This is a genomic window from Streptomyces hiroshimensis (assembly GCF_014650335.1).
Taxonomy (GTDB): Bacteria; Actinomycetota; Actinomycetes; order Streptomycetales; family Streptomycetaceae; genus Streptomyces; species Streptomyces hiroshimensis.
On sequence record NZ_BMUT01000022.1, the window covers coordinates 1 to 56,649 of the forward strand.

A 56,649-nucleotide genomic window follows, 5' to 3' on the forward strand; every position below is an offset into this window, starting at 1 on the left:
CTTCCGCCGCGACGGCTGCTGCCGTCGCGGCGGAAGGCCGTTGCCGGAAGGGGGGAAGCGCGCGTCCGCCGGCCCGCCCGGGGGAAGGCGAGCCGGCGCTCTTAGACGCCTCCTGCCCTGGGGCTGCTGCCGCTTCCGGTCCCGGCGACCCCGAGCGCAGCGTCCGCCGGCGGCCCCGCACTCCGGACGGATTCCGCACCCCGGCCGTCGGCACGACGCCCCGCACCGCCTTGCAAACCCCGCGCCCCGCGCGGCGAACGCGGCGACCTCAGCAACACCGCCGACACCACCGCACTCGCCCCGAACGCCGCCGCCGCGATCAGCAGCGCGAAGGCGTACCCGGAGCTCGTCGCCGAGCCGGCGCTCTCCCCCGCGTCCCTCAGGCCGGTCGCATGGGCCGTGGCCAGGGAGACGAGGACGGCCAGCCCGACCGTGGGGCCCACCTCCAGCGCCGTGTTGACGACGCCCCCGGCGAGCCCGGCGCGCTCGTCCTCGACGCCCTCCAGGGCGACGACGGTCGACCCGGAGAAGACGCACGCGATGCCCACGGGAAAGACGATGAGCCCGGCGAGCAGCAGGCCCGCGTAGGCGCTGTCGGCTCCCAGCTGCCCGATCAGCACCAGCCCGGCGGCCGCGGCCAGCAGCCCGCCCACCATGACCACGCGGCCTCCGAACCGGCCGATCAGCCGCCCGGCCAGCATCCCCGTCACGACCTGGGCCGCGCTGAAGGGAAGGAAGGCCGCCGACGTCAGCAGCGGGGAGGCGTTCCGTACCTCCTGGAAGTACAGGGACAGCAGGAAGAAGATCGTCGACATTCCGGCCGAGCCGATGAAGACGGCCCACAGGGCCGTGGCCCGGTGGCGCCGCGCCAGGAAGCCCAGCGGCACCAGCGGGTGCGGCACGCGCAGCTCGACCGCCACGAACGCGGCGAGCAGCAGCACCCCGGCCGCGACCGGCCCCCACACCACGCCGGCGCCCCAGGGCCGCTCGCCCGCCTGGACGAGCCCGTAGCTCATGACGGTCAGACCGGCCGTGACCAGCACCGCGCCCGGCACGTCCAGCCGCACCCGCACGGGGTCCGGCCCCGCGGGCAGCACCCGCCGCGCCGCGGCCACGGCGATCAGCGACACCGCCACGGGCACCACGAACGACCACCGCCACGACACCCACGTCGACACCGTTCCCGACAGCAGCATCCCCGCCGTCGCCCCGAAGCCGGCCAGCCCGCCCCACACCGCGAGCGCCCGCGCGTGCCGGGCCTCCTCGGGGTAGAGGGAGCGGACGAGGGACATCGCGGCGGGTGCGGCGAGCGCCGCCCCGACGCCCTGCACGAAGCGGCCCCCGAGCAGGAAGGCGAAGCCGGGGCCGAGCCCGGCGGCCGCCGAGGCCAGCCCGAAGACGGCGGCCCCGGCCACCAGCGCCCGGCGCCGCCCCATGAGATCTCCCAGCCGCCCGCCCAGCATCAGCAGGCCGCTGAACGACAGTCCGTACGCCGCGCTGACCAGCGTCAGCTGCGCGCCGGACAGCCCGAGGTCGTGCTGGATCGCCGGCAGCGCCGGCGACAGCATCGTGATGGCCAGGATCAGGACGACCTGCACGGCGCCCAGCAGGGCGAAGCCGCGTCCGGTGCGCGCGACCGCGCCCGGAGCCGGTGCGTAACCGGAGGACATGGGTTCCCTCTTTCCGTCGTGTCACCCGTACAAGAGCAGCGCTCAGCCCTGCCCCGGCAGCCTCACCGACTGCTCGTGGCGGAAGACGTCCCTCGGGTCCCACCGCGCCTTCACCGCCTGCAGCCTGCGGTAGTTGCCCTTGAAGTACAGCTCGCTCCACGGCACGCCGGACCCGTTCCATCGCGCCGTATTCAGGTCCGCGTCCGCGTAGTTGACGAAGCAGCCGTCCGTCACGTCCCCGGGTCTCGGCACGCCTCCGGACGCCGCGTAGACGTCCTGGTAGAACTCGCGGATCCAGGTCAGGTGCCGTTCGTCGTCCGCGGCGTGCTGCCAGAAGGTGATGTAGTGGAGCTTCATCACGGAGTCCCGCTGCGGTACGGCCGTCTCCGCCGGGCCCACCGCGTTCACCCGGCCCCCGTACGCGCTGATCATCACCACGGACATGGGCCCGGAGAAGTCGTCCCTGGTCAGGTGCCGGTAGAACGCCTTGAGCTGGTCTTCCGGAAAGCCCTTCCGCATGTACGCGGACTTGGCCTTGAACCGGGTGGTGGTGTCGGGCGCGGTGAAGCCCGGCCAGGACGTGGTGGCGTGCAGCCAGGAGATCGTGCGGCGGTCGTCGACCCGGTAGCGGACGCCCACGCCCTGCGCGACCGCGGCCAGGAAGGCGTCCAGCAGCCCGGACGCGTTCGGCACGGACGCGTCGATCTGCGTCGTCATGGAGAACGACCCGGCCGACTTGTGCGTCGGCTTCAGCTGGCTGAACAGGCTCGCGTACGGGGAGCCGGGCGCGCTGTTGCGCTCGCACCACCGCCCGTAGTTCCGCAGGATCGCGGTGAACGCCGCCTCGGTCATGCCCTCCCACGGCCAGGTGACCGTGGAGACGTGCACCTCCGACGGCGGCTGCGGCAGCAGCACGGCAGGGTCCGCCCCGCCCGCCCCCGGCGACCGCATCAGATACCGCGTGACCACTCCGAGCGCGCCTCCGCCCGCGCCCGTATGCGCCCACAGCAGCTCGCGGTTGGGGTCGTTCTCCTCCCGCGTGGCGACCACCTTCCGGGCGGTGCCGTTCGCGTCGACGACGACGGCCTCGACCCCGTACAGATGGTCCACGACCAGCCCGTGCAGCCGGGCCAGCGCACCGTATCCCCCGCCCACGATGTGCCCGCCCGCGCCCACCGAGGGGCAGGTGCCGCCGGGCACGGTCACGCCCCAGCCCCGGTACAGCGCACGGTAGACGTCCCCCAGCCGGGCGCCGGGCTCGATGAAGAAGGCGCGCCGGCCCGCGTCGTAGCCGACCCGGTCCAGGGAGCCCGTGTCGATGACCAGCCGTACGTCGTCCGTGGTCACGAAGTTCTCGTAGCAGTGCCCTCCACTGCGCACTGCCGGTTTGCGGCCGGTGGCGACGGCCTCCTGGACGGCCGCGAGCACCTGATCGGCCGACCCGACGAGGCGTACGGCGTCGGGCGTGCCCACCCAGCGGCGGTTGGCGCCCCAGACCAGGTCGGCGTAGCGGCGGTCGGAGGGCCTGACGGTCAGCGGCCCGAAGGCGGCCGCCTCGGCGGCGGGCCCGGTGTCCTCCGCAAGCGCCGTGCCCTCCGCAAGCGCCGTGCCCGCCGGGCCGCCCAGTGCCGCCGCCGCACCCACGGCGGCGGCACCGGCGACGACCCGCCGGCGCGAGTACGGCGTTCCGGCCCCGCGCTCACCCATGGCCGGCCGCCTGCCGGGCGTTGCGCCGCAGCACCGCCGTCATGGCGTCGAGGGTCGCGGCGAAGTCGGCGTCGAGTTCGTGGAGGTAGGAGTTCTCGCGCAGCACGGCCGACGACGGCGCCTCGGTCAGCGTGATGCTGAGCGTGAGGGTGAGGTCGCCGTCCTCGTCCTCGCCCAGCTGGTTGGTGATCACCGCGAGGTCGGAGGAGTCCGCGTGCCGGAAGGTGATGCGGCCGGCCGCGGCGTCCGGCGTGACGCGCTGGACGAGCAGTTGCGCACCGCGCCGCGCCTCGCGCAGGAACCCGTCCTCGTAGCGCTCCAGGACCCGGCACTCGGTGATGGCGGGCACGTAGCCGACGGGGTTCTCCGCCTTGTGCAGCAGGACGCGCCACAGCTGCTCGCGCGTGGTGGAGGGGGTTCCGGGGATATCGCCGGTGCCGGTGCCGTCGGCACGGTCGGTGCTGTCGGCGATGTCGGCGCTGTCGACCTTGCGGGTCCACGAAAGCGTAATCATGCGTTCTCCTGCGGGCGGCGGGGAAAGGGCCACGGCGAAAAACGATCAGGCCGGTCAAGAGGGCCGGGCCTCACATGGATCAGTGGAAGTCTTCGCCGCATTCCGGGCCGGGGTCAAAGCCCTTCCCGCTACTGCGTCAGGTGCCGGACACGGCCGCTGTCCGTGCTCCGCTCACCTGACGAAGTGCGCCGCGCGCATATTCGCCCGACAGCCGACTCCCCTGATGCTGGAGGAAGTTGAGACGGCCCGACCCGGCATCCGGCCCGGCAGTCGCAGAAACAGGAGAGACGCGATGTCCAAGCGATTCACAGGCAAAGTTGTCCTGGTCACCGGGGGCGGCGAGGGCATCGGCCGCGCTGCCGCCTTTGCGTTCGCCCGTGAGGGCGCCGAGGTCGTGGTCGCCGGCCGGCACCCGGAAATGCTGCACGACACCGTCGAGGAGATCAAGGCACTGGGCGGCAGCGCCAGTTGCGGAATCGCCGATGTGACCCACCACGGCGAGAACGGTGACGCCTCCGACGCGGAGGCGATCGTGAGCGCCGTCGTCGAACGCCACGGCCGCCTCGACGTCGCCTTCAACAATGTCACCGAACTCGGCCCGAACCAGCCGGTGGCGGAGATCTGCGAAAGCGTCTGGGGCGAGACCCTGGCCGCCAATCTCACCGGCGTCTGGCTGTCCATGAAGCACGAGATCGCGCACATGGAGCGCAACGGCGGCGGCGTGATCGTGAATACGGCCAGCAATATCGGCAGCCAGGGCATGCTGCCCGGGCTCGGCGCGTACGCCGCGTCCAAGGCCGCGGTGAGCACCCTCACCCAGACCGCCGCCCGTGAATACATCGGCAAGGGCATCCGGATCAATGCCATCAGCCCGTGCCCGCTGGGCCGCGGCGCCAAGGTGGAGGAGATCGCCGACACCGTGCTGTGGCTCGCTTCCGACGAGGCGTCCTACGTCGTCGGCCACGACCTGGTCCTGGACCGCAAGACCGCCGTCTGACTGCGGTCTGACTGCGGTCTGACTGCGGTCCCGACCCTAGAGCCCCCGAGTCACCGAGAGGACTGCGAGAGACGACATGGCCAACATCCTTATCGCCGGGGGCGGCATCGGCGGTCTCGCGGCCGCCGTGTCCGTGGCCCGCCAGGGTCACCGGGCGACCGTGCTGGAGCGCAGCGACGTCTTCGGCGAGGTCGGCGCCGGCATCCAGCTCGGCCCGAACGCCTTCCACGCCCTCGACGACCTCGGCGTGGGCACCGAGGTCCGCGCGCGGGCGGTGCTGATCGACGAGCTGCAGTTCATGGACGGCACGACGGGCGAGCGCGTCGCCCGCATGCCGCTCACCGGCGCCTACCGCGAGCGCTTCGGCAACCCGTACGCCGTCGTGCACCGCGGCGACCTCTACCAGGCGCTCCTCGACGCCTGCCGCGCCCATCCCGCCGTGACCCTCCTCGGCGGCCATTACGTGGTGCGCTACGAGCAGGACGCGACCGGCGTCACCGCCGTCACCTGCACCGGGCGCCCCTTCCGCGGCGACGTGCTGATCGGTGCCGACGGGATCCGCTCGGCCGTGCGCCGCCAGCTCATCGGGGACGGCGAACCGCGGGTGTCGGGACACACCATCTACCGCTCGGTGATCCCCATGGAGCAGGTGCCGCAGGAGCTGCGCTGGAACAGCGTGACCCTGTGGGCCGGGCCCAAGTGGCACTTCGTGCACTACCCCATAGCGGGCGGCAAGTGCCTGAACCTGGCGGCCACCAGGGACGATGCGGCCACCGAGCCGGTGGCGGGGCTGCCGGTGCCGGCCGGGGACGTGATCGCCGAGTTCCCCGAGCTGGGCCACGCCGCGCGGCGGCTGCTGGAGCTCGGCACGGGCTGGCGGGCGTGGGTGCTGTGCGACCGCGACCCGGTGACGGACTGGACGGACGGCCGGGTGACGCTCCTGGGCGACGCCGCGCACCCCATGCTGCAGTACGCAGCGCAGGGCGCGTGCATGGCGCTGGAGGACGCGGTGCTGCTCGGCGACCTGCTGCGGGGCGCGGAGTCGGGCGAGGCCTCCCTCGGGCGGCGGCTGGAGAAGTACAACGCGGCGCGGTGCGAGCGCACTTCGCGCACCCAGCTGGTGGCCCGGGAGATGGGCAGGCAGCTGTACCACCCGGCGGGGGACGCGGCCCGCGCGCGCAACCGGATGCTCTGCTCCCTGACGACGGACGAGCTGTACGACAAGGTCGACTGGCTGCACGCGGGCGTGCGCTGACGGGCGCCGGGCCGGGCACGCGAAGGACGCCCCCGGGGTGCCGGGGGCGTCCTTATGCGTGGGTGACTGCGGTCGTTCCGGGCGGGCGGGTCAGTGCCCGTGGTGCCCGTCGTCGTGGTGGCCCCAGCCGTGGTCGTGACGATCGTGGTCGTGACGGTCCCAGTCGTCGTCGTGACGGCCGTGGTGGTGGCCGTGGTGGCGCTCGCTGTTCCAGGAGCCGTTGCCCGAGATGATCGGGATCTCGTCCAGGATGTGCGACAGCGGGTCGTCGCCGTCGTTGATCGTGGAGTTCTCCGTGCAGGACTGCTGCTGCTGCGAGGAGAGGATCGGGATGTCCTGGAGGCTGATGGGCACCGCGCCGAGGAGCCCCTGGGCGCCGAGCTTGCCGATGCCGATGCACGGCTTGTTCAGCGAGCCGTTGATCAGGCCCATCTGCGGGCTCATGTAGCCGCCCGTCCAGGTGTTTCCGTACATCTGGCCCGCACCGTTGGCGTTCGCAACGTCCTGACCGTTGCCGATGGCCATCGCAGGGGTCGCCGACACGCCGGCTGCGGAAGCCACGAGGGCGGTCGTGGCCATTACTTTCTTGATCACGCTTGGTTCCTCGTTCTGGCTCGACGAATACGGGATCTCTGAGCCCACTGCCTAACTTGGGAAATTGCCGGAGGTTATTACCGGATACGACCCTTCACTCATTCGGCCCCAGGTCCGGCATCCGGAGAACAACCAGAATGGGGAATCCCCCTGCCGCGGGGCCCGCACACCCGCCGCAGGGGGAATCCGTCCGACTACCGCGGTGCTCAGTGGCCGCCGAATCCCGGGTGCCCGCCGAAGCCGCCGTGGCCACCGTGGCCACCGTGGCCACCGTCGCTCTTGTTGCCGGAGCCGTTGCCCGAGATGATCGGGATCTCCGAGAGAATGTGCGACAGCGGGTCGTCCCCATCGCTGATCGTGGAGTTGTCGGTGCACTGCTGCTGCTGCTGCGAGGAGAGGATCGGGACGTCCTGGACGTTGATCGGCACCGCGCCGACGAGCCCCTGGATGCCGATCTTGCCGATGGCCAGGCACGGCTTGTTCAGCGTGCCCTGGATCAGGCTCATCTGCGGGCTCTGCTTGCCGCCCGTGTGCGTGTTGCCGTATCCGGTCTTCGCGGCGTTGCCGTTGGCGACGTCCTGGTCGTTCCCGATGGCCATGGCGGGGCCGGAGATGGCACCGACCGTGGACACCGCGAGGGCGGTCGTGGCAATTACCTTCTTGAGCACGTCCTAAGCCTTTCGATCGTGTAGCGCCCCCACTGGGAAAGCGTTCTGAATAACTCCGGCCCTATACAGAGGTTCCGGGCTTTCACTCATTCGAGCCAGTGGGATCGCTGCAGGTAGGACTGCCCGACAAATGTAAATACGGCGCGCGGTCATACCGGTGACGCCGGTGATATCAGCGGCCGAGCCGCCGATAGGTCAGGATGCTGGTCAGCGTGACATAGCGGTACTGGCCGCCCTGGACGGTGGTGAGAATTCCGCGGTCGATGAGCCGCTCGACGGTCCACGGGGTCAGGCCGAGCAGCCCGGCGGCGGTGCGCAGGGGCAGGCTCATGTCCTCGAAGATCTCGGGGAACGGGGGGCGCACGGCCGCGGCCGCCTCGGTGGGCGCGCTCATCAGAAAGCGGCGTCGACGGGACGGCCGGCAGGACGCCCGACGGGACGCCCGGCAGGACGTACGGCCGCCACCATCGCCCCGTGCAGCGCCTGCTCGCTCTGCACACCCAGCAGAACGGCATCGTCGCCGATCTTGAACACCGGTGGTGCCGGGACTCCGTGGCGCCGCAGCCGGTGCAACTCCCCGCGCAGTTCCTCGGCTTCGTCCGACCCCTTCGCCAACGCGCCTGTCCCGCCCGGCCCGAGCTCCACCCCGCACTCCTCCGCGATCTCCCGCAGCACCGCCTCTCCGGCGATGTGCAGGCCGTCGGTGAAGTGCGCGCGGAAGAGCCGTTCGACCACGGGCTCGGCCAGGCCCTGCTCCGCGGCGCGGCCGATGAGCAGGTGGGCGCGGAAGCTGCCGGTGGCGATCGCCCGGTCGTAGCGCAGCTCCAGCCCGTCGCGCGCGGCCTGCCAGGTGAAGATCTCGGCCTGCGTCGCGGCGTACGGGCCGAGCATCCGTTCCAGTACGGGCATCAGGGGCTGCGGGCTGTCGGAGGCGGCCGGGGCGATCTCGTAGGGGCGGAAGGTGATCGCGACGTCGGTGCCGTGGGCGCGCATCCGGTCGGCGGCGCGGACCAGGCGCGTATAGCCGATGTAGGAGTGGACGCAGATCACGTCCAGGACCATGTCCGCCCTCACCATTCGGATCCCCCCTCCGATGCCCGCCGATCACGCTTACCGGTCGGTTGGCTAGTTAGAGAGAACGTAAGACGTGCCTTGTGGGTCGTCAAGCACGTATGTCAAGGAATGGGTGGCGATGCACGCCTCACGGGGTGTCCGGCGAATGGCGCTGACGCGGCCCATGTCGGGCGCCTCTATGGCCACTTGGCCACCATCCGGCCACCCTGACCACGACAATGTATGCATTGCGTGTCGGTGGTGTCGCGGTCGGCCGCTGCGCCCTCCGCCAGGGGTTCCATCTGCGGCATGATCTCCACTCCCCCTGACGTGCGCGGAGGCGGACCGGCACGTCCACTTGCTTGCAGGAGCGGGCAGTTGAGATCGGCAGGAAGGTAGGCTGCCAGCTAACCGGGCGTCAAGTAGGTTTGGCTGGGGGGCGACAGGTTCACGACAACGGCAGGAGAGACCCATGGGCAGCACCCCTCAGGCGCGCAGGAGCGACACCCGGGAGCGCATCCAGAAAACGGCCCTGGACCTCTTCGTCTCACGTGGTTACGAGAAGACGTCGCTACGGGAGATCGCCGAGGAGCTCGGCGTCACGAAGGCGGCGCTGTACTACCACTTCAAGACGAAGGAGGACATCCTCAGCGCGATCTCACGGGATCTCGGCAGGCCGGTGGACGAACTCATCGTCTGGGCGGAAGAACAACCACCCACGATGGAGACGAAGCGGGAACTGCTGCGGCGGTACAGCGTGGCCCTGGGGTCGGCGATGCCGATCTACCACATCCTGCAGGAGAACCAGGCGACGCTGCGCGACCTGGCGATCGGTCAGGAGCTGCGCGACCGGGTGACCACGATCTCGCGGCTGATGCACGCGGGCGACCTGGCCTTCGAGTGCCACGCGCGCGTGGCGAGCGCGGTGATGACGGTGCACTTCGGCGCGTTCACGCTCGACGCGCTGGGCGGCACGGCGGAGGAGCGCCGCGAGGCGCTCCTGGAAGTGGCCCTGGACACCCTGGCGGGCGTCCGCGCCCCGGACCCGGCCAGCGCGCTGGCAGCGGGCGGCAACTGACACGGCGGGCCGAGCCCGCACAACCCTCGTGCGGCAACTGATCGCGCGGGCCACGCCCGCACAACCCCCCGCCGCAACGGCGCGCAACCGAAACGGCGCATCCCGGCGGTGCCCAACCAACCCCGGCCCAGCTGGAACGGCACCGCCGGACAGCGCCATCGTGGCGCGCCACCGCTGCGGCGGAAGGAAGACGCCGGGCCACCCCGCCCACATCCAGGCCACGCCCGCACACCCCCCCGCCGCAACGGCGCACAGCCAAACGGCGCATCCCGGCGGTGCCCAACCAACCCCGGCCCAGCTGGAACGGCACCGCCGGACAGCGCCATCGTGGCGCACCACCGCTGTGGCGGAAGAAGAACGCATGGGCACCGCCGCCCGCGAGGGCACCCCGCGGCGGAAGAAGAACGCACGGGCACCGCCGCCCGCGAGGGCACCCCGCGGCGGAAGGAAGACGCACAGGCACCGCCGCCCGCGAGGGCCTACGCCGCCCCCACCGGCTCCAGCGCCGCGAGCGCAAGCGCCCGCGCGCCGCGGCCCGGGGCCATGTCCAGGCGGGCCAGGACCGCGGGGACGGCGACCGACGGCATCAGGTGCTCGTACAGAACGATCGCCCGCCGTTCCAGGTCCGCGCGGTCGGACATCGACTGCGACATCGCGTTGATCCCCCCGAACGCCCCGACGATCAGCTCGGCGACCTCCCACGCCACCACGTCCGGTAAGACCTCCCCCCGTTCCTTGCCCTCCACCAGCAGCCGGGTGTGCAGTTCGGTCCAGCCCGTGAAGGGCCCGCTGCGGTGGAGCGCGGGCGAGCCGTGCTCCATCGTCAGCCGCACGCTGCCGCGCAGCACGGGGTCCACCAGCAGCTGGTGCGAGAAGACCATCCCGAGGTCGACGAGCCGCTGCATCCGGCACCCTCCGGGCACGTCCAGCAGCGCGGACGTCGCCTCGGCCTGGGCATCGATGACCGCGTGCGCCAGGTCCTCCTTCGAGGGGAAGTGGAAGTACAGCGCCCCCTTGGTCACCTCCGCCCGCGCCAGGATCTCGTTGATCGTGGCCGCGTCGTAGCCCCGTTCGTCGAACACCACCGCGGCCGCTTCCAGGATGTTCTGTCGAGTCCTGATCGCACGGTCCTGCTTGGCCACGGCACGCCTCCGGGTCGTTGGGGCCCGCGCACCGCCGGGCGCGGTGCGGGGGGCTGGGCATCCAGCGGCCGCAGCCGGTACCGGGCGCGCCCGCGGCGTCGAGCGTATGCAGCACACCGGCGTCAAGGGAGGAGAGCGAACAAGCCAACGTGCTTCTCCGACGTGCGTCTCCAGCGTGCGTCTCCTCAAGCGTGTATCTATGGACGGGCGAGGGAGCCGACGTCGAGGGAGCCGAGGGAGCGCGCCGGCGATGAGTCTCACCGGAACCGCCTTCTTCGCCGCGCTGGCCGCGGCGACCGTCTGCACCGTGCTGGCCACCCTCCTGCTCTGGTCGCGGATCCCCGGCCCGTCCCCCGTGCGCTGGGCGTCCCGCGTCGCCCTGATCGGGCTCTGCCAGGCCACCGCCATCTGCGTCGTCGCGGCCTGGATCAACACCAGCTACGGCCTCTACGCCTCCTGGGACGACCTGCTGGGCCGCACCGGCGGCGGCCCCGTGGCGATGCCGGGCCCGCCGCCCGAGCGCGCCCGCTTCCTGCGCGGCGATGCGGGCATGCGGCAGACGTACGTCCGGGGTCCGCGCTCGGCGCTGTCGGGCCAGGTGATGGTCTGGACGCCGCCGCAGTACGACGACCCGCGCTACCGCCGGTCCCCCTTTCCGGTGGTGATGCTGCTGCACGGCGTGCCCGGCTCCCCGCAGTCCTGGCTGGAGCAGGGCCACATGCCGGGGGACTACGCGAAGCTGCTGCAGGCGGGGGCGAGCCGGCCGTTCATCCTGGCCGTTCCGGTCATCGACCCCGGCGGGATGGACACGGACTGCTCCGACGTCCCCGGCCACAAGGTCGCCACCTGGCTCTCCGAGGACGTACCGTCCCTGATCCGCCATCACTTCCGTACGGGGAAGGGCCCCGGCTCCTGGGGCCTGCTGGGCATCTCGACCGGCGGCTACTGCGCGGCGAAGCTGCCCCTGCAGTACCCGAAGGTCTTCGGGGCGGGCGCGGCCCTGGATCCCGACCCGCTCACGGGTGCGCAGGGCGCGCTGCCCGATCCCGGGCAGCGGGAGCGCAACAGCCCGACATGGCTGGTGGCGCACACGAACGACACCGGCGTCGGGCTGTTCCTGGCGACGTCACGGCAGGACCGCGCGAGCCCGCCCTCGCTCATCGAGCAGTTCCGGCAGGCGGCGGACGGCAGCGGCGTCCGGCTGCGGACGATGCTGGCCCCGGCGGGCGGGCACAACTACCACACCTGGATCTCCATGTACCCGGCCGCGTTCTCCTGGCTGAGCGAGGAGCTGACGGGGCCGGACTAGACGGACCTGCCGGACCAGGCAGGTCGTTCCGCTAGTTGTTCACATCCTGCGGGAACGTCATCTGCTTGCCCATCCACTCCAGCGTCGGCCCGACCTCACGCCGCCACGTGGTGAAGTTATGGCTCCCCGACGGAAGAATGATCTTCGAGGCGGTCATCGGCTCTTTGACGGCCTTGAGGAATTTCTCCGTCTCCTTGAGGTTCTTCTCGCCTTCCTTGCTGCTGGTGACGAGCACCGAGACGCGCGGCGGGGGCAGATTCTTCAGCCGCCAGATCAGATCGTGCTCGCGCTTGTTCTTCTCCCCCTCCTCGCCGTCACCGAAGAGGTTTCCCGTGGTCAGATCATTCTTGATCTTGTAGTCGGCGGAGAGGGCGCCGGCCACCGGATAGCTGCCGGGCTGCCGCATGGCGAGTTCCAGCGCGCACGTGCCGCCCGAGGAGTACCCCATGACGCCCCACGCGCTGGCCTCGTGGCCGACGCGGTAGGCGCTCTTCAGGGCCTCGGGCAGGTCCTTGGTGAAGTAGGTCTCCGACTGCGGGCCGCCGGGGACGTCCACGCACTCGGTGTCGCGCGGCGGGGCTATCGTCGGGCGGACCATCACGATCACGGTCGGCTGCATGCGGCGCTCGCCGATCAGCTCGCTCGCCTTCTTCGGCATCCCCAGGAAGTGGGAGAGGTTCGTGATGCCGCCGGGGTAGCCGCTGATGGCGATGATCACGGGGAAGCGCTGCCGCTTGTACTGCTCCTGGAAGTACTGCGGCGGCAGGTAGACGAACGCGGGCTCCACGACCCCCGCGCGGCGGGCGGTCAGCCGCACCGACTCCATCGCGCCGACCTTCTCCTTCGGCCCCTTGGGGATGTCGGACTTGTCGATCCCCTCCGTGCCGGTGTTCTTCACGAGCCCGCCCTTGCCCGCGTCGACCGGCGCGGCGTTCGGGCCGCCGCCGTTCTCGATGCCCTGGGTGACCTGCCCCGGCGCCCGGTCGTACTTGCCGATCAGCTCGCCCCACGAGCCGTAGAAGCTGTTTTCGGCATTCACCGCGAGCAGCACCGAGGACATGATCGTCAGCTGCGTGACCAGGATCGCGCCGAGCCGTCCGAGCACCGGCAGCACGCCGCGCCCGGAAAGTCGCGGCCAGAGCCATAGAGTGAGACCCACACAGACCACGGCGACGAACACCACCGTGTACAAGAGCGACCTGCTGGTCAGGCCCATGTGCCTCTCAACTCCCTGCCCCTGGGGTGGGTACTCGTGTTCGGTAAAGCGATACTCACCGATGAAGAGGCCGGAATGGGTGGACAGGGTTGCCCTGGACCCATTTCTTACCCTGCTCTTGTCCTGCCCGTGGCTTGTCCGCCCCCTGTCGTTATCGTCCCGGAAACCGTGCGCGTCGGCGGGTGGGTACGGGTTCCGGTGGGCAAGAAGGGCGCATGGGTGACGTCTTCCTTCGCAGGCTGAGCCGCTGGCAGGCCGACCAGTACCGCGACCAGCTCGCGGATCTGCACGTGACGGCCTACGCGGAGCCGCACGGCCACGGCGGGCCTGAGCACGGAGGGCCTGAGCACAGAGGGCCCGGACGCGGCAGGTCCGGGCTCGGCGGGTCCGGGAGCGAGCCGCGCGTGGAGCCCTTCCACAGCCGCGACCGCTTCCGCGAGCGGCTCGCCGAGCACTCCGCGCGGCCGGGCTTCGACCTGGTGGTCGCGGACGCCGGGGGCCCGGTGGGCTGCGCGTACGGCTATCCGCTCGCGCGCGACAGCGCCCGGTGGCAGGGCTTCCTCGGCCCCGTGCCCGGCGATCTGGAGGAGCTGACGGCCGCCGGCCGGGTCTTCGCGGTCGCCGAGCTCGTGGTCGCCCCGCGCCACCGCCGCCAGGGCATCGGCCGGCGGCTGCACGACCGGCTGCTGTCCGGCAGCGGCGCGGCGCTCGCGGCGCTGGTCCTGGCCCCCGGGGACGCGCACACCCCGGCGGCGGAGGCCGTCCGCCGCGCGTGGGGCTGGCAGCGGGCGGGCCGGGTGCGCCCGCCCGCGGCGGGGGACGTGGGGGACGCGCTGGAGGTCTTCGTCCGGCCACTGCGGCGGTGACGGATCCGCTGCGCCGGTGACCGGTCCGGCGCCCTCGTCGGGTGCCCCGGAGGTTTACGCTCCGCGTGACGCGAAAGCGACGCCTGTGGCGCTCTGTGACGCCTGTTTCTGACGTGGCGGACGCCTGTTTCTGACGTGGCGTGAATTTCCGTGGCCCCAAGTGGGCGTAAGGCCCGTCCCCCGTGCGTGGGGCGGCCGGGAGTGCCTCGCGAGGGTCTGAGCATGCGGGGAATAGGGGGGCGGCTAGCCTTACGTCACCGTCCCCCCGGGGGACGTATACCCGCAACACAGACATTTCATAGCTCCCGAGACACGTGAAGGACTACTCCACATGGGCATTCGGAGTCTGCTGCGGAACGCGTTCGGCCGGTCCAGGACAGCGACGGCCGAGCGAGACGACGCGAGCCTGCCCCAGCAGAGCGCGCCGCCTTCCGTGCCCGCACCCTCGCAGGAGCCCGACCCACGGGCCGAAGCGCACCCCGAACCGGTCGTGGCCCGCCCACGGGCCGCCGAACCGGACATCACCGAACCCCTCCGCGCGCCGGTGCCGCCGCAGCAGGGCGGCGACCGCATCCCCGACCCCGGCCCGCTGGAGCCGAACGTGCCGCCGCGGCCCGGCCCCGGTCCCGGCCCGCGCCCCGGCCCGGGCCCCATGCCGCCGGAGCCGAGCCCGGAGCCCGAGCCGCAGCCCACGCCGGTTCCCACGCCGAAGCCGATCCCCGAGCCGGAGCCCGTCCCGCCGGTCGACCCCGAGCCGGTCCCCGAGCCGGCCCCCGGTCCGGACCCGGTCCGCAAGCCGGAGCCCGCGCCGGGCCCGACGCCGGAGCCGGCCCCGGCCATGCCGCCGCGCGACGAGGCCCCCGCGCAGACCGCTCCCGTGCAGACGGCTCCCGCGCAGACCGCTCCCGTACAGACCGCCCCCGCGCAGAGCCCCGCCATCAGCCTGACGAAGGTGGAGCAGTCCGCCCCCGGACTGGTCAGTCTCTACAAGGCCGCCGGCGTCTCCCTGGAGAAGCAGGGCCTGACGGGGCAGCGCGCAGCCGTCTACCTCGTCCTCGACCGCTCCGGCTCCATGCGCGAGTTCTACAAGAACGGCACGGTCCAGCACCTCGCCGAGCAGGCCCTCGGCCTGTCCGCCAACCTGGACGACGACGGTACGGTCCCGGTCGTCTTCTTCTCGACGGACGTCGACGGCGTGGCCGAGATCGACCTCGGCGGCTACGAGGGCCGCATCGAGGAACTCCACTCCTCCATGGGTCACATGGGCCGCACCAACTACCACTGGGCGATGGAGGCGGTGATCGAGCACTACAAGAAGTCCGGCTCGACCGCCCCCGCGTTCGTCATCTTCCAGACGGACGGCGGCCCGTACAGCAAGCCGGCCGCGGAGCGGGCCCTGTGCGAGAGCGCGAACCTGCCGATCTTCTGGCAGTTCGTGGCCTTCGGCGACCCGGAGGGCAAGGGCTTCGACTTCCTCCGCAAGCTGGACGCCCTGCCGGTCCCGGAGAAGCGCGCCGTCGACAACGCGGGCTTCTTCCACGCGGGCCGCGACCCGAAGTCGCTGACGGCCGCCCAGCTCTACGCGGAGCTGATGGTGGAGTTCCCGGACTGGCTGAAGGAAGCCCGGGCGGCGGGCATCGTCAAGGACTGAGAAGGACCGAGAAAGAACCACGCGAACCCGGTCCCGGGGCGGAAAACCGCCCCGGGACCTTCGCCTACCGCCCCGGCTCGGGTATCTCCACGGTCACGCGCAGCCCCCCGCCCCGGTTCGGCGCGGCCCGGGCCCGTCCCCCGTGGGCGCGGGCGATCGACTGGACGATGGACAGGCCCAGGCCCGTGCCGCCGGACAGGCGTTCCTTGCCCCGGCCCCGCCGGAACGGCTCGAAGAGGGCCGGGATGTCCGCCGCGGCCACGACCGGTCCCGAGTTGCGCACCACCAGCCGGCCCGGCTCGACCAGCACGTCCACGGCGCCGCCCCGGTGGTTGTAGTCGACGGCGTTCCGCAGCAGGTTCCCGGCCAGCTGGCCGAGCAGGACGCGGTTGCCGCGCAGCGGCGCCCGTTCGCTGCGGACGGAGAGCCGTACGCCCGCCCGTTCCGCGCGCCCCGCGACCGCCGCGGTCTCCTCCGAGACGATGTCGGCGAGGTCGAGGGGGTCGCGGCGTTCCAGGCCGCGGTCGCTGCGGGCGAGCAGGAGCAGGTCGTCCATGAGGCGTTCGGAGCGGCGGTTGGCCTCCAGGAGCGTCGTCCGTACGCGGGCGAGCTCGTCGGGGGACGGGTCCCCGTCCAGCCCCACCTGGATCGCCGTGCGCTGGACGGCCAGCGGCGTGCGCAGTTCGTGCGAGGCGTTGGAGATGAAGCGCCGCTGGCTCTCGAAGGCGCCCTGCACGGGGCGCAGGCAGCGGCCCGCCGTCCACCAGCCCACCCCGACCGCCAGCAGCGCCGTCACGAGCAGCGCCGCGGCCGACCACATGATCATCTGCTGGGAGGCGGCGGCGCTGACGTCGCCCGAGATCCGGGACGCCGTCCACGCGTTCACCCTCTCCCCCGGCCGCACGAGCTCGACCGGCACGGCGTTCCGCGCGATCGTCGTCGCCCGCTCCTGCGTGCCGGCGCGCGAGAGCAGGTTCACGGTGAGCAGCAGGGCCCCGCCGAGCACCAGGAAGATCCCGCCGAAGGCCACGGCGATCCGCGTACGGGCCGTGAGGAACGGCCGCCTTACGGGTTTCACCCTCGCCGGTTTCCCGCCCGCAGACTTCACGCTCGCAGACCTCACAGACCTCACAGGGCGTACCCCACGCCCTGCACCGTACGGATCAGCGCCGGCTCCCCGAGCTTGCCGCGCAGCTTGCTCATCGCCACGCGCACCGCGCCCGTGAACGGGTCGGCGTGGGCGTCCCACGCGCGCTCCAGCAGCTCCTCCGCGCTGACGACCGCCCCGTCGGCCTCCAGCAGCAGCTGCAGGATGGCGAACTCCTTGGGCGAGAGGTCGAGGTCGCGGCCCTCGCGATCGGCGGTCCGGCGCACGGTGTCGAGCCGCAGCCCGGCCTTCTCCAGCAGCGGCGGCGCCGGGCGGGCGCTGCGCCGCCGCAGCGCCCGCACCCGCGAGATCAGCTCGGGGAACTCGAACGGCTTGGGCAGGTAGTCGTCGGCTCCCAGGTCCAGCCCCGCCACGCGGTCCTCCATCGAGCCGGCGGCGGTGAGCATCAGGATGCGGGTGCGGGAGCCGTTCGCGACGAGGTGGCGGGCGACGTCGTCGCCGTGGACGCGGGGCAGGTCGCGGTCGAGCACCACGACGTCGTAGTCGTGGAGGGAGAGGTAGGCGATGGCGGCGTCACCGCTGTAGACGGTGTCCACGGCGAACCCGGCCCGGCGCAGGCCCGTGGCGACCAGCTCGGCCAGTATCTCTTCGTCCTCGGCGACCAGTACCCGCATGTCCTCGTCCGTCTCCTTCGACAGCGCATCCCCTCCCAGGATGCGGTGTACAGGAGGACATGTTTCGCAAACCTCTCTATTAACTGGATAGCGGTGACATGAACGCGCCGCTCGCGCCCCTGGGGATGCCTCCGCGCGCCCCTGGAGCGCGGTTACGGAGAGCCGATCGAACAACTACGGTTGGTAATCGCAGGATCACTCTTCGCATACGATGCATAGGCGTACAGGAGCTCTCATGGCCGTTCCCGGCGAAGCCGTCCCCAGCGAGGAAGCCGAGGTGAAGACGTCCCACGCGGGCACTTTCGCCTCCCTCCAGGACGCCGTCGACTTCGTCACCCAGCCGCCCGCCCAGGGCAGCGGGGAGGCCGGATTCTCCTACCGGGCCGACGGGCAGGTCGACGTCGTCTACTTCCTCTGAGGCTTCCTTGAGAGGGAGGGGGAACCGGGTGGCGGGAGGGGCAGCCCCCGCCACCCGGTCACAACGGCCCGGCGGTCCTTTACGGTCCTCTGCGCTCAGCCCCACAGCCCCAGCAGGAACGGGTACGCGTCGAGGATCTTCCCCGGCCCGTGGATCACCTCGCGGAAGGTGAAGACGAGGTACTGATCGCCCTTGACCGCGAAGAAGTGCATCTCGTCGCCCACCGCCGCCGACGCGATCGCATCGGGCCTGCACGGCTCGGGCAGGTGGTCCAGCCGCACCGGCCGCACGTCGCGCCGGTCGGCGCCCCGCCGCCCTGCGCCCGGCGCCCGCGGCAGGTCGATCAGCGCCGTCGCGCCCTTCTCCCCGAACACCAGGTGGTAGCGGCCGTCCGGCGTCCCCGGCACCGCCGCCTTCACCGCCCCGCCGATCACCGGCTCCAGCTGCTCCCGCGGGTAGTAGAAGTCGGTGCTCCGCAGGCTCTCGCCGCTCCCCCGCTCCGAGAACTCCACCACCAGGTCGCCCTTGACGCCCAGGTACCGGTGATCGCTCCACCCCGGCGCCCGCGTCACGAAGTCGAAGCCCCCGTGGAACTCCTTCGGCAGGTGCGGGAACTGCTCGCTGATCTTCCGCGGCCCGCCCGTCTCCACCCGGTTGCGCTGCGAGAAGCGGATGGTCTCGTCGCCGCGGAAGCCGTCGAAGGCGACGTACGGCGTCGTGCTCCCCGGCACCCACTTCGACACCGTGCCGAAGATCCCGCCGGACGCCTCCAGCGAGGCCTTGAGCGCATTGGTGAGCGTGGACAGCAGCCCGCGCGAACTCGGCTCCACGAGCGTTCCCGCCAGCGCGTGGAAGAGCTTCGCCTCCCCGCGCGGCTCCACGGCCTCGAAGCGCCAGACGCTGTTCTCCTCGTCCCCCGCCTGCTGCTCGACGACGGCATCGACGGCCGCCGAGTGGCCGCGGACGTTCAGCTCCAGCCCGCTGTGGACGTTGATGATCCTGTATTCGTCGCCGTTGCGGATCTCCCAGGTCTGGCTCTGATACGCCGGGTCGTTCTCCTCCAGGTGCCGCTGCTCGGCCGGTGCGCCCGGGTCCTTGCGGCAGTGCCGCACCTGCAGATAGCGCCCGCTGTGCTGGTTCTGCAGGCGGTAGACGTTCTCGCCGCCCTGCCCGGGCTCCAGGCGCCACGCCTGGCTCGCCCGCTGCGGCCAGTCGTGGAGCGGCTCCTGGACGATGTCGGCGGCGTCGTGCCTGCTGAGTCCCCGGACCGTCAGATAGAGCCCGGTCTTGTGGTTCCTGACCAGGTACGTGGTTGTGGCGTGGACGCTCATGAACCCTCCTGGGTACGGAGCGGACGTCGGTACGTGCCGGTTCAGGCCGCCCACCCTAGGGCCGGGGAGGGAGGGTGCCCAGGGCAGCCCCGGCCAGTTCCTGGCGGGTCGCGAGCTCGGCCTTGACGGCGGCCAGTTCCTTCGCGTTCCGCTCGATCTCCTGCCGCTGGTACGCCGCGTCCACCGCGAACCAGACGCCCACCACGTTGTGCTCCTTCTTGCACTGCGCGTCGGCCGCCGCCGTCTCCCGCTCCTTCGCGGACGCCTCGGGCGTGCGCCAGGCCGGGTCGGCACCCGCCTTGAGCGGGTCCCCGTACGCCGGGAAGCCGCGCTGCTTCATGCAGGCCGCCCACTGGTCGAAGACGGCCACCACGCGCGGGTCCCGCTGCGACCGCTCGAAGCTCCCGGTGTTGATCCGGTCGGCGACCGGGGCGTCTCCCCCGGCCTCGGCGTTGTCCGCCCGGAGCGCGGACCGGGCTTCGCCTGTACAGCCGCCCGGGGGGACCGTACGCCCCTTGATGCGCTGGCCGCCCTTCGCGGCGGCGGTTCCGGGCTTGACCTTGGGGTCGTCCGTGCCGGTGAGGACGATGGTCGCCTCGGGAGTGAGGGAGGGCGGCGGAGGCGGCTTGGGCGGAGTCCGCGGGCTGCCAGGCGGGGCGAAGCCGTAGCGGGCGGCTTCGACCGGATCGGTGATGCCGTAGCGGTACTGCGTACGGGTCTTCGGCCGGAAGGGGGTTGCGGGGGCGGGTGGTTGATAAGTGACCTCGAAGCGGCGCATGCAGCGTTCTACGAGGGTGCGCCGGGCGGAATCGAGGCGGTCGGCCTGGTCATTGGTGAGGAGGTAAGGGTCGATGGGAAGGGAGTGGGAGGCGGCGGACGTCATCGCGGGAAAAGCACTGGGCTGGGGAACCTTGTCGCCGGAGGAGGACGACGAACACCCCGCGGCCGCGAGAAGAACGCCCGCGAGGGTGACAGTGAGAGCGCCCCGCCCGTGACGACGGGCGGGGCTCCCTGTACGCGAGGACAGCTCGGTCAACTGAACCGACCGGACTCGTTGTTGTTCCGCAGGTGGTCGTTGAGGTTCGCGGCGCCGCCGGGCGCGATGCGCTGGTGCGCGCCCTGGTAGTTCGGCATCGAGTAGACCGTGAAGGCGCTGTTGAAGTCCCAGTTGTCGACCGACGCCGCATTGTTGCGCACGGTCGCGTTCGAGCCTTCGCTGCCCCGCGTCGAGCTGCTCGACACGAAGTTGTTGTCCCGGTAGTTCGCGTCGTTGCTGTACTGCTTGTAGATCGCACCCGTGTAGTTCTGGTAGTAGAACAGACACGCATAGCCGGTCGAGCAGCTCTGCGTGAAACTGTCCGTCGCCGCGGATGCCGGCGAGGTGGCCAGAAGACCCGAACCCGCGGTGGCGACGGCAATCGCCCCGGCCACGGCCAGACGCTTGAACCTCATACGAAAACCCTCCTGTTTCGCTCGTTTGCAGGAAGCGTTTCGGTTTCGGTCGCCATCCTGTCCGGCGGGCGTGACAAAAGACAGCGCCTTCGATCCTCATCGAAACTCGCAGCTCGAATTCACGAGCGCGGAACCCGTACGCGTACGGACGTGCAGCGCGCTCGTTCCGTTCGGGACGGTCCTGAGCAGGCCCGCGTCCCGCAGGGCCGACAGGTGATGGCTGACCGTCGGCGCGGAGACGCCTACGCGGCGGGCGAGCTCCCCGGACGTGCAGGCCGTCCCGGCGGCGATGAGGATCCCGGCGCGCGTGGCGCCCATGAGCCGGGCCAGCGCCTTGTCGCCCGCGGGGTCGGATTGCGGCTGAGCCGCCGGGTGTACGAGGACGGGCGGTGCGGCCGGGTCCTCGGGCAGGTGCCCCACGCCGTGGCAGAAGTGCGACGGCTGGAGCAGCAGCCCCCGGCCGCGGAGGTCGCAGTCCCGGTCCACGGCGCTGCGGACGTGCAGGGTCGGCGGCATCCACCGCATGGTGGGCACGTAGCTGCGGAGCAGCCCGTTGACCCCGCCGTCGAGGAGGGCCCGGATCCGCAGGGCGCGGTCGCCGTCGACGCTGGACCGGATGTCCTCCCAGTACGGGTCGATGGCGACCTCCCGGTACGCCTCGGGCGGCCGCGGGTGGGGCAGCTGCGCGAGGACGTCGCGGTGCCAGTCGCCGTAGCGCGGCGGCACGACGCGTCTTCGTAAGTGCCGCAGACTCAGCACCAGTTCCCACTGGGGGTCGGGGCCGGTCGCCACGCGCGTGTTGAGCAGATCTGTGTCGGTGAAGTGAATTCGCAGCACCGCGGCAGAGTGTCAAGGGAGCTGCGGGGGCACTAGGCGAATTGTGGCTGAGGTGCATTTTGGCCGACTTCGGCAGGGCGGCGGCCTTGCCGGGTCATGGCGCGCAGCCGTGCGACGCGGGCGCGGACGTCAGCCGAGTCCGGGGCGTCCGGGGGCGGTTCGACGCCGCGGCAGGTGCGGCAGAGACCGCCGGGGAGCGCTTCGGGGCGGCCCGGGGTGCCGCAGTCGGTGCATTCCATGTCCCAGCGGGGTGTGGGCGCGGCCTGCGCCTCTGCATGCGGGGTGGGGAACGGCTCCGGAGGGAGCCGGTCGATGAGCCTCTTGCGAGTGAAAGCACCGGGGCAGTGGATGACGTCGGGGAGCCCGTTGCAGAGGATCCGCGCGAAGTCCTGTGGCGTGATGCCCCGCGCGAACCACTCGGCCGCGAGGGGTTCGAGGGCGGCGCAGTCGGCGGCGGAGAGGGTGAGGCGGGGGTCGGAGAGGCCGAGGGTGGCGAGGGCGATGTAGGCGGGGGAGGCCTCGGGGCGGGCGTGGTCTTGGTCCTGGTCTTGGGGCGCGGCGGCCGTCACGGTCGTCGCGGCCCTTGCAGGGACCGGCTTCGGCTTGCCGCCGGAGCCCTCCAGGAGGTCATCCAGGAAAGCCTTCCACCAGGCGTCGCTACGCGCCGTGCGGGAGAAGAACCAGCGGGACACCCACTGGGTACGCCCCTCGCCGACGACGCGCCGGACGCGGCGCAGGTGGCCGGCCTCGGACAGGGCATTGAGGGCGGAGGCGACGGCCTGCTGTCCGTAGGCGGCGAGCTCTTTGGCGAGGGTCTTGATGTCGACGGCGGCGCCGTCGGGAAGCCGGTCGATGTGAGCGGCGATGGAGGCTTCGCGGGCGGGCAGATGAGCGAAGTCGTCCCGGCCGCGCGGGGCTTGGCCGGGCGCGGAACGCTTGCCGTAGCCGGGCGCGGCCATGGGGGGAGCGGTAAGCTGAGCGGTAGCCACCAGATCAACTTTCTCTTGATCTCGTCGGTCAGACCCCGGCTCGGTGCTCCAACACCGGCCCGGGGTCGCTTTGTTGTGGCGCACGCTACACGCCGAACGCGTGGCGTGGTGGCCCAGTTGCGGAAAGTCATATGGGTGTGGTTACGCGCGTGCTTGCGCGCGTCCGCGCGAGGCTTGGGTGGGAGGGTGGGGAGAAACCTCCCGCCCATTCCGTGTATGGATCGCTCGAATCCCGGCCCCCGAATCCCGAAGCTCGGCGTGGTGGGTGGGATGTCAGAGGCTGCTGGCAGCATCACCGCCATGAACGTCACCCGTACCACCCCGCCGCGGCCGCTCGACGTCGCCGCGCTCTTCCCTGAACTGGGCCCGCTGGCACGCACGGCGATCCGGTTGCATCCCCGTCCCGGGTCTCCGTCGCCGCGCGACAGTTCGGTCGGCGGGCCGCTGCTGTGGCCCGCCGACGAGCCGTGGCCGTACTGCGACGAGGCGCACGGGTTGTACGACAGTTCGACCGACGAGGAGTACGAGGGGCCGAACCCCATGGTGCCCGTGGCCCAGCTGTACGTGCGCGACGTACCCCTGCTGCGACCACCCGTTGGGGCCGATCTGCTCCAGGTGCTGTGGTGTCCCTGGGAGCACGAGCCGGATTACAAGCCGCCGACCGTGCTGGTCTGGCGATCCGCTGCCGAGGTCACCGACGTCCTCGCCGCGCCGCCCGAGTCGACCGAGGGGGAATACGAAGGCTACTTGCCGGTGCCGTGCATGCTCGCGCCGGAGCAGATCACCGAGTACCCCAACTACTTGGAGCTGAGCAAGGAGCTGCAGCAGCCGCTGAAGGACTGGAGCAGGTGGCAGGCAGCCGACGCCGGTGTGGACAGCTCCTACGCTCCCTACCCGGAGGCGTTCTACTCGAGCGCGCTGTCCGACGCCCCGGGCTGGAAGGTCGGCGGCTGGGCCCCGTGGGGCCTCACCGATCCTGTCGCCCGGTTCTGCGCCGATTGCGGCGCCGGCATGGTCCCGCTGCTGACCATAGCCTCGGTCGAATGGGACAGCGGCAGCAAGAGTTGGGTCCCGTACGAGGATCGAGACCTCGCCGAGTCCGGCAATGGCGGCGCGTCGAGCCCGCCCAAGGTCCATATCTCCAGGACCAACAATCTGCAGCTCTACGTCTGCCCGGAGTCCCCGGACCATCCGCACACCGACCTGATCCAGTGAGCCACCAGCCCAGGCGGGGACGGGGTGAACGGCGTCCGACGGCCCTGAGGGGGAACCCCGAGCCTCGGGATTCGGGGCCCGGGGGTGGGCGCGGAGTGGTGTGGTTGGGATCCGTGGGTCGGGCGCGGGTCAGAACAGGCCGGCAGCAGGGGGGAGAGGTGGGGGGCTCGGGTCCGGCTCGTTGGCTGTGCGGTGGGTGGGTTGTTGGCCGCCGTACTCCTGCCGTCACGGATGCGGCTGCGTGAGGAGACCGGTCTGTCCGTCTGTGGCTGAGGGGGAGCTGGCAGCTGCCGCGATGTGGTGCCTGCCGTCGTGGGCGCTTCGCTCAGCTCGCCACCGTCGTGGCCGGGCAGCCGGGTGTCCCTGAGCGGGGGTTCCTGTGACAGAGAGCGCGTGGTGGGGCTGCAGGTGGCTTGCGGCCTGCAACTCGGCCCGCTTATCCGCCGCGGCGGGCGGCTAACTGTCCCCGAGTGGGCTCGTCTGTGACAGGGGCAGCTTCGTGGGGTCGTTGAGGTGCTCGGCCGTCATCCCGGGTCACTTATCCGCCGCCCTCCACCCACGCCGGTTGATTACCGCGCCCAAGTGCATCCCGCAGCCGGACGAGCAACCACAACGGCGGGAAACCGAGCGAAGCGCCCACGACGGGCCCAGCCACATCGCGGCAGCTGCCAGCTCCCCGCCAGCCCAGGTTTATGGGACCGGTCTCCTCACGCGCGTGCATCCGTGACGGCAGGAGTACGGCGCCCAACCGCCCACCGGCCGCACACCTCACCCACCGAACCCGAGCCCCCCACCTGTCCCCCCGCTGCCAGCCTGTTCTCACCCGCACCCACCCCACGGATCCCAGCCCGGGTCGGCGCCTTTACGCCGCGGCGATGTAGGCGACAAACCCCGCCCAGGCGGGGGCGCCTACGGCGAGTTGGGGGCCAGCCTTCTCCTTGGAGTCGCGTATATGGACGCCGCAGGAGCTGCTGGCTATCTCGACGCAGTTGTCACCTTCGTCGTCGCTGCGGCTGGACTTTCGCCACGGCAGTGCAACTTCGACACACTCGCTGCCATCCCCGTCGCTATAGCTGGACTTTTGCCACGGCAATGCCACTTCCACACAGTTGCTGCCATCGTCGTCGCTATAGCTGGACTTGAACCATGCCAGACCGTCATTCACAGCTCATCTACCAATCTCTGGATGAATTGTGCAGAGTCCTCGGCGTTGAGCGCCTCCATTCGGAACTTCGCATAGCGCTCCGTCATGACGTGCACCTCATCGCTGTCCGAAGTCAGGAGACTCATTTGCTGCCCCTCAGCCAGAGACATCCGCACGTGATCTTTGGTCTCCAGGATCACGAGCGACCCGCTCAACGCCGAGGAAACGACCTTGCTGAAAGGAAGTACCTGCAGGGCCACATTGCGCATACTCCCGGCCTCCAGCAGGTGGAGCAGCTGACGCTTGTGCACCGCCGCGCCCCCCATCGGAGAACGCAGCGCAGCCTCGTAGATCACGAAGCTGAACTCTGCGGAGGGCTTGCGAGTGAGGAGGTGCTTGCGTGCCATCCGCGCTGCGACCCGCTCAGCTACCGTCTCCTCATCCAAGGCCGGGCAGCGATCCCCGATCAGCGCCTGCGCGTACTCCTCGGTCTGCAGGAGCCCGGGCATCAGGGCACACTCGTACGACCAGATACTGAGCGCTTCGGCCTCGTGCCGGATGTAGTCGCGCGTTCGCGCGGGAAACTTCTCCCTCGTGAGATACCCGAGCCCCGCCTTCAATTTTCCCCGCGCCCCGAAGAGCTCATCCGCGATCTCCGCCATCCGCGGCGGGCACGCGCGCCGCCCCTGTTCCACGGACCTCACCATTTCCGCGGAATAGCCGACCGCTTCGGCGACTTCTTCCCGTGACAGCCCCGCCTCCTGGCGCCACATCATGAACTGGTTTCCGAGGTACCGATGGTTGACCGGAAGAAAAACCTCGCCCATGCCCGCAGACCCTCCCCTGTCACAGATGGCATACCCTCTGGCCAGAGATTCCGCACATCACGGCCCGTATCCATCCCGTAACACGTCACGCTACGCCCCCGTGGGCATCTATACGCCGTGAGTAATGAAAATCCCCCCCGAACCCCGCGGACTCCCCGAACCCCGCGGAGCGTCTACCGCTTCGGTACCTGGACACTGACCCCTGACCGCGAGCCCGACGCCGAGCCCGTCACGTACGCGATGCAGTGCGCCGTCTGCGAGGAGCGCTCCGCCCCGGGCGAGGACCCGGCCGCCGCCCAGGCCTGGACCTTCCGGCATGCCGGGCGGAACCCCTCCCACCACACCTACCGGGAGGTGATCACCCGGCCCTGGCGCACCTGGATGGCCTGAGATGGCCGGAAGAAACGGCGCGCGGTCAGCCCCGGTCGCTCGGATACGCTAAAGGCCTCCATATACACCCGCGACCAGGGAGCAGCCGAAATGGCTCGACACCTCATCACCAGCGCCCTTCCGTATATCAACGGGATCAAGCACCTGGGCAACATGGTGGGGTCCATGCTCCCGGCGGACGTGTACGCCCGGTACCTCCGCCAGACCGGTCGCGAGACGCTGTTCATCTGTGCCACCGACGAGCACGGGACCCCGGCCGAGCTGGGCGCCAAGGAGCTCGGCCTGCCCGTGGACGAGTTCTGCGCCAAGCAGCACGACGCGCAGAAGGCGATCTACGACGGCTTCGCGCTGTCCTTCGACTACTTCGGCCGCAGCTCCTCCCCGCAGAACCGCGAGATCACCCAGCACTTCGCGCGGCAGCTGCAGCAGAACGGGTTCATCGAGGAGCGCTCGATCCGCCAGGTCTACTCCCTGGCGGACGGCCGCTTCCTGCCCGACCGCTACATCGTCGGCACCTGCCCGCACTGCGGCTACGACAAGGCCCGTGGCGACCAGTGCGAGAACTGCACGCGCGTCCTGGACCCGACGGACCTGATCGACGCCCGCTCGGCGATCAGCGGCAGCAGCGACCTGGAGGTCCGCGAGACCAAGCACCTCTTCCTCCTCCAGTCGAAGCTGCAGGGCGAGGTCGAGGCGTGGATCGACGAGCACGGCAAGGACTGGCCGGTCCTGGCGTCCTCGATCGCCCGCAAGTGGCTGACCGAGGGGCTGAACGACCGCGCGATCACGCGTGACCTGGACTGGGGCGTGCCGGTCCCGGCGGACACGTGGCCGGAGCTGGCGGCCGAGGGCAAGGTCTTCTACGTCTGGTTCGACGCCCCGATCGAGTACATCGGCGCGACGAAGGAGTGGGCTGACCAGGACCCGGAGAACCGGGACTGGAAGTCCTGGTGGTACGAGGCGACGGACGTCCGCTACACCCAGTTCATGGGCAAGGACAACGTCCCGTTCCACACGGTGATGTTCCCGGCCACCCAGCTCGGCGTCCGCGAGCCGTGGAAGAAGGTCGACTACGTCAAGGCCTTCAACTGGCTGAACTACTACGGCGGCAAGTTCTCCACGTCCCAGAAGCGCGGCGTCTTCACGCACGACGCCCTGGAGCTGCTGCCCGCCGACTACTGGCGCTACTTCATGATGGCCAACGCCCCCGAGTCGGACGACACGTCGTTCACGTGGGAGCTGTTCTCGGCCACGGTGAACAAGGACCTCGCCGACGTCCTCGGCAACTTCGTCAACCGCGTGCTGTCGTTCTCGAAGAAGCGCTTCGGCGAGACGGTCCCGGCCGGCGCCGAGGCGGGCGAGGCCGAGACGAACCTGGGCCGCGAGATCGCCCAGCTGCTCCAGGAGTACGAGGAGCACATGGAGGCCATGCAGTACCGCAAGGCCGCCCAGGCCCTGCGTGCACTGTGGAGCGCGGGCAACTCGTACCTGGAGACCAAGGCCCCCTGGCTGGAGATCAAGACCGACCCGGAGGCCGCGGCGCTGACGCTGCGCACGGCGATGAACCTGATCCACCTGTACTCGGTGATCTCGGAGCCGTTCATCCCGCAGTCGGCGTCGGCCATGCGCCTGGCGTTCGAGCTCGCCGACGACACGCGGACGTGGGTCACGGCGGACGAGGCCCGCTCGCTGTCCTTCGTCCCGGCCGGTACGCCGTTCAGCGTCCCGCCGGTGCTCTTCGCGAAGATCACCGAGGATGATCTGGCCGCCTACCGCGAGCGCTTCGGCGGCGGCGAGGAGCCGGCGGCCTAGTCACCCCGCAGACCGCACAGCAAGCAGCCGAGGGCCCGGAACCGAGGAGGTTCCGGGCCCTCCGTGCTGCCTGTTGATGGAACGGTAATCGTCCGTTGAGACCGGCGGACCAGGCTGGAGGCCACACCGTACGGGGAAGCCGGGGAGACGAGGAAGAGCAGTGTTCAAGAAGCCGATCACCATCAGCGTGCACGCGACCGACGAGCTGGCGCGGGCCCGGTTCGCCCGGGAGGTGCGGGCCGTGCTGCCCGAGGTGCAGGTGGTGCGGCGGGACGAGGACGGGGACGTCGAGTTCGTCCTCATGGGAGCCGACGACCCGGCCGCGGCGGCCACCCTGCGGCGGCTGACCCGCGCGGGCGAGGCGCCCGTGGTGCTGGTCGCGGACGAGCTCGGGGAGAGCGAGCTGATGGCGGTGGCGGAGTACGGCGTGGAGTCCGTGCTGTGGCGGCCGTCGATCACGCGGCGGCAGCTGTCGCGGGCCGTGCACAGCGCGGCGGGATGCTGCCCGAAGCTGCCCATGGTGACCGCACTCATGTGACGCTGCCGTCATACTGCCGTCATGGTGACGACAGAGCGGGCCATCCCACCCCTGACGGCCGATGAGCGCACCACACTGGAGAGTTGGCTGGACTTCCAGCGCGCCACCCTCGCGCGCAAAGTCCACGGGCTGACCGACGAGCAGGCACGGGAGCCGGCGGCTCCCCCGTCCACGCTGAGCCTGCTGGGGCTCGTGCAGCACATGGGCGAGGTGGAGCGGCAGTGGTTCCGCAGAGTGCTGCAGAGCCAGGCGGCGCCGCCGCTGTACGGGCCGGAAGCGGGCGGCGGGGCGAGAACCGCCGAAGACCTGGGCGAGGAGAACGTGGGCCTCGTCGTCGCGCCGGACGCGAGCCTCGCGGAGGCCATGGCCGTGTGGAAGGAAGAGGTCGCCCGGGCCCGGGCCGCCTGCGCGCCGCTGTCGCTGGACGCGACGGGGACGGTGCGGGGGCAGGACGTCTCCCTGCGGTGGATCTTCCTGCACATGATCGAGGAGTACGCGCGGCACAACGGGCACGCGGACCTGCTGCGCGAGCGCACGGACGGCGAGACGGGCTACTGAAGGACGGGTCCCTGACGACACGCATGAGCCCCCGCGCCGAGGACGGCGCGGGGGCTCACGGACGTACGGACCTACCGGGGAACTACTTGACGACCGGCTTGCGGATCGACAGGTGGAGCTCCTTCAGGCGGGCCTCCTCGACCTCGCTCGGGGCGCCCATCAGCAGGTCCTGAGCGTTGCCGTTGAGCGGGAAGGCGATGGTCTCGCGGATGTTCGGCTCGTCGGCCAGGAGCATCACGATGCGGTCCACGCCCGGGGCGATGCCGCCGTGCGGCGGGGCGCCGAACTTGAAGGCGCGCAGCATGCCGCCGAACTCGCGCTCCACGTCCTCGTTGGAGTAGCCCGCGATCTCGAACGCGCGGTACATGACCTCGGGCTCGTGGTTGCGGATGGCGCCGGAGGACAGCTCGATGCCGTTGCAGACGATGTCGTACTGCCAGGCCAGGATGTCCAGCGGGTCCATCGTGTTCAGCGCCTCCAGGCCGCCCTGCGGCATGGAGAACGGGTTGTGCGAGAACTCGATCTGGCCGGTGTCCTCGTTCTTCTCGAACATCGGGAAGTCGACGATCCAGCAGAAGCGGAAGACGTCCTCCACGAACTGGCCGGCGCGCTTGGCGGCCTCGACGCGCACGGCGCCCATGATCTTGGAGACCTCGTCGAACTCGCCCGCGCCGAAGAAGATCGCGTGGCCGGGCTCCAGGCCGAGGCGCTCCACGAGGGCCTTGACGTTCTCCTCGGTGAGGAACTTGGCGATCGGGCCGGTGAGGGCGTTCTCCTCGCCCACACGCACCCAGGCCAGGCCCTTCGCGCCCTGCTCGACCGCGTAGTCGCCGAGGCCGTCGAAGAACTTGCGCGGCTGGTCACCCGTGTTCGGGACGGCCAGCGCACGGACGTGCTTGCCGGCGAAGGCCTTGAACTCCGAGCCCTCGAAGACGTCGGAGACGTCCACGAGCTCCAGCTCGGCGCGCAGGTCCGGCTTGTCGGAGCCGTACTTGAGCATGGCCTCGCGGAAGGGGATCCGCAGGAACGGCGAGGTGACGTGGCGGCCGTTGCCGAACTCCTCGAAGAGGTCGGTCATGACCTTCTCGATGACCTGGAAGACGTCCTCCTGCTCGACGAAGGACATCTCCACGTCGAGCTGGTAGAACTCGCCCGGCGAGCGGTCGGCGCGGGCGTCCTCGTCACGGAAGCAGGGCGCGATCTGGAAGTAGCGGTCGAAGCCCGCGATCATCAGCAGCTGCTTGAACTGCTGCGGGGCCTGCGGCAGGGCGTAGAACTTGCCGGCGTGCAGACGGGACGGCACCAGGAAGTCGCGCGCGCCCTCGGGGGAGGTGGCGGACAGGATCGGGGTGGCCATCTCGTTGAAGCCGAGGGCGGTCATCTTCTCGCGCATGGAGGCGATGACGGCGGAGCGCAGCATGATGTTGCTGTGCATGCGCTCGCGGCGCAGGTCGAGGAAGCGGTACTCCAGGCGGCGCTCCTCGTTCACCCCGTCCTCGGCGTTGATGGTGAAGGGCAGCGGCTCGGCGGCGCCGAGGACCTCGACCGCGTCGACCTCGACCTCGATCTCACCGGTGGGGAGCTCGGGGTTGATGTTGTCGGCACCACGGCTGACGACCTTGCCGTCGATGCGGACGACGGTCTCCTTGGTGAGGTGGCTCAGCGCCTCGTTGGCGGGGGTGCCGGGACGGGCCACGAGCTGCACCAGGCCGTGGTGGTCGCGGAGATCGATGAAGAGGATGCCGCCCAGGTCGCGCCGATTGTGCAGCCAGCCACTCAGTCGCACGTCGGTGTCGACGTCAGCCGCACGGAGCTCGCCGCAGGTGTGGGACCGGTACCGATGCATCGTTCATCCAAGTCGTGATCGAGGGCGTGGGCCAGCCCGCCTACCGCGCAGGGCTCGTACCTGCGGCACGGGGCTGGCGTGCATACAACACGGGAGCAAGGGTACTGCGCGGTTGTAAAGATCCGCCCACCGTACCTTCGGTGGTACCCATGGCGCGGACCTGCATAAAGTAGGGCAATGCGCACCGAGGACGTACTGGCCGCCACCGCGACCGGCCTGTGGCACTGGGACAACGCCACGCGCATCGCCACCTTCGACGCCGAGGCCGCCCGGCTGCTGGGACTCCCGGCCACCCGTACGGAGCTGACGGAATCCGCCACCAGGGCCCGCTTCCACGCCGTGGACTGGGTGGAGATCCAGGGCGTGATCAGCCTGGCCGTGGCGGAGGGCACGCTCGCCGAGGCGCGGCTGCGGGTCGTGGACGAGGCGGGGCGGGTCCTGCGGACGGTGCGCTGCCGCACGCGGCCGCAGCTGCGCGCCGCGGCCGCCGGGCGGATCGACTTCGTACTGATCGGGACGCTGCAGGAGGTGCCGGAGCCGCAGCCGGGCACATCCGCGGCGCGGACGGCGGTCACGGGCGACTGGCGGCGCAACCGCGAGGCCTTTCTGCTGGACGCGGGACGGGCGCTCGCGGAGGCCCGCTCGACGGCCGAGGTGCTGCGGACGGCGGCCGGGCTGTCGATGCCGGGCTTCGAGCCGTCGGGGCTGGCGGTCTTCAGCTCGGTGGGCAACCGGGTCCGGGTGATCGGGCACCACGGGTACGCGCCGGGCAGCGCGGACCCCTTCCTGGACCTCCCCATGGACGCGGCCTACCCGGCGGCCGAGGTCATCCGCACCGGCCGCGCGATCTACCTGCCCGCGCCCGAGGACTACGAACGCCGCTTCCCGCAGGCCTGGCAGGACGTCGCGCACTTCGGACGGCAGTCGTGGGCGTTCCTGCCGCTGATCAACGCCGGGCAGGTCATCGGGGCGTGGATGGCCGGCTTCAGCGTGCCGGTGTCCTTCACTCCCGACGAGCGGTCCGTCCTGACGACGGTGGCCCGGATGCTCGCGCAGGCCCTGAGCCGGGCCAGCGTGCACGAGTCCGAACGGGAGCTGACCGTCGGCCTGCAGCGGTCCATGATGCCCACGCTGCAGCAGGACATCCCCGGGATGTCCGTCGCCGCGCGCTACGTGCCCACCGGCGGCGGGCTGGAGGTCGGCGGCGACTGGTACGACATGATCCCGCTCCCCCTCGGCAGGATCGCCCTCGTCATCGGCGACGTCCAGGGCCACGACGTACGGGCCGCCGGGCTCATGGGCCAGCTCCGGATCGCCCTGCGCGCCTACGCCTCCGAGGGCCACCACCCCGACGCGGTCCTCTCCCGGGCCTCCCACTTCCTGGCCGGGATCAACGCCTCCGAGACCGAGGGCGACGAGGCCGAGCCGCGCTTCGCGACCTGCCTGTACATCGAGGTCGACCCGGAGAGCGGGCGGCTCGACATCGTCCGCGCCGGGCACCCCAACCCGGCCATCCGGCTCGGCGACGGGACCATGCTCGTCCGCAACACCGCGGGCGGGCTGCCGCTCGGCATCGACCCCGACACGGACTACCCCACGACGCGGCTCGTCCTCGAACCCGGCGAGACGATGATCGTCTGCACGGACGGGCTGATCGAGACCGGCGGCCACGACCTGGACAGCGGGTGGGACCGGCTGCGCGAGGTCATCGAGGGACAGCCGCTCGAACTCGGCGGGGGCGGCGTCGGGCCCGACGGCAGCGACCTGGAGGCGCTCGCGGACGCCCTCGTCCGGGCCGTCCACGGCCCGTCCTCCCACTACACGACCGGGCCGCTCCTGGACCGGCGCGAGGACGACATCGCCGTCCTGCTGCTGGCCCGCGAGGACGGCACGGCGGGCGCGGAGCCCTCGGCTCTGCCGCACCCGGTGCGGCGGACGGTCCTCACCATCGCCCAGGCCGAACCGGAACGCATCGCGGAGGCGCGGCAGCAGGTGCGCGACCTGTTGCACGACTGGCCGGACGAGGACCAGGTCGACTCCGCCGTCCTCATGGTCTCGGAGATGGTCACCAACGTCCTCGTCCACACGGACGGGGACGCGGTGCTCATCGCCCGCATCAGCGGGGAACACGGGACGCGGTGCGTCCGCGTCGACGTCTCGGACAGCAGCGACGAACTGCCGCACCGCCGGCACCCCGGCGAGATGGCCTCGTCGGGGCGGGGGCTGGTGCTGATGGAACTCCTGGCCGGGGCGTGGGGGGTGGACCCACGGGGGGAGGGCAAGAACATCTGGTTCGAACTGCACGAGAAGGAGGGGGCAGGGGTCCCCTCGGTCCCGGTGGGCTAGGCGCCCGCCGGTCCCGGTGGGCTGGGCCCCGCCCCTCCGCCGGGGCTACGACGCGGGGATCACGCCCAGGCGGCCCGCCTGGTAGTCGTCAAACGCCTGGGCCAGTTCGGCGTGGGTGTTCATGACGAACGGGCCGTAGTGCTGCATCGGTTCACGGATCGGCAGCCCCCCGAGCAGCACTACCTCGAAGTTCTCCGTCCGGGACTCCTGCTTCTTGTCGGCCCGGATGGTCACCGAGTCGCCCTGCCCGAAGACGACCGTCTGCCCCATCGCGAAGGGCCGCCCCTCCGCGCCCGCCGAGCCGTGCCCGGCGAGCCCGTAGGCCAGGGCGTTGAAGTCGGGGCGCCACGGGAGCGCCAGCTCCGCGCCGGGGCTCACGGAGGCGTGGATCATCGTGATGGGCGTGTGCGTGGCGCCCGGCCCCGCGTGCCCGCCCACGTCACCGGCGATCAGCCGGACGAGCGACCCGCCGTCCTCGGAGGCCAGCAGCCTGACGCTGCCCCCGCGGATGTCCTGGTACTTCGGCGCCAGCATCTTGTCCGTACTCGGCAGGTTCACCCACAGCTGGAGGCCGTGGAAGAGCCCGCCGCTGGCGACCAGCTCCTCCGGCGGCGTCTCGATGTGCAGCAGGCCGGAGCCGGCCGTCATCCACTGCGTGTCGCCGTCGGTGATGACGCCACCGCCGCCGTGCGAGTCGCGGTGGACGAAGGTGCCGTCGATACTTGTAATTGATCCCCGCGAAGGCCCTGCGCACGGGGAATCCCTCGCCCTCGAAGCCCGCCGGAGCCGTGCCGACGTACAGCACCGGCCGCTGCGGGGCGCCCGCCGGGGCGGAGACCCGCGGCAGGGTCAACGGGTTCTCGACGGTCACTGCTGGCATGACGACCTCCTCGGTTCGTTCATCGTTCAATTTAGTTGAAGGGTGAACAACCTGCAAGGGCTGCCGCATTCCCGCGCGGCGGATCATGGACACTGGATCAATGCGCCAGAACGCCTCCGGCCCCCGCCCGGCCGCCGTCACCGCCCTCGTCGCCGCGGTGCTGGCGCTGGCCGCGCTCGGTGTCGTCGTGGCGGAACACGGCCTCGCGACGGACTCCCCCGTGGCCGACGGGGACGCCTCCGGCCACTTCGCGCAGACCAGGGCCCAGGGGGACGAGACCGCGGAGGCGATGCGGTCGGCCGTACGGGCCGAGAACGGCACGGCCCCGCTCAGGCCCGCGGCCGGCGGCAAGACCGACCCGCTGCCCGCCTCCGACCCCCTGCGCGCCACGGAGGCCCCGGCCTCCCCCGCCGTCGGACCGCTGTTCTACACGGGCCAGGGCGCGCCCGGGCACGGCTGCAGCGCGAGCGTCGTCCACAGCCCCAAGGGCGATCTGATCATCACCGCGGCACACTGCGTCTACCAGGACGGATTCCGTACGGACATCGCCTTCGTACCGGGCTACCGCGACGGCGTCGCCCCGTACGGCGTGTGGGTGCCGACGTCGGTCGACCTCGACCCGGAGTGGGCGGCCGACCGCGACCCGGACCACGACGTGGCGTTCCTGCGGGTGCGCCGGGCGGGCGGCGGGGACACCGGCACCAAGCCGCTGGAGCAGGTCACCGGCGCGGAGCGCATCCGCTTCCGGCCGGCGGCGGGCCGGCCGACGCGGGTGATCGGCTACCCCCTGGGCGAGGAGCGCCCCGTCTCCTGCCAGAACCGCACGACGGCCTACAGCCCGACCCAGCTGCAGTTCGACTGCGCGGACCTGCCCAACGGCACCAGCGGCGGCCCCCTCCTGACAGACATCGACCCCGCGACCGGGCTGGGCACGGTCAACGGGGTCATAGGCGGCCACGACGAGGGCGGCGACGAGCAGACGTCGTACAGCTCGTATTTCGGCGACGGGATCGAGTCCCTCTACCGGAGAGCGACGGGCACGGGCTGAGCCCCGGCAGGCACCGCCGAACTGCGCCACAGGGGCTGATCACCGCTGCGGCGGAATCAAACCGCCGGCTTCGCCGAACCCCGCCCGCAGGGCCCGCGCCGTCTTGCCGCAGGCAAGAAAAGATCCGCCGCGACGGCGAGCAACCCCCACCGGCATGGCCGGCGGTGCCGAGCGACCGTCACCCACGACTCAGCCGTAAAGCCTCCGCATCGTGAAGTCCACCATCTGCTCGACCGCCTTCGCGTCGAAGACCATCCGGTGGTCGCCCTCGATGTCCAGCACGAAGCCGTAGCCCGTCGGCAGGAGGTCGATGACCTCCGCGCCCGTGATGACGAAGTACTTCGACTCCTTGCCCGCGTACCGCCGCAGCTCCTTCAGCGAGGTGAACATCGGGATCACCGGCTGCTGGGTGTTGTGGAGGGCGAGGAAGCCGGGGTTGTCGCCGCGCGGGCAGTAGACCTTCGACGTGGAGAAGACGGTCTGGAAGTCCTCCGCGGACATCGACCCCGTGGTGAAGGCCCGCACCGCGTCGGCGAGCGACGGAGGGGACGGCTCCGGGTAGAGCGGCTGTTCGCCGTAGACACCGGGGCCGCCCGGCTGCTGCGGCGGCGGTGGCGGCGCGTAACCCTGCGTGCCCGCGTTCTGGTCGTAGCCGTACATGCGCCAAAGCGTAGCGGCGTACGCCGTCGATTGAGACTGGTCACAGTCGGTCCGACAGGGGTTGCGTCTTATTACCCGTGGGTAGCATCATGCAGATTACTGCCCGGTACGTATTTGAGGGTTCGTCCTCCCAGCCACTACGGAGCCGTTGTCATGGGCCACTACAAGTCGAATCTCCGCGACATCGAGTTCAACCTCTTCGAGGTTCTCGGCCGCGACAAGCTGTACGGCTCCGGCCCGTTCGCGGAGATGGACGTCGAGACCGCCAAGGACATCCTGTCGGAGATCACGCGCCTCTCGGAGAACGAGCTGGCCGAGTCCTTCGCCGACACCGACCGCAACCCCCCGGTCTTCGACCCCGAGACCAACACCGCCCCGGTTCCGGACACCTTCAAGAAGAGCTACCAGGCGTACATGGACGCCGAGTGGTGGCGCCTCGGCATCCCGGAGGAGATCGGCGGCACCACCGCCCCGCGCTCGCTGATCTGGGCCTACGCCGAGTCCATCCTGGGCTCGAACCCGGCCATCTGGATGTACTCCTCGGGCCCGGCCTTCGCCGGCATCCTCTTCGAGGAGGGCACCGAGCAGCAGAAGCACATCGCGAAGATCGCGGTGGAGAAGCAGTGGGGCTCCACCATGGTGCTGACCGAGCCGGACGCCGGCTCGGACGTGGGCGCCGGCCGCACCAAGGCCGTGCAGCAGGAGGACGGCTCCTGGCACATCGAGGGCGTGAAGCGCTTCATCACCTCGGGTGAGCACGACATGGCGGAGAACATCCTCCACTACGTCCTCGCCCGCCCCGAGGGTGCCGGCCCGGGCACCAAGGGCCTGTCCCTCTTCCTCGTGCCGAAGTACGAGTTCGACTTCGAGACCGGCGAGCTGGGCGAGCGCAACGGCGTCTACGCCACCAACGTCGAGCACAAGATGGGCCTCAAGGCCTCCAACACGTGCGAGATGACCTTCGGCGACAAGCACCCCGCCAAGGGCTGGCTCATCGGCGAGAAGCACGACGGCATCCGCCAGATGTTCATGATCATCGAGTTCGCCCGGATGATGGTCGGCACGAAGGCCATCGCCACCCTCTCCACCGGCTACCTCAACGCGCTGGAGTACGCCAAGGAGCGCGTGCAGGGCCCGGACCTGGCCAACTTCATGGACAAGACCGCGCCCAAGGTCACCATCACCCACCACCCCGACGTGCGCCGCTCGCTGATGACGCAGAAGGCGTACGCCGAGGGCATGCGCGCCCTGGTGCTCTACACCGCCTCCGTCCAGGACGAGATCATGGTCAAGGAGGCCGCGGGCGAGGACGCCAAGGCGCTGCACGGCCTCAACGACCTGCTCCTGCCGATCGTCAAGGGCTACGGCTCCGAGAAGTCCTACGAGCAGCTCGCCCAGTCGCTGCAGACCTTCGGCGGCTCCGGGTACCTGCAGGAGTACCCGATCGAGCAGTACATCCGCGACGCCAAGATCGACACCCTCTACGAGGGCACCACGGCGATCCAGGGCCAGGACTTCTTCTTCCGGAAGATCGTCCGTGACCAGGGCCAGGCCCTGAACACCCTCTCCGAGGAGATCAAGAAGTTCCTGGCCTCCGAGGCCGGCGGCGAGGACCTGGCCGGCGCCCGCGGCGCGCTCGCCAAGGCCGCGGTGGACCTGGAGGCGATCGTCGGCAAGATGATCACCGACCTCACCGCCACCGGCGAGGACGTCAAGAACATCTACAAGGTCGGCCTGAACACCACCCGCCTGCTGCTGGCCTCCGGTGACGTCGTCGTCGCCTACCTGCTGCTCAAGGGCGCGGCCGTGGCCGCCGAGAAGCTGGACGGCGCCTCCGCCAAGGACAAGGCGTTCTACACCGGCAAGATCGCGGCGGCGAAGTTCTTCACCTCCGACATCCTGCCGCGCGTCTCCGTCGAGCGCGGGCTCGCCGAGGTCGTCGACAACTCCCTGATGGAGCTGGACGAGGCCGCGTTCTAAGACCGCCGCGACCCTCGTAAACCCCCGGGGCAGGAGCCGGGCGCGCAAACCCGCGCCCGCCTCTTGCCCCGCTCCCTATCCTGAGGCCATGAGCTCTGCGCACCGCTTCGACCGCGGCCACACCGACGACCTGATGACCTTCCTCGCCGCCAGCCCCTCCCCGTACCACGCGGTGGCCAACACCGCGGAGCGGCTGGAGAAGGCGGGCTTCCGTCAGGTCGCAGAGACCGACGCGTGGGACGGCACGACAGGCGGCAAGTACGTGACGCGCGGTGGCGCGATCATCGCCTGGTACGTGCCGGAGGGCGCGACGCCCGCCACCCCCTTCCGGATCGTCGGTGCGCACACCGACTCCCCCAACCTGCGCGTCAAGCCGCTGCCGGACACCGGCTCGGCGGGCTGGCGCCAGGTCGCCGTCGAGCTCTACGGCGGCACGCTGCTCAACACCTGGCTGGACCGCGACCTCGGCCTCTCCGGCCGGATCACCCTCCGCGACGGCAGCCACCGCCTCGTCAATGTGGACCGCCCGCTGCTGCGTGTGCCGCAGCTCGCCATCCACCTCGACCGCGGCGTCAACCAGGACGGCCTCAAGCTCGACAAGCAGCGCCACATGACCCCGATCTGGGGCCTCGGCGAGCCGAGCGAGGGCGATCTGATCCGCTTCGTGGCCGAGGAGACCGAGGTCGCCGCCGAGGACATCACCGGCTGGGACCTGATGGTCCACAGCGTCGAGCCGCCGGCCTACCTCGGCCGTGACCAGGAGCTCCTCGCCGGCCCGCGCATGGACAACCTGCTGTCCGTGCACGCCGGTACGGCCGCGCTGACCGCCGCCATCGGCTCCGAAGGGCTGCCGTTCATCCCGGTCCTGGCCGCGTTCGACCACGAGGAGAACGGCAGCCAGTCCGACACCGGCGCCGAGGGCCCGCTGCTGGGGAACGTGCTGGAACGATCCGTCTTCGCCCGCGGCGGGACGTACGAGGACAAGGCCCGCGCCTTCGCCGGCACGATCTGCCTCTCCTCCGACACCGGCCACGCCGTCCACCCCAACTACTCCGAGCGCCACGAGCCCGGCCACCACCCGGTGCCCAACGGCGGCCCGATCCTGAAGGTGAACGTCAACCAGCGCTACGCCACGGACGGCAGCGGCCGGGCCGTCTTCGCCGCCGCCTGCGAGCGGGCGGGCGTGCCCTGGCAGCACTTCGTCTCCAACAACTCCATGCCCTGCGGCACCACCATCGGCCCCATCACCGCGGCCCGGCACGGCATCGCCACCGTCGACATCGGCGTGGCCTGCCTGTCCATGCACTCGGCGCGGGAGCTGTGCGGCGCGGACGACCCGTTCCTGCTGGCCGCGGCGCTGACGGCGTTCCTGGAAGGCTGAGTTCCATGCAACACGGACGTACGCTGCGCCTCGCGGGCGCGGCGCTGGCCTTCGCCGCCGCCTTCACCCTCACGGCCTGCGGCAGCAACGGTGACGGCGACGGCGCGAAGAAGGACGGCAAGGACGACAAGGGCACGCAGGCGGCCGGTGCTTCGACGGCGGGCGCTTCGGCCGGCGCCGAAGAACCCGCCGAGGACGAGCCCGCGGCGGACGACAACAAGCCGCAGGACAAGGGCGACGCCTGCGGCCCGGGCGACCTGAAGGTCGAGGCGAAGAAGGCACAGGGCGGCCGTCTCCTGCTGGTGGCGACGAACACCGGCGGGAAGCCGTGCACCGCCTACGGCTTCCCGTTCCTGCGCTTCGACCAGGACCAGGCGACGGCGGGCGTCGGCGAGGAGACCAAGCCGAAGGCGCCGGTGAAGGTCGCGCCCGGGAAGGCGGCGTACGCGGGCGTCACGCCCACCGCGGCGGACGGTTCGGGCGGCCCCGGCCGCGACGTCAAGAAGCTGTCGGTCACCTTCCAGACGCAGGGCGGCGACCCTCTGCAGGGCGACCCCGCGGCACCCGCCCTGCCGGGCGGCTCCCTGCACGTCGACGACCAGGCCCGCGCCACGTACTGGGTGGGCGACGAGGCCGCCGCGCTCCGCGGTTAGCAGGCTCTCCGAGCACGCCCGGTCCGGCACCACCGGATTCCCCGGTGGTGCCCCGGGCCTGGTGGCCCCGCGGGAACGGCCGTCAGCCGTCCAGGCCCGTCAGCCGTCCAGGCCCGCGAGGACCAGCGGCAGCCGGTCCGCGCCGCCCGCGACGATCCGCACCGGGACGCCCCAGTCCTGCTGGTGCATGTGGCACGCCGGGTACTCGTTCTCCGGGTCGTCGTCGCAGGACGCCGCCATCGCGGAGACGTGCAGCACGCCTTCCGTCACGGACCCGTCCAGCACCAGGTCCCGGCCGAGGTCCGTGCCCTGCCCCGAACCCTCCGCGAGGAGCTCGGGCGGGGTGGAGCTGACGAGCAGGCGCGTGGAGGGCCCGTAGCGCGTGTCGAGCTTCTGGCCCGCCGGGGCCTGGAAGACGACGTCCAGCCGCAGCCGCCCGGGCGCGACGTCGGTGGCGGCCCGCTGCGTGCGGTGCGCCACGGACTCGACCCGTACGGCCTCCTCGGGCAGGCGCAGCCGGGTCAGCCGGTGCCGGGCGGACTCCACGACGACGATGTCGTCGCCCGCGAGCACGGCGGCGGAGGGCTCCCGCAGGTCGGTCGCCAGCGTCGTGACCTCGCCGGTCGCGGGGTCGTAGCGGCGCAGGGCGTGGTTGTAGGTGTCGGAGACGGCCACGGAGCCGTCCGGCAGGGCGGTGACGCCGAGGGGGTGCTGGAAGAGCGCCTGCCCGGCCTCGCCGTCCCGGTGGCCGAAGTCGAAGAGGCCGGTGCCGGCGGCGGTACGGACGACGAATCCGTCCCCGTTCCCGTTCCCGTCTCCGTCCCCGTCGCGCTCGATGTACCGCAGCGCGGACGTCTCGGAGTCGGCGACCCACAGCCGGTCCCCGGCCGCGGCGAGCCCCGACGGCTGGGCGAACCAGGCCTCGCGCGCGGGGCCGTCGACAAGCCCCTCGTTGGTCGTGCCGGCCGCGACCTCGACGGTGCCGCTCTGCGGGTCGTACGTCCACAGCTGGTGCACGCCGGCCATGGCGATCCACAGCCGGTCGGCGAACCAGGCGACGTCCCAGGGGGAGGACAGGGAGACCTCGCGGGCGGGGCCGGAGGTGGGCTGTCCCTGCATCCACTGGCGCCCGGTGCCGGCGATGGTCTCGACGGCGCCCGTCTGCAGGTCGTACGTCCGCAGGGCGTGGTTGACGGTGTCGGCGACGACGACCTTGCCGCCGCCGGATTCGCCGCCCGGCAGGAGCGCGAGGCCCTGCGGCTCGCTGAAGGAGTCGGCGCCGAAGCCGCGCTCGCCGCTGCCGATGCGGCGGACGACGCTCTCGCCGTCGGCGGCCAGCTCGACCAGCTGGTGGCGCGTGGAGTCGGAGACGAGGAAGCCGCCGCCGGGCAGCACGACGGCCTTGCCCGGGAAGCGCAGGTCGGTGGCGACGGGCTCGGGGGCGACGTACGGGCCGTCGCCGCGGCGCAGCGTCCCCTTGGCCGCGTGCTCGGCCTCCAGCTCCTCTACGAGCTTCTCCAGGGCGTGCGCGTGGCCCTCACCCGCGTGCTGGGCGACGACGTAGCCCTCGGGGTCGATCACCACGAGCGTGGGCCAGGCGCGCACGGCGTACTGCTTCCACGTGGCCAGCTCGGGGTCGTCGAGAACGGGGTGGTGCACCTCGTAGCGTTCGACGGCGTCGACAACGGCCTGGTGCTCGGCCTCGTGCACGAACTTCGGCGAGTGCACACCGATGATCACCACGGTGTCGCGGTGCTTCTCCTCCAGCTCCCGCAGCTCGTCCAGCACGTGCAGGCAGTTCACGCAGCAGAACGTCCAGAAGTCGAGGATGACGATGCGTCCTCGCAGGTCGGCGAGGGAAAGGTCGGTGTTGCCGGTGTTCAGCCAGCCGCCCTTGCCGATCAGTTCGGGGGCGCGGACGCGTGCGCGGTGTGCCATGCAACCATCCAACATCATGGATGCGCGTCCGCATTCCCCCGTCCGGGGTGCGGGCATGATCGCCACACGGACTTAACGTCCCGGGACCCTCTTACCGTCCCAAGGCCCTCTTAACGTCCCAGCACCCTGTCCTTCAGTGCCGGGAACTCCTCGCGGACCTTCGCGACCCTCGCCGGGTCGAGGTCCACGGTGAGGACCTCCTCGCCGGGGCCCGCCTCCGCGAGGGTCTCGCCCCAGGGGTCGAAGACGACGCTGTGGCCGGCCTGCTCCACGCCCGCGTGGGTGCCCGCCGTGCCGCAGGCCAGGACGTAGGACTGGTTCTCGACCGCCCGCGCGCGGGCCAGCAGCGTCCAGTGCGCGCGCCGCTTCGCGGGCCAGCCGGCCGGGATGACGAAGGTCTGCGCCCCGGCGTCGACCAGGGCCCGGAACAGCTCGGGGAAGCGCAGGTCGTAGCAGGTGGCGAGGCCGAGCGTGGTGTCCGGGAGGGGGGCGGTGACGGGCTCCGTGCCGGCGGTCATCAGGACGGCCTCGCCCTTGTCGAAGCCGAAGCGGTGGATCTTCCGGTACGTGCGGGCGAGTTCACCGGAGGGCGAGAAGACGAGAGAGGTGTTGCAGAGCGCCCCATCGAGAGCCTTTTCAACGATGGAACCGGCGTGCAGCCAGACACCCGCATCGCGCGCTGCATCGGACATCGCGCGGGCCGTTGGGCCGTCCAACGGTTCCGCTGCGGCGGCGAACGACTCGAAGGCGAACGCCCCGACGTGCCACAGCTCCGGCAGGACGACGAGATCGCTGCCGGCCTGCTCCTGTACGAGCGCGGCGGCACGGGCGCGCCGTTCGGCGACCGGCTCCTGCGGATCGACGTTTATCTGAATCAGGGAAGCGCGCACAGTACCCACCACTCTCAGCACACGAAACCTCTGCCGGGTCGCCCGTGCGCAGCGTAACTTAACTGCAGAGCACCCAGACAGCACTTGCCCCGCACCCGCTGCCCAGCACGCCCGAGGGATCACGTGACCGTCCACCCGAATCTTCAGCCGGCCATCGACGCCTGGACCCACTCCATCGAAGCGATCAACGACCTGGTCAAAACGCTCGCCGAGAGCGACTGGAACCGGGCCACCGAGTGCCCCGGCTGGTCGGTGCGCGACGTCGTCTCGCACGTCATCGGCGTGGAGACCGAAATGCTGGGCGAGCCGCGGCCGATGCACACGCTGCCGCGCGACCTCTTCCACGTCACCGACGAGTTCTCCCGCTACAACGAGGTGCAGGTCGACGTGCGGCGCTGCCACACCGCCCTGGAGATGACCTCCGAGCTGGAGCTCGTCATCATCCGCCGCTCCCGGCAGCTGCGCAACGAATCGCGCGGGCCGCAGACGGCGATCCGCTGGCCGCTGGGCTCGGGCAACGAACAGCCCCTCGAACGCGCCCTGGTGGTACGGGCCTTCGACGTATGGACGCACGAGCAGGACCTGCGGCGCGCCCTCGGCATGCCCGGCAACCTCGACTCGCCCGCGGCCGTCATCTGCCGTGACTTCCTGCTGGGCGCCCTGCCGAAGGTCGTGGCCAAGGATGCCGGCGCGCCGCCGGGATCCGCGGTCGCCTTCGACGTGCACGGCCCGCTGGAGTTCCTGCGGACCGTGCGCGTCGACCCGCAGGGCCGCGGGAGGATCGACAGCAGCGTGTCGCTGGGGCCGACGGTCACGCTCGGGATGGACTGGGAGACGTACGCCCGGCTGGCGTGCGGCCGGGTGCATCCGGAGGCGGCGCTGGGGCGGGTCAAGGTGGAGGGCGACGCCGGGCTCGCGGAGGCGATCCTCCGCGAGTTCGCGATCACGCCGTAGCCGGCGCTTCCGCCCGGCCCCGCTCACGCCGGTACGTGCACCGTCTCCACTCTCGACGCCACGATCCGCTCGCGCTCACGCTGCTGCGCCCGCGTCCGCAGCCGCAGGATCTGCGACAGCCCCAGCGCCTCCAGGACGAAGACGGAGGCGAACGCGATCCGGTAGTCGTCCCCGGTCGCGTCCAGCAGCACGCCCACGGCCAGCAGCGTCGTCATCGAGGCGACGAAGCCGCCCATGTTGACGATGCCGGAGGCGGTGCCCTGGCGCTCGGGCGGGTTGGCGGGGCGGGCGAAGTCGAAGCCGATCATCGAGGCGGGGCCGCACGCGCCGAGCACGAGACACTCGGTCACCAGCAGCCACATGGGCGCGTGCCCGCCGGGCCAGCCGGTCACCGCCGCCCACAGCAGCGCCGTCGCGGCGACGGTGCCGAGCGCGAGCGGCAGCCGGGCCGCGTGGTGGCGGGCGATGATCTGCCCGTAGACCAGCCCGACGGCCATGTTGGAGAGCACGACGGTCGTCAGCAGCAGCCCCGCGGTCTCCCGGGACAGGCCCTGCGCCTCGACGAGGAACGGCATGCCCCACAGCAGCAGGAAGACCATCGCCGGGAACTGCGTCGTGAAGTGCACCCACATGCCGAGCCGGGTGCCGGGCTCCCGCCAGGCCCGGACGACCTGCCGCCGGACGAAGCCCTTGCCGCCGGTCTGCTCGCTCGCCGGCGGCTCGTGGCCCTCCGGGTGGTCCTTCAGGAACAGCAGCATCAGGACGAGGACGAACACCCCCGCGGCCGCGCTGCCGCCGAAGGTGGCGGTCCAGCCGGCGCCGTGCAGCAGCCGGGCCAGGAGCATCGTGGAGACGAGGTTGCCCGCCATGCCGAAGAGCGCCGCGACCTGCGCGATCATCGGGCCGCGGCGGGCGGGGAACCAGCGGGCGCCCAGCCGCAGCACGCTGATGAACGTCATCGCATCGCCGCAGCCGAGCAGGGCCCGGCTGGCCAGGGCCGTCTCGTACGAGTGGGAGAGCGCGAAGGCGAGCTGCCCGGTGGTGAAGAGCACGGCGCCCAGGGCCAGCACCTTCTTGGTGCCCAGCCGGTCGACCAGCAGGCCGACGGGTATCTGCATGCCCGCGTACACGAGCAGCTGGAGTATGGAGAAGGTGGACAGCGCGGAGGCGTTGATGTGGAAGCGCTCGGCGGCGTCGATCCCGGCCACGCCGAGGCTGGTGCGGAAGATGATCGCGACGAAGTAGACCCCGACGCCGATCCCCCAGACGGCGGCCGCGCGCCGTCCGCCGGGTGGGTCTCCGGGCAGCACTGCGGCCCCCTGGCTCATCGGTTCTCCCCCCGCTCGTTCATCGCATCCACCCGTTCATCGGACCCACTCGTTCATCGGATCTCGCCCTGCGCCAGGTTGCGCACCCAGCTCACGTGCTGGTCGATGACGGCGACGGCGCCCTCGGCGTCACCGGCGCGCAGCGCATCGAGGATCTCGGTGTGCTCGGCGTGGTTCTTGGCGATGCGGTCGGGGTGGGCGTGCATCACGGCGACGCCCATCCGCAGCTGCCTGTCGCGCAGCTGGTCGTAGAGCCGGGAGAGGATCTGGTTGCCGGCGCTGCGCACGATCTCGGCGTGGAAGGCGCGGTCGCTGACGGAGACCGCGGCCAGGTCGCCCGCGGCGGCCTGGCGTCCCATGTCCTCCAGCAGCTCCTCCAGGCGGCCGATGAGCACCGGGGAGGCGGGCACGGCCTTGGCCGCCGCGTACTTCTCCACCAGCAGCCGGGTCTCGACCACGTCCGCGATCTCCTGCGCGGAGACGGGCAGGACGAGGGCGCCCTTCTTCGGATAGAGCTTGAGCAGCCCCTCGGCCTCCAGCCGCAGCAGCGCCTCGCGCACCGGGGTGCGCGACACCCCGACGGCCTCGGCGAGATCTCCCTCGGTGAGCAGCGTGCCGCCTTCGTAGCGGCGGTGCAGGACGGCTTCCTTGATGTGCGTGTAGACGCGCTCGGCGGCAGGCGGCTGCTTGATCACGGGCTTGATCGTCGCGGGGGGAGCTGTTGGCATGCGCACAGCTTAGATACAACATACATACGCAGAAAGAGGGAGTCCGAGGTCCGGACAGGGAGCGTCTCGCGCTACGGCGCCGTCCAGCCGTCCACGGGCGTGATGAAGACGAACCTCAGGTCGGGACGCTGTATCGGCAGCAGCACATGAGTCGTCACGCGTACCTCGTGCCCGCCGTGGAACGGCAGCCGCAGCCGGAAGACATCGCCGTCGCGGTGCTCGACCACGTCGTGCTCCTCGGCCCAGATGCGCCGGCAGTCGGCGTCCGCGTCGAGGATGTCGCGGACGAGCGTGCGCAGTCCGGCGTCGGCGGGGTTGCTGTTGGCGGCGACGCGCAGCATGGCGAGGTACGTACGGGCACAGGCGTCCTCCCAGTCGAGCATCTGCTCGCGGGCCTCGGGATCGAGCAGCGCCCAGCGCATGAGATTGGCGCCGGGCCGGCGCACCCAGGGAAACCACTCCGCCATGAGGGAATTCGCCGCGACGATATTCCAGGCCACATCGGAGAGATAGGCGGGATAGGACACCTGCTGTTCCAGCAGGACTCTGACGCCATGCGGCAGATCGCCCGCATCGCCCGGTTCGCCGGAGATTCCGCCGGGCGGCCGCCGGCCGCACACGGCGAGAAAGAGCGTGAGCGTCTCGGCCTCGCTCAGCCGCAGTGCGCGGGCGACCCGGAGCAGGAAATTCTCGGAGAAGTCCTGCCGGCGGCCGGCCTCCAGCGCGCGGTACCAGCCCTCGCTCACGCCGGTGAGCCGGGCCACGTGGGCCTGGGAGAGGCGGCGTCCGGGGCGGGGGAAGACACCGCGCAGCTCGGGGACGGTGCGTGCGTCCACACGGGCCCGCCAGGCGCGGAGAAGACGGCTGATGGATTCACCGTCCACGTGGTCGGCGCCGTCCACGCGTCCTCCAATTCCGACACTGCAAGTGTCGGTCAATCTTAAGTAAATTGCCCCGCACGGGCTATTCCAGCTGCTGACCTGGGTGGGATTCCCGAGGCCGCTCCGCATGACGGCAGCTGGCCCGGACGCCGCTCTCTCTCCTCGCTGGAGGGGGGTGAGGAGGGAAGCGTCCGGGCCTTTTGTCGTTTCCTATTCAACTATTGGTTACAGCACCGGTTTGTTCCGGCGCCGGTCCATTGCCATCCGGCACCGGTTCATTGCCAGCTGATCAGCCGCTGCGGATTCTCCAGCACGGCGGCCGTATCGGCCAGCACCTTCGAACCGAGCTCGCCGTCGACCATGCGGTGGTCGAAGGAGAGCGCCAGCGTCGTCACCTGGCGCGGCTTGACCTTGCCCTTGTGCACCCACGGCTGCAGCTTGATCGCACCGACGGCCAGGATCGCGGACTCGCCCGGGTTGAGGATGGGCGTGCCGGTGTCGACGCCGAAGACGCCCACGTTGGTGATGGTGACCGTGCCGCCGGACATGGCCGCCGGGCTCGTCTTCCCCTCGCGGGCGGTCGCCACCAGCTCCGACAGCGCCGTGGACAGCTCGGGGAGCGTCTTGGCGCCGGCGTCCTTGATGTTCGGCACGATCAGCCCGCGCGGCGTGGCCGCCGCGATGCCCAGGTTCACATAGCCCTTGCGGACGATCTCCTGGTTCTCCTCGTCCCACGACGCGTTCACGTCCGGGTTCCGCTTGATCGCGACGAGGAACGCCTTCGCGACGAGCAGGAGCGGGTTGATCCGCAGACCCGCCATGTCCGGGTCTTCCTTGAGCTTCTGGACGAGCTTCATCGTGCGGGTGACGTCGACGGTGACGAACTCCGTGACGTGCGGCGCAGTGAAGGCGCTCGCGACCATCGCCTGGGCGGTGGCCTTGCGGACGCCCTTGACCGGGATCCGCGTCTCGCGCGCGGCGAGGTCCGTCACGGCCGCGGGCACCCCCGCGACGGCCGCCGGCTCCTCCGCGACCGGGGCAGTCGCGGCCGAGGCGGCGGCGTGGACGTCTTCGCGGGTCACGATGCCGTCGGCACCGGACGGCACGACGGAGGCGAGATCGACCCCGAGGTCCTTGGCGAGCTTGCGCACGGGGGGCTTGGCGAGGGGGCGGGGGCCCGCCGGCGAAATCTTTTCGGCCGCGGTGCCGGGCACTATGGGCGCGGGTTCTGCGGCCGCAGGGGTGCCGGCCACGCCCGGGGCCGGACGCCCGTTGAGCTCGGCCTGGACGGCGGCGGCCACCGGGGAAGCCGCCTGCTGCGCAGGCTGCTTACGCGCGCGCCGCTTCGTGGACGACGGCGCCGCCCCGTAACCGACGAGCACGGCCTGCCGCCCCTGCGGCTCCTCGGGCTCGGCGGCGACCGGCGCAGCGGCCGGTGCGCTCTGCTCCGGCGCAGCCGGCCCCGCTCCCGGCTGGGTGTCCACCGAGATGATCACCTGGCCGACGTCGACCGTCGTCCCCTCGGGGAACCGCAGCTCGTGCACGACCCCGTCGAACGGGATCGGCAGCTCCACGGCGGCCTTGGCCGTCTCGACCTCGCACACCACCTGCCCGTCGGCGACGGTGTCGCCGACGGCCACGTACCACTTGAGGATCTCGGCCTCGGTGAGTCCCTCGCCCACGTCGGGCATCTTGAACTCGCGGAAGCGCTGGTCGTTCGCGGTCCTTGCAGTCATGGTCACGACTCTCCTCAAACCCCTCAGTACGCCAGCGCGCGGTCGACGGCGTCGAGCACCCGGTCCAGTCCCGGAAGGTACTCGTCCTCCAGCCGGGACGGCGGGTAGGGCGCGTGATATCCGCCGACCCGCAGGACCGGTGCCTCCAGGTGGTAGAAGCAGCGCTCGGTGATCCGGGCGGCGATCTCCGCGCCGGTGCCCAGGAAGACCGGGGCCTCGTGGACGACGACCAGGCGGCGGGTGCGCTCCACGGACGCCTGGATCGCGTCGAAGTCGATGGGCGACATCGAGCGCAGGTCCAGGACCTCCAGGGACTTGCCCTCCTCCTCGGCCGCGGCGGCGGCCTCCAGACAGGTCTTCACCATCGGCCCGTAGGCGGCGAGGGTGAGGTCCGTGCCCGGGCGGGCGACGCGGGCGGCGTGCAGGGGGGCCGGGATGGCCTCCGTGTCGAGTTCGGACTTGTCGTGGTAGCGGCGCTTGGGCTCGAAGTAGATCACCGGGTCGTCGCTCTGGATGGCCTGCTGGAGCATCCAGTAGGCGTCCGAGGCGTTCGACGGGGAGACCACCTTCAGGCCCGCGACGTGCGCGAACAGCGTCTCGGGCGACTCGCTGTGGTGCTCGACGGCACCGATGGCGCCGCCGTAGGGGATGCGGATGACGACCGGCAGCTTGATCTTGCCGAGCGCGCGGGCGTGCATCTTGGCCAGCTGCGTGACGATCTGGTCGTACGCCGGGAAGACGAAGCCGTCGAACTGGATCTCGACGACGGGGCGGTAGCCGCGCAGGGCCAGGCCGATCGCGGTGCCGACGATGCCGGACTCGGCGAGCGGGGTGTCGATGACCCGGTCCTCGCCGAAGTCCTTCTGCAGGCCGTCGGTGACGCGGAAGACGCCGCCGAGCTTGCCGACGTCCTCGCCCATGACGAGGACCTTGGGGTCGTTCTCCAGCGCGGTGCGCAGCGAGGCGTTGATCGCCTTGACGATCGAGAGCTTCTGGGCGGTCATCAGTGGCTCTCCTCGGCGAACGAAGCCTGGTAGGCGGCGAACTGGGCGCGCTCCTCGTCGACGAGGGCGTGGCCGTCGGCGTAGATGTTGTCGAAGATCGCCATGTCGTCGGGGTCCGGCATGGTGCGGACGCGGTCGCGCACGTGCTTGGCGAGCTCGTCGGCCTCGGTCTCCAGGGCGGCGAAGAAGGCCTCGTCGGCGTGGCCCTCGCGCTCCAGGTACGCGCGCAGGCGCGCGATGGGGTCCTTGGCCTCCCACAGCTCGCGCTCCTCGTCGCGGCGGTAGCGCGTCGGGTCGTCGGAGGTGGTGTGGGCGCCCATGCGGTACGTGAAGGCCTCGATCAGCATCGGGCCCTGGCCGGTGCGGGCCCGGTCGAGGGCGGCCTTGGTGACGGCGAGGCAGGCGAGGACGTCGTTGCCGTCGACGCGGACGCCGGGGAAGCCGTAGCCCTGCGCGCGCTGGTAGAGCGGGACGCGGGTCTGCTTCTCGGTGGGCTCGGAGATGGCCCACTGGTTGTTCTGGCAGAAGAAGACCACCGGGGCGTTGTAGACGGCCGCGAAGGTGAACGCCTCGGCCACGTCGCCCTGGCTGGAGGCGCCGTCGCCGAAGTAGGCGATGACGGCGGAGTCGGCGCCGTCCTTGGTGATCCCCATGGCGTAACCGGTCGCGTGCAGCGCCTGCGAGCCGATGACGATCGTGTAGAGGTGGAAGTTGTTCTCGTTGGGGTCCCAGCCGCCGTTGTTCACGCCGCGGAACATGCCCAGGAGGTTGGTGGGGTCGACCCCGCGGCACCAGGCGACGCCGTGCTCGCGGTAGGTCGGGAAGACGTAGTCGTCCGGGCGTGTCGCCCGGCCGGAGCCGATCTGGGCGGCCTCCTGGCCCAGCAGGGAGGCCCACAGGCCCAGTTCGCCCTGGCGCTGCAGCGTGGTCGCCTCGGCGTCGAACCGGCGGGTCAGCACCATGTCGCGGTACAGGCCACGCAGTTCCTCGGCGGTCAGGTCGATGGAGTAGTCGGGGTGCTCGACCCGCTCGCCCTCCGGCGTCAGCAGCTGTACGAGCTCGGGCTCGCCTGCCGCCTTGGCGGTCTTGGCGCCGGCGCGCTTGCTGCCGCCGCGGCGCGGCTTGCGCGCGGCAGTGCTGTCCACAGTCACGTGTGCTCCTCCGTCTGTCCGGCCCCCGGGGTCGCCGGCGGCCAGAGGGGGTTCCCCCGCCGTGAGGCAGGAGAATGCTCGCTCGATCCCCGACGGCACACGGGGTGGGTGTGCCGAGGCCGGAACCGGGCGTGACAGGCGCCCCGGCGAAAGGCCTGCAATAAGCACGTTACCCAGAAGGCCGCATTCCTGCGAAACCCCGCCTGACCTGCAATTTTGCTTGGATTTCCAAGTAAATCGAGAAAGCGGGGCGACGCTCCTGGTCACGACCTTGTGAGCACAGCCCGTGCGGGCTGCCGGAACGACGGCACGTTATCCCGGAGGACAAGAGCAGGGGAAGACTCGGTGTGTGAGACTGGCCCTGTGCCCGAACAAGGAAAAATCACGGTATTTCTGCTCGATGACCACGAGGTCGTCCGGCGCGGGGTGCACGAGATGCTCTCCGTCGAGGCCGACATCGAGGTCGTCGGGGAGGCCGGTACGGCCGCCGACGCACTGGTGCGCATTCCGGCCGTGCGGCCGGACGTCGCAGTTCTGGACGTTCGCCTTCCGGATGGCAGTGGCGTCGAAGTCTGCCGGGAAATCCGATCGCAGGATGAGCACATCAAATGCCTGATGCTCACCTCCTTCGCCGATGACGAGGCACTCTTCGACGCGATCATGGCGGGCGCGTCCGGTTACGTACTGAAAGCCATTCGTGGCAATGAGTTGCTCGCCGCCGTGCGGGACGTGGCGGCCGGGAAATCCCTGCTCGACCCCGTGGCGACGGCGCGGGTGCTGGAGCGGCTGCGCAGCGGCAAGGAGCCCAAGGGCGACGACCGCCTCGCGAGCCTCACCGACCAGGAGCGCCGGATCCTGGACCTGATCGGCGAGGGCCTGACCAACCGCGTGATCGGCGAGCGGCTGCATCTGGCCGAAAAGACGATCAAGAACTACGTCTCCAGCCTGCTCTCCAAGCTCGGCATGGAGCGGCGCTCCCAGGCGGCGGCGTACGTGGCCCGGCTGCAGGCCGAGAAGCGGTGAACGTACGGTAAACCGGTGATTCGGGACCAATGTCCCGGGCTATAGGGGCGGGTGCCCCTATAGACGGGTGGGGCAGGCGTGCACAGTGGTGCCATGCTCTCCGCGCAGCCCGACCGACACCGAGCCCTCGAACTGCTCGACCGCACCCCCTACGGCCGCCTTTCGGTCAGCATGCGCGCACTCCCCTTCGTCACCGTCGCCCGCCACATCGTCTCCGGCGAGAGCGTCCTGCTCCGCCTGCACGGCGACTTCGGCTACGCCCAGGCCTGCGACGGCAACGTCGTCGCGTACGGCGCCGACAACCTGAGCGACCGGCGCGAGGGCGACGAGGCGGTGTGGACGGTGCAATTCGTCGGCACGGCGCGCCTCTTCGTCCCCTCCGGAGACGACCTGGAGCGCTTCGGGCGGCCGCCCCGTACGGCGGACGCGGCGCCCTTCCGTGCCGAATACCTGTGCATCGAACCGCAGTTCATCACCCTGCATCACCTCGAAGGGGTCCCCGCGCGACAGGCCGCGCACTCAGCGTGATCTAACATTTGGGACGTGCCACGCTCACTTGTCACCGATGTCCCGCCCGACGCCGCACCCGACATCGGACCTGACACCGGACCTGACACCGGGCCTGACACCGGCACGCTGCGCACCCTGCTGCGCCGCTACGACCGGGCCGGCCGGCTGGTCTCCTGCACGCCCCTCACCCAGGGCCTCCTCAACCGCGGCTACCGCCTCACCACCACCCGCGGCAGCTTCTTCCTCAAGCACCACCTCGACGGCGACCAGGCCGCCATCGCCCGCCAGCACGGCGTCACCCTGCGCCTGGCCGCCCTCGGCCTGCCCGTCGCCCCGCCGGTCGCCCGCACCGACGGCACCACCGTCACCGTCCTCGGCGGCCGCTGCTACGCCCTCCACCCGTGGGTCGACGGCCGCCACCGCGACGGCGGCGAACTGACCCGCACCCAGTCGCGCAAGCTCGGCGCCCTCCTCGGCCACGTCCACACCTGCCTGGCGAAGGTCTGCCGCGAGGAGCCCCCCGACGGCCCGGCGGGGCTCACAGAAGGCCCTGGAGGGGCCTCTGAGGGCCCCGGAGGGGCCGGACGGCCCGCAGACGCCTCCGCGGACCCCCAGGACACCTACGCCCTCATCGAGGAGCTTCTCGGGCTCGTACGCCGCGGCAGGGGCAGCCGCCCGCGCGACTCCTTCGACGAACTCGCCGAACACCGGCTGATCGAACGCCGCGCCCTGCTGGAGCGCCACGCCCACCGCCGCCCAGCCGACGGCACCGCCCCCGGCTGGGTGCACGGCGACTTCCACCCGCTCAACCTGCTCTACCGCGGCGGCGAACCCGCCGCGATCGTCGACTGGGACCGGCTGGGCGTACAGCCCCGCGCCGAGGAGGCCGTCCGCGCCGCCGTCATCTTCTTCCTGCGCCCCGACGGCACCCTGGACCTCGCGAAGATACGCCCGTACGCGCGCGCGTACCGGCGGGCGAGCGGAGCGGACCCCGCCGAGCTGGGCGCGGCCGTGCACCGGGTGTGGTGGGAGCGGCTGAACGACTTCTGGATGCTGCGCTGGCGCTACCAACTGGGCGACCACCGCGCGGATCCCGGCTTCCCGGCCTCGGCGGCGCTGACGGTGTGGTGGACGCGCTCGTACGAGGCGGTGCGGGACGCGTTCACGGAGTGAGCAGGTGCACGACTGCAGGTGCACGACTGCAGGTGCACGACTGAGGGCACCCAATGCCGCATTGGGTGCCCTCAAGTACTTGTCGCCGTCCGCCGGCCGGATCAGGTGCCCGGGGTCGTCCCCGTGCCGCCCTGGCCGGCGGCGGTGCCGACGGTGCCGGACTGCCCGGCCGTGGTGCCCGTGGTGGTGCCGGTGCTGCCGGACTGGCCCGTGGTGGTGCCGGGCTTGTTGTCGCCGCCGCCGGTGGACGGCTTGCTCGACGGGTCGGGCTGGGTCGACGGGTCCGTCGAGGGCGGGGCGCTGGACGGCGGCGCGGACGTCCCGTGCGACGGCTTGCGCCGGCCGGTGCCCTCGTCGGTGTCCGTGGTGTCGTCCTCGCTGTCCGAACCGCGCTGACGGCCCGTGTCACCCGTGGTGCCGTTGTGGCCCGGGGTGGGGGACTTCTGGGCGTCGGGGCTCTGCGAGCCGGAGGGGCCGGGGGTGGACGGGCCGACGGAGTTCTTGTCCTTCGACGGCTTCTGCCCCGTGCCGCCGCTCGTCTGGAACGCCTTCAGCGCGTACACCGCGCCCGCCACCAGCACGATCGCCACCACGGCGGCGATGAGCAGCATCTTGCCCTTGCCGCCGCCCTGGCCACGGCCGCCGTTGCCGCCGTAGCCGTCGAAACCGCCGTCGTCGCCGTGGCGGGGCGGCAGTATCGGCTGCGCCGAGGTGCCGCCGCCGTGCTGCGGGCGCTGCATGGCGGTGGTGTGCTGGCCGCCGACGGCGCCCATCACCTGCGTGGCACCGCCGATGTGGTCGATGGGGCCCGTGTCCCAGGCGCCGGTGTGGGCGCCCGCGTCGTGCAGCATCTGCAGCGCGTACTGGACCAGGCCGCGCATCTCCTCGGCGCTCTGGAACCGGTCGTCCGGGTCCTTGGCGAGGGAGCGCATGACCAGGCCGTCGAGCTCCGGCGGCACGCTGCCGAGGACCTGCGAGGGCGGCACCGGCATGTCCTGGACGTGCTGGTAGACGACCGAGAGCGGGGTCTCGCCGGTGAACGGCGGACGCAGCGCCAGCAGTTCGTAGAGCAGGCAGCCGGTGGCGTAGAGGTCCGAGCGGGCGTCGACGGTCTTGCCGAGGGCCTGCTCGGGCGAGAGGTACTGCGGGGTGCCCATGACCATGCCGGTCTGGGTCATGGTGGAGGCCGCGCCGTGCAGGGCACGGGCGATGCCGAAGTCCATGACCTTGACCGCGCCGCTGTTGGTGATGATCACGTTGGCGGGCTTGATGTCACGGTGCACGATGCCGTGCTGGTGGCTGTAGGCCAGGGCCTCCAGCACGCCGGAGACGATGATGAGCGCCTGCTCGGGCGGCGGGGCATCGGCGTTGAGCAACAGGTCGCGGATGGTGCGGCCTTCAACCAGCTCCATGACGATGTACGGCACGACGTTGCGGCCGACGGTGTCCTCGCCGGAGTCGTAAACGGCGACGACCGCGTGGTGGTTGAGCCCGGCGACCGACTGCGCCTCGCGCGTGAAGCGGGCCTTGGACACCGGGTCCTCGGCGAGGTCGGCGCGGAGCAGCTTCACCGCGACCGTACGGCCCAGGCGGACGTCCTCGGCGGCGAAGACCTCGGCCATGCCGCCGCGGCCCAGCCTGTGCGTGAGGCGGTAGCGGCCGTCCCCGACGAGCCCTCCGTTACCCCACATTTCCGGCACATCGGGCATTCCGCCCTCGTTGGCGTCAGGGTCGGACGGACCCTGGGCGCTCTGCGTCTGTGCCATCAGTCCTCGCCGTCGTGTCTGGCCGCGTCGCGCGGAAGGCGCTGCGGTGGGAAAACGGTCTTCCGCTAAGGCACGCTACAGGTTCCACGGCGCGCGCCGGTCCGGGATGGACGCGCTATCAAACCCGCACGGGCCTGGGCAAGGCAAATTCCGTGACGTCTTGTCTCGCATCCCGTCACGGAACGGGCACGCGGCTTGACGTGCCCGCGGCCTGGGGCAGACTTGGCCGAGATATATCGACAGAACCGACGGAACGGGGCCGCACGGATCACCGTACGGATCCCGGACCGGCGGACCATATGCCGAATCACATGCCAAACCGTATGCCGAACCGAATGCCGGAACGTATGCCAGGCAGTGCGCCCAAGGGGGAAGAGGAACGATGAGCCAGGACGGCGCACAGGGCCGCTACACGGGCCGGTCTGTCGGCGGCGGCCGCTACCAGCTCCGCGACCTGCTGGGCGAGGGCGGCATGGCCTCCGTCCACCTGGCCTACGACTCCGTCCTGGACCGCCAGGTCGCCATCAAGACGCTCCACACCGAGCTGGGCCGCGAGGCGTCCTTCCGCGAGCGGTTCCGGCGCGAGGCGCAGGCCGTCGCCAAGCTCACACACACCAACATCGTCTCGGTGTTCGACACGGGCGAGGACGACCTGGACGGGTCGACCATGCCGTACATCGTCATGGAGTACGTCGAGGGCCAGCCGCTGCGCTCCGTCCTCGACACCGACGTGCACCAGTACGGCGCCATGCCCACCGAGAAGGCGCTGAAGATCACCGCCGATGTGCTGGCGGCACTCGAGGTCAGCCACGAGATGGGCCTGGTCCACCGCGACATCAAGCCCGGCAACGTGATGATGACCAAGCGCGGCGTGGTCAAGGTCATGGACTTCGGCATCGCCCGCGCCATGCAGTCCGGCGTCACGTCGATGACGCAGACCGGCATGGTCGTCGGCACCCCGCAGTACCTCTCCCCCGAGCAGGCGCTCGGGCGTGGCGTCGACGCCCGCTCCGACCTGTATTCGGTCGGCATCATGCTCTTCGAGCTGCTGACCGGGCGGCTGCCGTTCGACGCGGACTCCCCGCTGGCCATCGCCTACGCGCACGTCCAGGAGGAGCCGGTCGCTCCCTCCTCGATCAACCGCTCGATCCCGCCGGCGGTCGACGCCCTTGTCGCCCGGGCGCTGAAGAAGAACCCGAACGAGCGCTTCCCGAGCGCCGAGTCCATGCGCGACGAGTGCGCGCGCGTGGCGGGCACGGCGCAGTCCGCGCCCTCGCCGATCATCATCGCGGGCGGTCCGCCGGCGCGCAGCGGCGCGGGCGTCGGCTCCGCCGTCTTCCCGCCCGTCGACCAGCAGACCCTTGCGCCGGGCCCTGGAGGCGTCCAGACGCCCTATCAGCCCCCGGCGGCCCCGGGGCCGTACAACGGCGGCTACGGGCCCTCCTCGGGCGCCCAGCAGGCCACCCAGGCCGGCGGGGGCTACGCGACCCCGGTGCATCCCTTCCAGGGCGCTCAGGGCCCCAGCACGCCCCCGCCCTACTCGATCAGCCCGTCCTCCGGCCCGTCGACCTCCGTCGGGTCGCCGTCGGGCGGCGGCAAGAGCAACAAGGGCGTCGTCATCGGCTCGGCGGTCGTCGCGGGTCTCGCGGTCATCGGTGTGATCGCGGCGATCACGCTGAGCGGCGGCGGTGGCGACGACGACAAGGGCAACCAGGCCGGCAGCGGCGGCACCACCGGCGGGCAGAGCCAGGCGCCGGTGC

The 56,649-nt window shown here is 71.1% G+C and carries 51 protein-coding genes and 1 pseudogene (1 of these 52 only partly in view); 22 read left to right on the plus strand and 30 right to left on the minus strand.

Translation table 11 applies throughout. The features are described 5' to 3' along the window. Window positions 1-101: 101 nt before the first annotated feature. From IE241_RS32220 to IE241_RS32230, 3 genes are read right to left on the minus strand one after another with little or no spacing between them, the layout of a single operon-like run. On the minus strand, window positions 102-1,670 hold the full coding sequence (locus tag IE241_RS32220) for an MFS transporter (RefSeq protein ID WP_190025416.1): 1,569 nt from the start codon (window positions 1,668-1,670) through the stop codon (window positions 102-104). Between the two features lie 42 nt (window positions 1,671-1,712). Beyond that, window positions 1,713-3,377, minus strand: coding sequence for an FAD-binding oxidoreductase (locus IE241_RS32225; protein WP_190025417.1), 1,665 nt, complete (start codon window positions 3,375-3,377; stop codon window positions 1,713-1,715). After that, on the minus strand, window positions 3,370-3,891 hold the full coding sequence (locus tag IE241_RS32230; RefSeq protein ID WP_190025418.1) for an SRPBCC family protein: 522 nt from the start codon (window positions 3,889-3,891) through the stop codon (window positions 3,370-3,372). The genes IE241_RS32225 and IE241_RS32230 overlap by 8 nt, the downstream gene beginning before the upstream one ends. 292 nt (window positions 3,892-4,183) lie before the next feature. Between IE241_RS32230 and IE241_RS32235 the strand changes: the two genes are divergently transcribed. Next, a complete protein-coding gene (locus IE241_RS32235) occupies window positions 4,184-4,888 on the plus strand; it encodes an SDR family NAD(P)-dependent oxidoreductase (RefSeq protein WP_190025419.1) in 705 nt (234 codons plus the stop codon). Window positions 4,889-4,964: 76 nt separating this feature from the next. Further along, window positions 4,965-6,143, plus strand: a complete 1,179-nt coding sequence (locus tag IE241_RS32240; protein ID WP_190025420.1) for a 3-hydroxybenzoate 6-monooxygenase — start codon at window positions 4,965-4,967, stop codon at window positions 6,141-6,143. A gap of 90 nt (window positions 6,144-6,233) precedes the next feature. Here the strand turns inward: IE241_RS32240 and IE241_RS32245 are convergent, their stop codons facing one another. From IE241_RS32245 to IE241_RS32260, 4 genes are all read right to left on the minus strand, one after another. After that, complete coding sequence (locus IE241_RS32245; RefSeq protein WP_308433769.1) at window positions 6,234-6,737, minus strand: rodlin; 504 nt, start codon at window positions 6,735-6,737, stop codon at window positions 6,234-6,236. Window positions 6,738-6,943: 206 nt separating this feature from the next. Next, window positions 6,944-7,405: a rodlin gene (locus tag IE241_RS32250; protein WP_308433770.1), complete on the minus strand. Its 462-nt coding sequence runs from the start codon at window positions 7,403-7,405 to the stop codon at window positions 6,944-6,946. Window positions 7,406-7,577: 172 nt separating this feature from the next. Further along, window positions 7,578-7,799 (minus strand): hypothetical protein, encoded by a 222-nt coding sequence (locus tag IE241_RS32255; RefSeq protein WP_190025421.1) that lies wholly within the window; start codon window positions 7,797-7,799, stop codon window positions 7,578-7,580. Then, on the minus strand, window positions 7,799-8,482 hold the full coding sequence (locus IE241_RS32260; RefSeq protein ID WP_190025422.1) for a DsbA family protein: 684 nt from the start codon (window positions 8,480-8,482) through the stop codon (window positions 7,799-7,801). The genes IE241_RS32255 and IE241_RS32260 overlap by 1 nt, the downstream gene beginning before the upstream one ends. Window positions 8,483-8,930: 448 nt before the next feature. On the opposite strand from IE241_RS32260, the gene IE241_RS32265 reads away from it, so the two are divergent. Then, complete coding sequence (locus IE241_RS32265; RefSeq protein WP_190025423.1) at window positions 8,931-9,536, plus strand: TetR/AcrR family transcriptional regulator; 606 nt, start codon at window positions 8,931-8,933, stop codon at window positions 9,534-9,536. Window positions 9,537-10,015: 479 nt separating this feature from the next. Here IE241_RS32265 and IE241_RS32270 read toward each other — a convergent pair whose 3' ends face one another. After that, complete coding sequence (locus tag IE241_RS32270; RefSeq protein ID WP_190025424.1) at window positions 10,016-10,678, minus strand: ScbR family autoregulator-binding transcription factor; 663 nt, start codon at window positions 10,676-10,678, stop codon at window positions 10,016-10,018. Between the two features lie 250 nt (window positions 10,679-10,928). On the opposite strand from IE241_RS32270, the gene IE241_RS32275 reads away from it, so the two are divergent. Continuing rightward, window positions 10,929-11,987, plus strand: a complete 1,059-nt coding sequence (locus IE241_RS32275) for an alpha/beta hydrolase (RefSeq protein ID WP_190025425.1) — start codon at window positions 10,929-10,931, stop codon at window positions 11,985-11,987. Window positions 11,988-12,018: 31 nt separating this feature from the next. Here the strand turns inward: IE241_RS32275 and IE241_RS32280 are convergent, their stop codons facing one another. Beyond that, window positions 12,019-13,203 carry an alpha/beta hydrolase gene (locus IE241_RS32280; RefSeq protein ID WP_190025426.1) on the minus strand — a complete coding sequence of 395 codons (1,185 nt, stop codon included), beginning with the start codon at window positions 13,201-13,203 and terminating at the stop codon, window positions 12,019-12,021. Window positions 13,204-13,418: 215 nt separating this feature from the next. Between IE241_RS32280 and IE241_RS32285 the strand changes: the two genes are divergently transcribed. Then, on the plus strand, window positions 13,419-14,069 hold the full coding sequence (locus tag IE241_RS32285) for a GNAT family N-acetyltransferase (protein ID WP_190025427.1): 651 nt from the start codon (window positions 13,419-13,421) through the stop codon (window positions 14,067-14,069). Between the two features lie 331 nt (window positions 14,070-14,400). Next, on the plus strand, window positions 14,401-15,720 hold the full coding sequence (locus IE241_RS32290; protein ID WP_190025428.1) for a VWA domain-containing protein: 1,320 nt from the start codon (window positions 14,401-14,403) through the stop codon (window positions 15,718-15,720). Between the two features lie 64 nt (window positions 15,721-15,784). On the opposite strand, the gene IE241_RS32295 is transcribed toward IE241_RS32290, so the two are convergent. After that, on the minus strand, window positions 15,785-16,798 hold the full coding sequence (locus IE241_RS32295) for a sensor histidine kinase (protein ID WP_190025429.1): 1,014 nt from the start codon (window positions 16,796-16,798) through the stop codon (window positions 15,785-15,787). 50 nt (window positions 16,799-16,848) lie between these two features. Beyond that, the gene (locus tag IE241_RS32300; protein WP_190025430.1) at window positions 16,849-17,502 is read right to left on the minus strand and encodes a response regulator transcription factor; all 654 of its coding nucleotides are present in this window, start codon (window positions 17,500-17,502) and stop codon (window positions 16,849-16,851) included. Window positions 17,503-17,737: 235 nt separating this feature from the next. On the opposite strand from IE241_RS32300, the gene IE241_RS32305 reads away from it, so the two are divergent. Beyond that, window positions 17,738-17,920, plus strand: coding sequence for a hypothetical protein (locus IE241_RS32305; RefSeq protein ID WP_190025431.1), 183 nt, complete (start codon window positions 17,738-17,740; stop codon window positions 17,918-17,920). 95 nt (window positions 17,921-18,015) lie between these two features. Here the strand turns inward: IE241_RS32305 and IE241_RS32310 are convergent, their stop codons facing one another. From IE241_RS32310 to IE241_RS32330, 5 genes are all read right to left on the minus strand, one after another. Beyond that, window positions 18,016-19,251: an RICIN domain-containing protein gene (locus IE241_RS32310; protein ID WP_190025432.1), complete on the minus strand. Its 1,236-nt coding sequence runs from the start codon at window positions 19,249-19,251 to the stop codon at window positions 18,016-18,018. A 55-nt stretch (window positions 19,252-19,306) separates the two neighbouring features. Beyond that, window positions 19,307-20,134 carry a hypothetical protein gene (locus IE241_RS32315; RefSeq protein WP_190025433.1) on the minus strand — a complete coding sequence of 276 codons (828 nt, stop codon included), beginning with the start codon at window positions 20,132-20,134 and terminating at the stop codon, window positions 19,307-19,309. A 149-nt stretch (window positions 20,135-20,283) separates the two neighbouring features. After that, complete coding sequence (locus tag IE241_RS32320; protein WP_190025434.1) at window positions 20,284-20,703, minus strand: peptidase inhibitor family I36 protein; 420 nt, start codon at window positions 20,701-20,703, stop codon at window positions 20,284-20,286. A 96-nt stretch (window positions 20,704-20,799) separates the two neighbouring features. After that, a complete protein-coding gene (locus IE241_RS32325; protein ID WP_190025435.1) occupies window positions 20,800-21,540 on the minus strand; it encodes an ArsR/SmtB family transcription factor in 741 nt (246 codons plus the stop codon). A 32-nt stretch (window positions 21,541-21,572) separates the two neighbouring features. After that, the gene (locus IE241_RS32330; RefSeq protein WP_308433771.1) at window positions 21,573-22,529 is read right to left on the minus strand and encodes a hypothetical protein; all 957 of its coding nucleotides are present in this window, start codon (window positions 22,527-22,529) and stop codon (window positions 21,573-21,575) included. Between the two features lie 270 nt (window positions 22,530-22,799). Between IE241_RS32330 and IE241_RS32335 the strand changes: the two genes are divergently transcribed. After that, window positions 22,800-23,744 (plus strand): hypothetical protein, encoded by a 945-nt coding sequence (locus IE241_RS32335; protein ID WP_229900151.1) that lies wholly within the window; start codon window positions 22,800-22,802, stop codon window positions 23,742-23,744. A gap of 862 nt (window positions 23,745-24,606) precedes the next feature. Here the strand turns inward: IE241_RS32335 and IE241_RS32340 are convergent. Together IE241_RS32340 and IE241_RS32345 are read right to left on the minus strand one after the other, a co-directional pair. Further along, window positions 24,607-24,909 carry a DUF397 domain-containing protein gene (locus IE241_RS32340; protein ID WP_190025436.1) on the minus strand — a complete coding sequence of 101 codons (303 nt, stop codon included), beginning with the start codon at window positions 24,907-24,909 and terminating at the stop codon, window positions 24,607-24,609. Further along, window positions 24,906-25,715, minus strand: a complete 810-nt coding sequence (locus IE241_RS32345; RefSeq protein WP_190025437.1) for a helix-turn-helix domain-containing protein — start codon at window positions 25,713-25,715, stop codon at window positions 24,906-24,908. The genes IE241_RS32340 and IE241_RS32345 overlap by 4 nt, the downstream gene beginning before the upstream one ends. Window positions 25,716-25,832: 117 nt before the next feature. Between IE241_RS32345 and IE241_RS32350 the strand changes: the two genes are divergently transcribed. The 4 genes from IE241_RS32350 to IE241_RS32365 all read left to right on the plus strand — a co-directional run bounded on the left by IE241_RS32350 (window position 25,833) and on the right by IE241_RS32365 (window position 29,013). Continuing rightward, entirely contained in the window at window positions 25,833-26,105 is a 273-nt protein-coding gene (locus tag IE241_RS32350; protein WP_190025438.1) for a DUF7848 domain-containing protein, read from the plus strand. A 90-nt stretch (window positions 26,106-26,195) separates the two neighbouring features. After that, window positions 26,196-27,917, plus strand: coding sequence for a methionine--tRNA ligase (metG, locus tag IE241_RS32355; RefSeq protein WP_190025439.1), 1,722 nt, complete (start codon window positions 26,196-26,198; stop codon window positions 27,915-27,917). 160 nt (window positions 27,918-28,077) lie between these two features. Continuing rightward, window positions 28,078-28,455, plus strand: coding sequence for a DNA-binding response regulator (locus tag IE241_RS32360; protein WP_190025440.1), 378 nt, complete (start codon window positions 28,078-28,080; stop codon window positions 28,453-28,455). 21 nt (window positions 28,456-28,476) lie between these two features. Further along, window positions 28,477-29,013, plus strand: a complete 537-nt coding sequence (locus IE241_RS32365) for a DinB family protein (RefSeq protein WP_190025441.1) — start codon at window positions 28,477-28,479, stop codon at window positions 29,011-29,013. A gap of 82 nt (window positions 29,014-29,095) precedes the next feature. Here the strand turns inward: IE241_RS32365 and aspS are convergent, their stop codons facing one another. After that, window positions 29,096-30,859 carry an aspartate--tRNA ligase gene (gene aspS, locus IE241_RS32370; RefSeq protein ID WP_190025442.1) on the minus strand — a complete coding sequence of 588 codons (1,764 nt, stop codon included), beginning with the start codon at window positions 30,857-30,859 and terminating at the stop codon, window positions 29,096-29,098. A 177-nt stretch (window positions 30,860-31,036) separates the two neighbouring features. Here aspS and IE241_RS32375 point away from each other — a divergent pair, with 177 nt between their 5' ends. After that, a complete protein-coding gene (locus IE241_RS32375; RefSeq protein ID WP_190025443.1) occupies window positions 31,037-33,205 on the plus strand; it encodes an ATP-binding SpoIIE family protein phosphatase in 2,169 nt (722 codons plus the stop codon). 45 nt (window positions 33,206-33,250) lie between these two features. Here the strand turns inward: IE241_RS32375 and IE241_RS32380 are convergent. Beyond that, window positions 33,251-34,085 (minus strand): annotated as a pseudogene (locus IE241_RS32380) (pirin family protein). Between the two features lie 100 nt (window positions 34,086-34,185). Here IE241_RS32380 and IE241_RS32385 point away from each other — a divergent pair. Continuing rightward, window positions 34,186-35,133: a trypsin-like serine peptidase gene (locus IE241_RS32385; RefSeq protein ID WP_190025444.1), complete on the plus strand. Its 948-nt coding sequence runs from the start codon at window positions 34,186-34,188 to the stop codon at window positions 35,131-35,133. A 189-nt stretch (window positions 35,134-35,322) separates the two neighbouring features. Here the strand turns inward: IE241_RS32385 and IE241_RS32390 are convergent, their stop codons facing one another. Next, window positions 35,323-35,793: an SseB family protein gene (locus IE241_RS32390; RefSeq protein WP_168091730.1), complete on the minus strand. Its 471-nt coding sequence runs from the start codon at window positions 35,791-35,793 to the stop codon at window positions 35,323-35,325. A 153-nt stretch (window positions 35,794-35,946) separates the two neighbouring features. On the opposite strand from IE241_RS32390, the gene IE241_RS32395 reads away from it, so the two are divergent. The 3 genes from IE241_RS32395 to IE241_RS32405 all read left to right on the plus strand — a co-directional run bounded on the left by IE241_RS32395 (window position 35,947) and on the right by IE241_RS32405 (window position 39,807). After that, window positions 35,947-37,773: an acyl-CoA dehydrogenase gene (locus IE241_RS32395; RefSeq protein WP_190025445.1), complete on the plus strand. Its 1,827-nt coding sequence runs from the start codon at window positions 35,947-35,949 to the stop codon at window positions 37,771-37,773. Window positions 37,774-37,861: 88 nt separating this feature from the next. Next, window positions 37,862-39,154 carry a M18 family aminopeptidase gene (locus IE241_RS32400; RefSeq protein WP_190025446.1) on the plus strand — a complete coding sequence of 431 codons (1,293 nt, stop codon included), beginning with the start codon at window positions 37,862-37,864 and terminating at the stop codon, window positions 39,152-39,154. 5 nt (window positions 39,155-39,159) lie between these two features. After that, entirely contained in the window at window positions 39,160-39,807 is a 648-nt protein-coding gene (locus IE241_RS32405; RefSeq protein ID WP_190025447.1) for a DUF4232 domain-containing protein, read from the plus strand. 99 nt (window positions 39,808-39,906) lie between these two features. On the opposite strand, the gene IE241_RS32410 is transcribed toward IE241_RS32405, so the two are convergent. Then, a complete protein-coding gene (locus IE241_RS32410) occupies window positions 39,907-41,745 on the minus strand; it encodes an NHL domain-containing thioredoxin family protein (RefSeq protein WP_190025448.1) in 1,839 nt (612 codons plus the stop codon). Between the two features lie 110 nt (window positions 41,746-41,855). Next, the gene (locus IE241_RS32415) at window positions 41,856-42,635 is read right to left on the minus strand and encodes a carbon-nitrogen family hydrolase (protein WP_190025449.1); all 780 of its coding nucleotides are present in this window, start codon (window positions 42,633-42,635) and stop codon (window positions 41,856-41,858) included. A 123-nt stretch (window positions 42,636-42,758) separates the two neighbouring features. Between IE241_RS32415 and IE241_RS32420 the strand changes: the two genes are divergently transcribed. Continuing rightward, on the plus strand, window positions 42,759-43,589 hold the full coding sequence (locus IE241_RS32420; protein ID WP_190025450.1) for a maleylpyruvate isomerase family mycothiol-dependent enzyme: 831 nt from the start codon (window positions 42,759-42,761) through the stop codon (window positions 43,587-43,589). 23 nt (window positions 43,590-43,612) lie between these two features. On the opposite strand, the gene IE241_RS32425 is transcribed toward IE241_RS32420, so the two are convergent. The 6 genes from IE241_RS32425 to pdhA all read right to left on the minus strand — a co-directional run bounded on the left by IE241_RS32425 (window position 43,613) and on the right by pdhA (window position 50,417). Next, the gene (locus tag IE241_RS32425; protein WP_190025451.1) at window positions 43,613-44,917 is read right to left on the minus strand and encodes an MFS transporter; all 1,305 of its coding nucleotides are present in this window, start codon (window positions 44,915-44,917) and stop codon (window positions 43,613-43,615) included. 53 nt (window positions 44,918-44,970) lie between these two features. Next, complete coding sequence (locus IE241_RS32430) at window positions 44,971-45,645, minus strand: GntR family transcriptional regulator (protein WP_190025452.1); 675 nt, start codon at window positions 45,643-45,645, stop codon at window positions 44,971-44,973. A 71-nt stretch (window positions 45,646-45,716) separates the two neighbouring features. Next, window positions 45,717-46,547 carry a helix-turn-helix transcriptional regulator gene (locus tag IE241_RS32435; protein WP_190025453.1) on the minus strand — a complete coding sequence of 277 codons (831 nt, stop codon included), beginning with the start codon at window positions 46,545-46,547 and terminating at the stop codon, window positions 45,717-45,719. A 254-nt stretch (window positions 46,548-46,801) separates the two neighbouring features. Further along, window positions 46,802-48,262, minus strand: a complete 1,461-nt coding sequence (locus IE241_RS32440; protein WP_190025454.1) for a dihydrolipoamide acetyltransferase family protein — start codon at window positions 48,260-48,262, stop codon at window positions 46,802-46,804. A gap of 23 nt (window positions 48,263-48,285) precedes the next feature. Beyond that, a complete protein-coding gene (locus tag IE241_RS32445; RefSeq protein WP_179081636.1) occupies window positions 48,286-49,266 on the minus strand; it encodes an alpha-ketoacid dehydrogenase subunit beta in 981 nt (326 codons plus the stop codon). Continuing rightward, the gene (gene pdhA / locus IE241_RS32450; protein ID WP_190025455.1) at window positions 49,266-50,417 is read right to left on the minus strand and encodes a pyruvate dehydrogenase (acetyl-transferring) E1 component subunit alpha; all 1,152 of its coding nucleotides are present in this window, start codon (window positions 50,415-50,417) and stop codon (window positions 49,266-49,268) included. The genes IE241_RS32445 and pdhA overlap by 1 nt, the downstream gene beginning before the upstream one ends. A gap of 363 nt (window positions 50,418-50,780) precedes the next feature. Between pdhA and IE241_RS32455 the strand changes: the two genes are divergently transcribed. The 3 genes from IE241_RS32455 to IE241_RS32465 all read left to right on the plus strand — a co-directional run bounded on the left by IE241_RS32455 (window position 50,781) and on the right by IE241_RS32465 (window position 53,123). Then, entirely contained in the window at window positions 50,781-51,440 is a 660-nt protein-coding gene (locus tag IE241_RS32455; RefSeq protein WP_190025456.1) for a response regulator, read from the plus strand. A gap of 93 nt (window positions 51,441-51,533) precedes the next feature. After that, window positions 51,534-51,968, plus strand: a complete 435-nt coding sequence (locus IE241_RS32460) for a pyridoxamine 5'-phosphate oxidase family protein (RefSeq protein ID WP_190025457.1) — start codon at window positions 51,534-51,536, stop codon at window positions 51,966-51,968. Between the two features lie 63 nt (window positions 51,969-52,031). Continuing rightward, window positions 52,032-53,123: a phosphotransferase gene (locus IE241_RS32465; protein WP_229900158.1), complete on the plus strand. Its 1,092-nt coding sequence runs from the start codon at window positions 52,032-52,034 to the stop codon at window positions 53,121-53,123. Window positions 53,124-53,224: 101 nt separating this feature from the next. On the opposite strand, the gene IE241_RS32470 is transcribed toward IE241_RS32465, so the two are convergent. After that, the gene (locus tag IE241_RS32470) at window positions 53,225-54,889 is read right to left on the minus strand and encodes a protein kinase domain-containing protein (RefSeq protein ID WP_190025459.1); all 1,665 of its coding nucleotides are present in this window, start codon (window positions 54,887-54,889) and stop codon (window positions 53,225-53,227) included. A gap of 382 nt (window positions 54,890-55,271) precedes the next feature. Here IE241_RS32470 and IE241_RS32475 point away from each other — a divergent pair, with 382 nt between their 5' ends. After that, window positions 55,272-56,649, plus strand: the 5' portion of a protein-coding gene (locus IE241_RS32475) for a protein kinase domain-containing protein (RefSeq protein ID WP_190025460.1). 410 nt of this gene lie beyond the right edge of the window; the window shows 1,378 of its 1,788 coding nt (coding positions 1-1,378); its start codon is at window positions 55,272-55,274; its stop codon lies off the right edge, out of view.

Bases quoted from the DNA above. Each gene is read 5' to 3' on its own strand.
- IE241_RS32220 (WP_190025416.1), bottom strand. From the start codon at position 1,670: ATGTCCTCCGGTTACGCACCGGCTCCGGGCGCGGTCGCGCGCACCGGA.
- IE241_RS32225 (WP_190025417.1), bottom strand. From the start codon at position 3,377: ATGGGTGAGCGCGGGGCCGGAACGCCGTACTCGCGCCGGCGGGTCGTC.
- IE241_RS32230 (WP_190025418.1), bottom strand. From the start codon at position 3,891: ATGATTACGCTTTCGTGGACCCGCAAGGTCGACAGCGCCGACATCGCC.
- IE241_RS32235 (WP_190025419.1), top strand. From the start codon at position 4,184: ATGTCCAAGCGATTCACAGGCAAAGTTGTCCTGGTCACCGGGGGCGGC.
- IE241_RS32240 (WP_190025420.1), top strand. From the start codon at position 4,965: ATGGCCAACATCCTTATCGCCGGGGGCGGCATCGGCGGTCTCGCGGCC.
- IE241_RS32255 (WP_190025421.1), bottom strand. From the start codon at position 7,799: ATGAGCGCGCCCACCGAGGCGGCCGCGGCCGTGCGCCCCCCGTTCCCC.
- IE241_RS32260 (WP_190025422.1), bottom strand. From the start codon at position 8,482: ATGGTGAGGGCGGACATGGTCCTGGACGTGATCTGCGTCCACTCCTAC.
- IE241_RS32265 (WP_190025423.1), top strand. From the start codon at position 8,931: ATGGGCAGCACCCCTCAGGCGCGCAGGAGCGACACCCGGGAGCGCATC.
- IE241_RS32275 (WP_190025425.1), top strand. From the start codon at position 10,929: ATGAGTCTCACCGGAACCGCCTTCTTCGCCGCGCTGGCCGCGGCGACC.
- IE241_RS32280 (WP_190025426.1), bottom strand. From the start codon at position 13,203: ATGGGCCTGACCAGCAGGTCGCTCTTGTACACGGTGGTGTTCGTCGCC.
- IE241_RS32285 (WP_190025427.1), top strand. From the start codon at position 13,419: ATGGGTGACGTCTTCCTTCGCAGGCTGAGCCGCTGGCAGGCCGACCAG.
- IE241_RS32290 (WP_190025428.1), top strand. From the start codon at position 14,401: ATGGGCATTCGGAGTCTGCTGCGGAACGCGTTCGGCCGGTCCAGGACA.
- IE241_RS32300 (WP_190025430.1), bottom strand. From the start codon at position 17,502: ATGCGGGTACTGGTCGCCGAGGACGAAGAGATACTGGCCGAGCTGGTC.
- IE241_RS32305 (WP_190025431.1), top strand. From the start codon at position 17,738: ATGGCCGTTCCCGGCGAAGCCGTCCCCAGCGAGGAAGCCGAGGTGAAG.
- IE241_RS32310 (WP_190025432.1), bottom strand. From the start codon at position 19,251: ATGAGCGTCCACGCCACAACCACGTACCTGGTCAGGAACCACAAGACC.
- IE241_RS32315 (WP_190025433.1), bottom strand. From the start codon at position 20,134: ATGACGTCCGCCGCCTCCCACTCCCTTCCCATCGACCCTTACCTCCTC.
- IE241_RS32320 (WP_190025434.1), bottom strand. From the start codon at position 20,703: ATGAGGTTCAAGCGTCTGGCCGTGGCCGGGGCGATTGCCGTCGCCACC.
- IE241_RS32335 (WP_229900151.1), top strand. From the start codon at position 22,800: ATGTCAGAGGCTGCTGGCAGCATCACCGCCATGAACGTCACCCGTACC.
- IE241_RS32345 (WP_190025437.1), bottom strand. From the start codon at position 25,715: ATGGGCGAGGTTTTTCTTCCGGTCAACCATCGGTACCTCGGAAACCAG.
- metG (WP_190025439.1), top strand. From the start codon at position 26,196: ATGGCTCGACACCTCATCACCAGCGCCCTTCCGTATATCAACGGGATC.
- IE241_RS32365 (WP_190025441.1), top strand. From the start codon at position 28,477: ATGGTGACGACAGAGCGGGCCATCCCACCCCTGACGGCCGATGAGCGC.
- aspS (WP_190025442.1), bottom strand. From the start codon at position 30,859: ATGCATCGGTACCGGTCCCACACCTGCGGCGAGCTCCGTGCGGCTGAC.
- IE241_RS32375 (WP_190025443.1), top strand. From the start codon at position 31,037: ATGCGCACCGAGGACGTACTGGCCGCCACCGCGACCGGCCTGTGGCAC.
- IE241_RS32385 (WP_190025444.1), top strand. From the start codon at position 34,186: ATGCGCCAGAACGCCTCCGGCCCCCGCCCGGCCGCCGTCACCGCCCTC.
- IE241_RS32390 (WP_168091730.1), bottom strand. From the start codon at position 35,793: ATGTACGGCTACGACCAGAACGCGGGCACGCAGGGTTACGCGCCGCCA.
- IE241_RS32395 (WP_190025445.1), top strand. From the start codon at position 35,947: ATGGGCCACTACAAGTCGAATCTCCGCGACATCGAGTTCAACCTCTTC.
- IE241_RS32400 (WP_190025446.1), top strand. From the start codon at position 37,862: ATGAGCTCTGCGCACCGCTTCGACCGCGGCCACACCGACGACCTGATG.
- IE241_RS32405 (WP_190025447.1), top strand. From the start codon at position 39,160: ATGCAACACGGACGTACGCTGCGCCTCGCGGGCGCGGCGCTGGCCTTC.
- IE241_RS32410 (WP_190025448.1), bottom strand. From the start codon at position 41,745: ATGGCACACCGCGCACGCGTCCGCGCCCCCGAACTGATCGGCAAGGGC.
- IE241_RS32425 (WP_190025451.1), bottom strand. From the start codon at position 44,917: ATGAGCCAGGGGGCCGCAGTGCTGCCCGGAGACCCACCCGGCGGACGG.
- IE241_RS32430 (WP_190025452.1), bottom strand. From the start codon at position 45,645: ATGCCAACAGCTCCCCCCGCGACGATCAAGCCCGTGATCAAGCAGCCG.
- IE241_RS32440 (WP_190025454.1), bottom strand. From the start codon at position 48,262: ATGACTGCAAGGACCGCGAACGACCAGCGCTTCCGCGAGTTCAAGATG.
- IE241_RS32445 (WP_179081636.1), bottom strand. From the start codon at position 49,266: ATGACCGCCCAGAAGCTCTCGATCGTCAAGGCGATCAACGCCTCGCTG.
- IE241_RS32460 (WP_190025457.1), top strand. From the start codon at position 51,534: ATGCTCTCCGCGCAGCCCGACCGACACCGAGCCCTCGAACTGCTCGAC.
- IE241_RS32470 (WP_190025459.1), bottom strand. From the start codon at position 54,889: ATGGCACAGACGCAGAGCGCCCAGGGTCCGTCCGACCCTGACGCCAAC.